Source organism: Halobacteriovoraceae bacterium (assembly GCA_020635115.1).
Classification (GTDB): domain Bacteria; phylum Bdellovibrionota; class Bacteriovoracia; order Bacteriovoracales; family Bacteriovoracaceae; genus JACKAK01.
Genome location: JACKAK010000005.1, coordinates 1 through 57,671, shown reverse-complemented (window position 1 = coordinate 57,671; position 57,671 = coordinate 1). Strand labels below are relative to the sequence as shown.

45 protein-coding genes (1 of these 45 running past the window's edge) are annotated in these 57,671 nt (G+C 33.3%); 24 read left to right on the top strand and 21 right to left on the bottom strand.

The features are described from left to right. The 7 genes from H6622_08910 to H6622_08880 all read left to right on the top strand — a co-directional run. Window positions 1-451 carry the 3' portion of an L-threonylcarbamoyladenylate synthase gene (locus tag H6622_08910; protein MCB9061628.1) on the top strand. Its footprint begins 179 nt before the window's first position, so only the last 451 of its 630 coding nucleotides appear in the window; the start codon falls outside the window, past its left edge; its stop codon occupies window positions 449-451. A gap of 92 nt (window positions 452-543) precedes the next feature. Next, window positions 544-4,383 carry a hypothetical protein gene (locus H6622_08905; GenBank protein ID MCB9061627.1) on the top strand — a complete coding sequence of 1,280 codons (3,840 nt, stop codon included), beginning with the start codon at window positions 544-546 and terminating at the stop codon, window positions 4,381-4,383. A 237-nt stretch (window positions 4,384-4,620) separates the two neighbouring features. Continuing rightward, window positions 4,621-5,097: a CarD family transcriptional regulator gene (locus H6622_08900; GenBank protein MCB9061626.1), complete on the top strand. Its 477-nt coding sequence runs from the start codon at window positions 4,621-4,623 to the stop codon at window positions 5,095-5,097. A 70-nt stretch (window positions 5,098-5,167) separates the two neighbouring features. Then, the gene (locus H6622_08895; protein MCB9061625.1) at window positions 5,168-7,657 is read left to right on the top strand and encodes a hypothetical protein; all 2,490 of its coding nucleotides are present in this window, start codon (window positions 5,168-5,170) and stop codon (window positions 7,655-7,657) included. A 6-nt stretch (window positions 7,658-7,663) separates the two neighbouring features. Then, entirely contained in the window at window positions 7,664-9,664 is a 2,001-nt protein-coding gene (gene uvrB / locus H6622_08890) for an excinuclease ABC subunit UvrB (GenBank protein ID MCB9061624.1), read from the top strand. An 83-nt stretch (window positions 9,665-9,747) separates the two neighbouring features. Further along, window positions 9,748-10,812 (top strand): hypothetical protein, encoded by a 1,065-nt coding sequence (locus H6622_08885; protein MCB9061623.1) that lies wholly within the window; start codon window positions 9,748-9,750, stop codon window positions 10,810-10,812. Window positions 10,813-10,899: 87 nt separating this feature from the next. After that, on the top strand, window positions 10,900-11,988 hold the full coding sequence (locus tag H6622_08880; protein ID MCB9061622.1) for a hypothetical protein: 1,089 nt from the start codon (window positions 10,900-10,902) through the stop codon (window positions 11,986-11,988). On the opposite strand, the gene H6622_08875 is transcribed toward H6622_08880, so the two are convergent. Then, window positions 11,977-13,611, bottom strand: coding sequence for a hypothetical protein (locus H6622_08875; GenBank protein ID MCB9061621.1), 1,635 nt, complete (start codon window positions 13,609-13,611; stop codon window positions 11,977-11,979). The genes H6622_08880 and H6622_08875 overlap by 12 nt on opposite strands. Further along, a complete protein-coding gene (locus tag H6622_08870; protein MCB9061620.1) occupies window positions 13,604-14,839 on the bottom strand; it encodes a DUF4147 domain-containing protein in 1,236 nt (411 codons plus the stop codon). Before H6622_08870 ends, H6622_08875 begins: the two co-directional genes overlap by 8 nt. Here H6622_08870 and H6622_08865 point away from each other — a divergent pair. Next, window positions 14,838-16,436, top strand: coding sequence for a sodium:solute symporter (locus tag H6622_08865; GenBank protein ID MCB9061619.1), 1,599 nt, complete (start codon window positions 14,838-14,840; stop codon window positions 16,434-16,436). The genes H6622_08870 and H6622_08865 overlap by 2 nt on opposite strands. Here H6622_08865 and H6622_08860 read toward each other — a convergent pair. Then, the gene (locus H6622_08860; GenBank protein MCB9061618.1) at window positions 16,426-16,842 is read right to left on the bottom strand and encodes a bacteriohemerythrin; all 417 of its coding nucleotides are present in this window, start codon (window positions 16,840-16,842) and stop codon (window positions 16,426-16,428) included. The two genes, H6622_08865 and H6622_08860, sit on opposite strands and share 11 nt — an antisense overlap. 136 nt (window positions 16,843-16,978) lie before the next feature. On the opposite strand from H6622_08860, the gene H6622_08855 reads away from it, so the two are divergent. The 4 genes from H6622_08855 to H6622_08840 are packed head-to-tail and all read left to right on the top strand — an operon-like array spanning window position 16,979 to window position 20,359. Next, window positions 16,979-18,403 carry an NAD(P)-binding protein gene (locus H6622_08855; protein MCB9061617.1) on the top strand — a complete coding sequence of 475 codons (1,425 nt, stop codon included), beginning with the start codon at window positions 16,979-16,981 and terminating at the stop codon, window positions 18,401-18,403. A gap of 11 nt (window positions 18,404-18,414) precedes the next feature. Continuing rightward, window positions 18,415-19,158: a 3-oxoacyl-ACP reductase FabG gene (gene fabG, locus H6622_08850; GenBank protein ID MCB9061616.1), complete on the top strand. Its 744-nt coding sequence runs from the start codon at window positions 18,415-18,417 to the stop codon at window positions 19,156-19,158. Further along, window positions 19,158-19,583, top strand: a complete 426-nt coding sequence (gene fabZ / locus H6622_08845; GenBank protein MCB9061615.1) for a 3-hydroxyacyl-ACP dehydratase FabZ — start codon at window positions 19,158-19,160, stop codon at window positions 19,581-19,583. Before fabG ends, fabZ begins: the two co-directional genes overlap by 1 nt. Continuing rightward, the gene (locus H6622_08840; protein MCB9061614.1) at window positions 19,580-20,359 is read left to right on the top strand and encodes an SDR family oxidoreductase; all 780 of its coding nucleotides are present in this window, start codon (window positions 19,580-19,582) and stop codon (window positions 20,357-20,359) included. Before fabZ ends, H6622_08840 begins: the two co-directional genes overlap by 4 nt. A 274-nt stretch (window positions 20,360-20,633) precedes the next feature. Here H6622_08840 and tnpA read toward each other — a convergent pair whose 3' ends face one another. After that, entirely contained in the window at window positions 20,634-21,032 is a 399-nt protein-coding gene (gene tnpA, locus H6622_08835; GenBank protein MCB9061613.1) for an IS200/IS605 family transposase, read from the bottom strand. A 108-nt stretch (window positions 21,033-21,140) separates the two neighbouring features. Between tnpA and H6622_08830 the strand changes: the two genes are divergently transcribed. Then, entirely contained in the window at window positions 21,141-22,364 is a 1,224-nt protein-coding gene (locus H6622_08830) for a transposase (GenBank protein ID MCB9061612.1), read from the top strand. Window positions 22,365-22,859: 495 nt separating this feature from the next. Further along, window positions 22,860-24,074 (top strand): hypothetical protein, encoded by a 1,215-nt coding sequence (locus H6622_08825; GenBank protein ID MCB9061611.1) that lies wholly within the window; start codon window positions 22,860-22,862, stop codon window positions 24,072-24,074. Here H6622_08825 and H6622_08820 read toward each other — a convergent pair. The 12 genes from H6622_08820 to H6622_08765 form a co-directional block, all read right to left on the bottom strand. Beyond that, entirely contained in the window at window positions 24,060-25,055 is a 996-nt protein-coding gene (locus tag H6622_08820) for an NAD-dependent epimerase/dehydratase family protein (GenBank protein ID MCB9061610.1), read from the bottom strand. The two genes, H6622_08825 and H6622_08820, sit on opposite strands and share 15 nt — an antisense overlap. Continuing rightward, the gene (locus H6622_08815; protein MCB9061609.1) at window positions 25,052-26,692 is read right to left on the bottom strand and encodes an AMP-binding protein; all 1,641 of its coding nucleotides are present in this window, start codon (window positions 26,690-26,692) and stop codon (window positions 25,052-25,054) included. Before H6622_08815 ends, H6622_08820 begins: the two co-directional genes overlap by 4 nt. Beyond that, window positions 26,667-27,641 carry an alpha/beta fold hydrolase gene (locus tag H6622_08810; GenBank protein ID MCB9061608.1) on the bottom strand — a complete coding sequence of 325 codons (975 nt, stop codon included), beginning with the start codon at window positions 27,639-27,641 and terminating at the stop codon, window positions 26,667-26,669. Before H6622_08810 ends, H6622_08815 begins: the two co-directional genes overlap by 26 nt. Then, the gene (locus H6622_08805) at window positions 27,635-28,657 is read right to left on the bottom strand and encodes a 3-oxoacyl-ACP synthase III (protein ID MCB9061607.1); all 1,023 of its coding nucleotides are present in this window, start codon (window positions 28,655-28,657) and stop codon (window positions 27,635-27,637) included. The genes H6622_08810 and H6622_08805 overlap by 7 nt, the downstream gene beginning before the upstream one ends. After that, window positions 28,657-30,042: an NAD(P)/FAD-dependent oxidoreductase gene (locus tag H6622_08800; GenBank protein ID MCB9061606.1), complete on the bottom strand. Its 1,386-nt coding sequence runs from the start codon at window positions 30,040-30,042 to the stop codon at window positions 28,657-28,659. The genes H6622_08805 and H6622_08800 overlap by 1 nt, the downstream gene beginning before the upstream one ends. Window positions 30,043-30,048: 6 nt before the next feature. Next, window positions 30,049-30,294, bottom strand: a complete 246-nt coding sequence (locus tag H6622_08795; GenBank protein ID MCB9061605.1) for an acyl carrier protein — start codon at window positions 30,292-30,294, stop codon at window positions 30,049-30,051. An 11-nt stretch (window positions 30,295-30,305) separates the two neighbouring features. Beyond that, window positions 30,306-31,538, bottom strand: a complete 1,233-nt coding sequence (locus H6622_08790) for a beta-ketoacyl-[acyl-carrier-protein] synthase family protein (GenBank protein MCB9061604.1) — start codon at window positions 31,536-31,538, stop codon at window positions 30,306-30,308. Continuing rightward, window positions 31,535-32,158: a hypothetical protein gene (locus tag H6622_08785; protein MCB9061603.1), complete on the bottom strand. Its 624-nt coding sequence runs from the start codon at window positions 32,156-32,158 to the stop codon at window positions 31,535-31,537. The genes H6622_08790 and H6622_08785 overlap by 4 nt, the downstream gene beginning before the upstream one ends. 92 nt (window positions 32,159-32,250) lie before the next feature. Beyond that, window positions 32,251-32,751 (bottom strand): hypothetical protein, encoded by a 501-nt coding sequence (locus H6622_08780; protein MCB9061602.1) that lies wholly within the window; start codon window positions 32,749-32,751, stop codon window positions 32,251-32,253. Beyond that, the gene (locus H6622_08775; GenBank protein MCB9061601.1) at window positions 32,751-33,359 is read right to left on the bottom strand and encodes a FecR domain-containing protein; all 609 of its coding nucleotides are present in this window, start codon (window positions 33,357-33,359) and stop codon (window positions 32,751-32,753) included. Before H6622_08775 ends, H6622_08780 begins: the two co-directional genes overlap by 1 nt. An 8-nt stretch (window positions 33,360-33,367) precedes the next feature. After that, a complete protein-coding gene (locus H6622_08770) occupies window positions 33,368-34,117 on the bottom strand; it encodes a slipin family protein (GenBank protein MCB9061600.1) in 750 nt (249 codons plus the stop codon). A 14-nt stretch (window positions 34,118-34,131) separates the two neighbouring features. Continuing rightward, the gene (locus H6622_08765) at window positions 34,132-35,457 is read right to left on the bottom strand and encodes a nodulation protein NfeD (protein MCB9061599.1); all 1,326 of its coding nucleotides are present in this window, start codon (window positions 35,455-35,457) and stop codon (window positions 34,132-34,134) included. Window positions 35,458-35,526: 69 nt separating this feature from the next. Here H6622_08765 and H6622_08760 point away from each other — a divergent pair, with 69 nt between their 5' ends. After that, window positions 35,527-36,819, top strand: a complete 1,293-nt coding sequence (locus tag H6622_08760) for an amidohydrolase family protein (protein MCB9061598.1) — start codon at window positions 35,527-35,529, stop codon at window positions 36,817-36,819. A gap of 35 nt (window positions 36,820-36,854) precedes the next feature. On the opposite strand, the gene H6622_08755 is transcribed toward H6622_08760, so the two are convergent. From H6622_08755 to xth, 3 genes are all read right to left on the bottom strand, one after another. Next, the gene (locus H6622_08755) at window positions 36,855-38,900 is read right to left on the bottom strand and encodes a hypothetical protein (GenBank protein MCB9061597.1); all 2,046 of its coding nucleotides are present in this window, start codon (window positions 38,898-38,900) and stop codon (window positions 36,855-36,857) included. Between the two features lie 168 nt (window positions 38,901-39,068). Beyond that, the gene (locus tag H6622_08750) at window positions 39,069-40,436 is read right to left on the bottom strand and encodes a response regulator (protein MCB9061596.1); all 1,368 of its coding nucleotides are present in this window, start codon (window positions 40,434-40,436) and stop codon (window positions 39,069-39,071) included. A gap of 83 nt (window positions 40,437-40,519) precedes the next feature. After that, on the bottom strand, window positions 40,520-41,290 hold the full coding sequence (gene xth, locus H6622_08745) for an exodeoxyribonuclease III (GenBank protein MCB9061595.1): 771 nt from the start codon (window positions 41,288-41,290) through the stop codon (window positions 40,520-40,522). 332 nt (window positions 41,291-41,622) lie between these two features. Here xth and H6622_08740 point away from each other — a divergent pair, with 332 nt between their 5' ends. Together H6622_08740 and H6622_08735 are read left to right on the top strand one after the other, a co-directional pair. Further along, window positions 41,623-41,958: a helix-turn-helix transcriptional regulator gene (locus tag H6622_08740; GenBank protein MCB9061594.1), complete on the top strand. Its 336-nt coding sequence runs from the start codon at window positions 41,623-41,625 to the stop codon at window positions 41,956-41,958. Between the two features lie 140 nt (window positions 41,959-42,098). Then, window positions 42,099-43,256, top strand: a complete 1,158-nt coding sequence (locus H6622_08735; protein MCB9061593.1) for a hypothetical protein — start codon at window positions 42,099-42,101, stop codon at window positions 43,254-43,256. A gap of 112 nt (window positions 43,257-43,368) precedes the next feature. Here H6622_08735 and H6622_08730 read toward each other — a convergent pair whose 3' ends face one another. Further along, entirely contained in the window at window positions 43,369-43,911 is a 543-nt protein-coding gene (locus tag H6622_08730) for a hypothetical protein (protein MCB9061592.1), read from the bottom strand. Between the two features lie 140 nt (window positions 43,912-44,051). Between H6622_08730 and H6622_08725 the strand changes: the two genes are divergently transcribed. Together H6622_08725 and H6622_08720 are read left to right on the top strand one after the other, a co-directional pair. Further along, on the top strand, window positions 44,052-45,041 hold the full coding sequence (locus H6622_08725) for a malate dehydrogenase (GenBank protein ID MCB9061591.1): 990 nt from the start codon (window positions 44,052-44,054) through the stop codon (window positions 45,039-45,041). A gap of 64 nt (window positions 45,042-45,105) precedes the next feature. Next, a complete protein-coding gene (locus tag H6622_08720; protein MCB9061590.1) occupies window positions 45,106-46,038 on the top strand; it encodes a hypothetical protein in 933 nt (310 codons plus the stop codon). Here the strand turns inward: H6622_08720 and H6622_08715 are convergent. Further along, window positions 46,035-47,144 carry a hypothetical protein gene (locus H6622_08715; protein MCB9061589.1) on the bottom strand — a complete coding sequence of 370 codons (1,110 nt, stop codon included), beginning with the start codon at window positions 47,142-47,144 and terminating at the stop codon, window positions 46,035-46,037. The two genes, H6622_08720 and H6622_08715, sit on opposite strands and share 4 nt — an antisense overlap. Window positions 47,145-47,232: 88 nt before the next feature. Between H6622_08715 and H6622_08710 the strand changes: the two genes are divergently transcribed. The 5 genes from H6622_08710 to H6622_08690 form a co-directional block, all read left to right on the top strand. Continuing rightward, window positions 47,233-48,438, top strand: a complete 1,206-nt coding sequence (locus H6622_08710) for a U32 family peptidase (GenBank protein ID MCB9061588.1) — start codon at window positions 47,233-47,235, stop codon at window positions 48,436-48,438. Continuing rightward, on the top strand, window positions 48,435-49,598 hold the full coding sequence (locus tag H6622_08705) for a U32 family peptidase (GenBank protein MCB9061587.1): 1,164 nt from the start codon (window positions 48,435-48,437) through the stop codon (window positions 49,596-49,598). The genes H6622_08710 and H6622_08705 overlap by 4 nt, the downstream gene beginning before the upstream one ends. A 173-nt stretch (window positions 49,599-49,771) precedes the next feature. After that, complete coding sequence (locus H6622_08700) at window positions 49,772-51,073, top strand: GHKL domain-containing protein (GenBank protein ID MCB9061586.1); 1,302 nt, start codon at window positions 49,772-49,774, stop codon at window positions 51,071-51,073. A 184-nt stretch (window positions 51,074-51,257) separates the two neighbouring features. Further along, a complete protein-coding gene (locus tag H6622_08695; GenBank protein ID MCB9061585.1) occupies window positions 51,258-54,965 on the top strand; it encodes a hypothetical protein in 3,708 nt (1,235 codons plus the stop codon). A 149-nt stretch (window positions 54,966-55,114) separates the two neighbouring features. Then, the coding region (locus H6622_08690) for a hypothetical protein (GenBank protein MCB9061584.1) at window positions 55,115-57,671 on the top strand (2,557 nt) is incomplete at its 3' end.

Below are 57,671 nucleotides of genomic sequence, written 5' to 3'. Positions count from 1 at the left end.
AAAACATTTTAGTATTCTCGTGAATGATTTTTCTCTGGCCCAGAATTATGCCCATATCTCTAATTCTGCGTTTAGACCTCTTAAAAAAATCATTCCTGGGCATTATACATTTATATTTGCTGCGACCAGAAACGCTCAAAAACTTCTTAATGCTTCAAAAAGAGATGGAGAGATAGGTGTGAGATTTGTTCCGGTTGAATGGGTTCGTTTATTTCTAGAGCGGCACAAAGAAGCTCTTGTTTCGACAAATATTACTGCCAAAATGCTTGGTTTAGCAGATGGAGAATCTATATACTCATATCTTATCGAAGAAAAATATAGTAATTTTATTGATCTCATTATCGACCCAGGGGAGTATGAATTTGTCGGCAAAAGCTCTATTGTTGACTTCACTGGAGAAGCCGTTGAGATAATTAGAGAGGGAGCAGGAGACTGCTCGATGTTTAAATAATTAAAGTTATTGATTTATTTGAAAAAATTATCTACCCCCTAGTTGTTTGACGCTACCTGTACTATAAGATTCTTTTTAAAGAGGGAAATTATATGAATTTAAAGCTTTATATTTTATTTATTGTATTTTTATCTATTAATACATTTGCAAATGATGAAGACAAAAATAAGACAGAAAGAAGTGAAAATATAACCCTCGAAGGTGAATACACTGTAGATGTCGAAAATAAAGCAGACACAAGGTCTGATGAAGAGGTTCTATCTACAAATTCAAAAGATATTCAGGCAGATGTCTCAAAAAGTAATACTAAAGAAGATCTCTTGACACAACTGAAAGATGGAGAGCTTAATTTTAATAGAAAAGCTTCTCAAAAATTACTTAAACTACGTTACAGTGATGATGGTGTAACAATGGGGCAATCTACGCAAAAAAATATTCTTGAATATTACACTCAAATCACAAAAATATTATTTTCTGGAAAATATAAAATTCAAAGAGCAAATTGGGCAGCTAGTTATCTCCTCGATCATTTAAATGAAGTTGTTTTAAAGGCCGTTAGGGATGCTTTTAAAGAAAATAGAATTAAGGATTTTTTCTTAGATCTGATATTCAAAAATCAAATGAGAAAGATTATTGCAACAGAACATGAAAAAAACAAAACTGAGAAAGTTCAATCGTTTGAAGAAAAATTAGAAAAATTTGAAGAAGAAAAGGCCTTAAAATCTGAACAGGATCGAATAAGGGCCGCAGAAATTGCACTAGAAAAAGAACTTGAGGTTGCTCGTAGTCAACTTATCAATAATGCAACAAATCTTGGGACTCCTACAAAGAGCAAAGAGTTGTTTGACCAAATTTTAGAATCAGCGCAAAAGCAAAAAATGGAGAAATCTAGAATCGACTATATTACCGAAAAAGCTATAAATGATCCAAACATTTATTTTTTAACAGAACTTTTAAAATCTTTGGAGTCAGGAAAATTAAAAGATAATTTTTGGACAGATATAAGCTGGTTCGATTTCAGTTTTAAATCGAAAATCGATCGTTTGGCCCAATCAGCAAAGACCAGAGTTCAAAACGAATTAGCAATTGCTAGACAAAAAAAGCAAGAAATAATTGATAATGAGAAGAGCATTGAAGAGGCAAACAAAGAAAATGTGCAGTTTGATCTAGCAAGGATTGATGAAGAGAAGCTTAAAGATGAATTAAAAATAATGAATGATTCCTTGTCTAAGATTATTTCAAGTGAACGAGTTGGCAAATTCTTTAAAAAATATCAATTCGATTATATTCAAGCTAAGTTTTTCAATACTTTGTTGACTGAACAGAAAATTGAAGCCGATAATTTTCATCAGGCAGCAAAACTATCTCTAAGAATTCGTAACGAACTTGATGCTGAGATGGCCCTCGAAATTGCAAGCAAGAGACCCGATAGAAAATATTCAGAATACAACAACAAAAATTTTACAAAAGCAATGAATGCTATAATTAAATATGAAAGAAATCATCGTACTTACATGGCCAGTCTTTGTAAGCATATTCTTGTCGCCCTTGATGAAAAACAATTAGTGATATTTCTAAATGGGAGGCGATTTAAAAGGCTTGCTGAAGAGGTCCATTTTAACGAGGGATATTTAAATAGTGTTAAAATTTTGATGAATTATTTTTCTCCAACAAAAGCTTTTATCTATGCAAATAAGCTTATCTCACATGATCAAGCAACTTTCTTAGATGAACTGAAAAACGATAATAAAAAGTATGAATTAACTAAATTTGCCAATTATTTAATCAAATATCCGGAGTTTGTGAAAACTAAATATGACCTTCTGAAATTTGAAAAAATTATAGCAGATACACCATACTCCAGAGTGACAGGACTTAAATCTGAAAGAGATATCGAGATTCTCGAAATATACCAAGATAAAAAACTAGATGTTAATCACTTTAAACGAAGATTTTTATCTGGAGATCATGAAACATCTGAATTTTTAAAATTAGCAGAGGAATTAAGTAAAAACAAAATCGACATTCAACATATGAAAAATCTAGTTTACGCAAGTGAATTTGAACAAGAAAAAAATGAAGAACTTAAAGTAATATGCGAGAAAACTAATCTAGATTATGATGAAACTAAAAGAATTATCTCTTCAGCAAATCTTGAAATGAGTGATAGTGCTTATATTGTTCTTCGCAAACTTTTAAGTTTAGAATTTGACTCAGGTGTAATGAAAAAATCTTTTGTGATCACTGTTGATACGATGGATCTTCTACTCAAAGGTTTTAAATCTCCTGGTTCTGAAAAAATGTATGAAGAAATCATCAATATTGATAAAAATTTCATTAAAAAATATTTTAAACTTATTTCATACTCAGATGTAAGTGACCACACTCGGTTTGTTAGACTTAGAGAAGCGAAGTTATCTCCAAGTTTTATCCTTGAAAAAATGGCCACTGCTCCTAGAGATGTTGAACTTATTGAACTTGGCGTTGGGGCATCTGATGTTATTGCTAAATATTTGAGTTCAAAACCTAAGTATATTAAACTATTTTTAGATACAATTGGTTCATTTCAAACGGCCGAAGCGAGAAACGCTTTTATTGCAATTTTTCATAAAAAAGGCTCCTACGATAAAGCGCAAAAATATGTAGGACTGCTAAGTGCTCATCAGTTTAATAGACTAAGTATTGCTTATATTCTTGATCTGGCCCTAAAAGGTTACCTTGTAATGCACATCAACGTAAAGATAAAGTCTAAAGCTCTCTACTATAATGCAATTATTGATATGAATCCTAATCAAATTAATATCGTAGATGCTTTTTATGAAAGAGAAGACAAGTATAAAGAAAGTATTGTTGAAAATAATATCGAAGCAATTAAGGCCTTAGTTACAAATATACCAGCTGTAGACAATATGGGAATTACCTCGGCCTTAATTTCACTCATCAAAGATTTGGACAATAATTATTTCGAAGTCATGGAAATGGGAATTATTATTGCTAATTTAGAAACAGTTGAGCAAGTAAGGCTCTTTGAAACTCTCTATAATATCAAAAAATCCAGTAATCTTGACATTAAACAATTTAAGTCATTATTTAATAGAAATATTAATCCAAATGCACTCAAATCAATTGAGTCTGTGAGTAGAAAAGGATTCGAATTTATTCCAGATATTGAACTTTATTTAAGTTTAAATTTGCCTGAACAAGCAAGAATTATAGAACGTTTTTCTGAGTATGAAATTAATCCTTCAAAATACTTAATAGATATAAACAAGATTGGAAGCTATGAAAGCCAATCTGAAAAAATAAAGTGTATCGAAACAGCTCTTGAATTTGCTCTGCCTGTTTATTATAACAAGGGTTTATTAGAAATCATACTTGATCATATATTAAACCTAGAGGACATGGAGCAAGAAAAACTCTATGAACTCGCCCTTCATTCTTATGGTGATAAAGAACATTTAGATAAACTTTCTCAATCTTTAGACTCCATTCGTGATGTTGGTAAAGATAAAAACAAAATAGAAATTTTGAAACTCTTTATTGGAGGTAACCTCGAATTTAAAACATTAAAATCTTTTCTAGGTTCAAGAGAAGTAACATCTGGGCAAGTTAAACTCCTTCAGCAATTTCATGAAAAAAGGGATACGGCCCTTATCAGTTCTATTACAAGACTAGAATCTGAAAGCGTTTTAAGTTACTTATTAGAATTAGACATTCTAAAACCTATTTTAAGGGATGATATCCAGGCCCTAGATGATCACGAAATTGAGAGGCTTGAAGAACGTGTTCGTGGGGAAATTCCTTTAACAAATATTTTAATTAGTCCTGAAAATTTTAGAGATGGGCAAGTTAAAAAGGCCAGAAATGATGCACAGAATAAGCTAATTGAAATTCTAGGTGATATTCAGTGCGAAAGAATAATGAAAAAGTAAAATAAATACATATTAAAAAAATTAACAAACACAAGCAGCTGGATTGAGTAAAATTTTTGACTTTAAAGTTAAATCCACGACTTAGGCCTCTTAATATTTGTATAATTTTGGATAGTTATCATTGACATTTACTGTCAAAATCTTATATACTCCCTGTACTTTTTACGGCCCTAATTGTTTAATTGGGCACAGTGCGGTATAAGTAGTAATGTGCGACTGGCAACTGAGGTAAGAGATATGTTTGAAATTGGTGATTATGCTGTTTGTCCTGGACATGGTGTAGGGCAAGTTGTTGACAAGGTTGATGAAATCTTGGGCAACGCCAGTATCTCTCTTTACGTCGTAAAAATTATCTCTGATGGCCTAATCGTGAGGATTCCGATTAGAAGTAGAGATGGTATCAGAAAACTTGTGACTCCAGAAGAAATTTCAGAGGTCTATGGACTACTCAATAACCATGATGTCAAAGTTGATAATTCTACATGGAATCGCAGACATAGAGATTATCTTAATAAAATTAAAACAGGTTCACTTCTTGAAATAGCTGATGTCCTGCGTTCTTTGTTTCTCTTAAAAGAGCAGAAAAACTTGAGCTATGGCGAAAAAAAGATGCTTGGGCGTTGTAAGGATCTACTCACTGAGGAAATTGCCCTTTCTAAGGGCACAGGAAAAGACGAAGTCGATCAAAAAATAGAATCTATCTTCACATTGTAATAGAATTCAGATATTAGTTTAGGGCCCTAAATAAAAAATTACCTTTAATTTTAACTCGGTAGGTCTTTTAATGCTCAATATATTCTGGATCAATTTTTTAATATTATTCCTTTCTACTACTTATGCCAACACCGATAAGAAACTTTGCAAAAATTCGACTCAAATCATTTTAGAAAATAATGATCTACCATTCATTCAAAAAGATATGGTTAAAATCGTCTTGAACCATGAACAAATTGATCAGGCGATAGATAAAGGTTGGCAAAAACATGCGACAGAAGGAACTTCAGTTTTATCCAGATTAAATCGAGCACGAATGCACCTTCATCAAAAGCTTTTAATGAAATTTTCTCGCAATGGAGAACTATTTCAATATAGTAATCCAGATGATGAAACTGCGATGATTGCCATGGTTTATGCAGGAAGATTTGATTCTGTAAGTAAAATAAAAATGCAAGATCGACTTGATGATCTTACAAAAATTGATAACGTTAGTGTTGATGACGTTGTAAAAATTGTTTCTAATTGGAAGGACGAGTGGAATAACTTTATACCAATTAAAACATCTTTTTTCCGTAGATTAGAGAGTAATAGACAAATCATCGATCAACTTAGAGAAATCAAAACACAAACTTCAACTCAAAAGCAGTTATTCAATAGATTACGTGATAAAAATAGTATCTATAAAACAAAGTATCTTGGAGTGAGTGGTGAATTTATTAAACCAATCACATTTGAAATTGAACGAATTGATGGGCATAAAATCTCAAAAGTTATCAGATATGTTTATGAAATCGACAAAGAGATAGATGAACTTGTTACAGAGTCTTTGAAAATTGATAACACTTTTATAACCAGAATGTTTTTTACAAATAAAAAAGGTAGCCTCTCTGAATTAAATATAAGACAAGGATTTCTCTATAGAAAGCTATCTATGGTAAATGATGCCCTCATAGAAATTGCATTAACTTATCAAGAAAAAGGCCAAGACATACCCGCTGAGCTAGTTACTGAAATTAATGGACTGACTGATATGTTAGGGGATCATCTCCTCAATAAATCACTCCTGGCCTATATTACTTTGGAGACTCATCTCGATAAAATTCAAGATCCAAAACTTTACGATCTACTCCATGAATTAAGTTTGAGATTTCAAAAAAACTTTGGTGATAATGCACATATCGTGGCCAAAGAAATTGAAAAAATTATGACAGATAAAAGTATTATAATTCCTGAAGAAACCAAAGTTACTCTTAGTAATGTATTCAATATTCTTGATAAATTAAGACGAATTAGACCAAGCTATAAAAGCATGGATGAAGTCTTGAAAGAAGAAAATAAGACAGAATGGAAATACCTCAAAATGGATATTAAAAAACGTGAAGAATACTTATTGGCCTTACGTTTTTATAGTGCACTGACGACAAAAGATAAAAATCGACTTGGTCTAAATAATCTCAGTGCAGGGATTAGGTTTTTTAAAACGACACGTTATGCAATGTTCATGGGAGTGGGATTAACAGGAGTTGACTCAATTATTTATGCTTATCAATTCTATCGTTTTTATGAAGTTGAACGTGAGCAATGTGTAAATAAACAAACAGAGCTAGCTTTCTTTAAATGCTCACAGAAAATAATAAATAATGCAATTGTTGAAAATGATGAATTAGGTGCAATACTTAAAGAATTTGGAGTGAAATCGCCAGAATATGAAAAGAGATTTAATGAAATGCTCGAACAAGAAATTCAAAAACTAGCGACAGAAAGAGTTGCGTATTTAAATCAAAAACAAGCACAGGATGAATTTAAAGAAGACGTTAAAAAACGTTTAAGAAAAGCTATTTATGAAAACCCAGAACTTTCCCAAAGACCTGCAGATGAAGATTCATGGTTTCCATTTCCTCCTGTATGTGAAAATGAGGATGAGTGTGACAATAGAATTGACCCCATCCTAGGGCCAGAAGAGCCAATTGGAATTTTACCTATTACCCCAATCTATCTGCCAACAGTTCCAACTCCTGTTATTCCTCTTAATACACAAGAGATGGAGTTTTTAGCAAAAAAACAAAAAGATAAATTGGTTTCAGATAAACAAAATTCAAAAATATTTGAAGATATTCAAATTTCAAAAGTGAGTGAGGATGAAACAGAAAAATCAGTTAAAATAAGAAAACTTACTTGGCTTTATCAAAGTTATCTGATGGCCTATGGAGAGTTATATTTACATGCAGACAATTTAAATGATGAGATTAAAAAATCTACATTTAGTAACAGTGAAAAAATAAATCAATTGCGCTCTTATAATATTAAACTCGCTGAACACTATGAAAATTTAATTGAACTTAAAGAGAATGTTCGGAAATATTCACTTGATCTTGAAAGCGATCCTAAAGATGATAAGATCAATATATATTATACAGATTATAAAAGACTTACTCATGAAATTCTAAATCTTAACCAGGAGTACCAACAAAAACCTTGGTACTTGAATTCTCCATGGTATGGGCCATTTAATATGTTACCCAGACTTAAAAAAGGTATTCTAGAGTTAATATTTTAGGTCAATATGAAGCAAAAATTTGAATTAGTTTCAAAGTTCTCTCCATGTGGAGATCAGCCGCAGGCCATTGATTCTTTAGTTAATGCTTTTAGCAAGGGTGAAAAATGTCAAACCCTTCTTGGAGTAACTGGTTCAGGAAAAACGTTTACAATGGCCAACGTTATAAAATCTCTTGGAAAAAAAACACTTGTTCTCGCGCATAACAAAACCCTAGCGGCCCAACTTTATGCTGAGTTTAAAGAATTTTTTCCGAAAAATGCTGTAGAATATTTTGTCTCGTACTATGATTATTATCAGCCAGAGGCATATGTACCAGGAACTGATACATATATAGAAAAAGATTCTTCAGTAAATGATGAAATTGATAAGCTTAGGCATAGCGCGACACGTAGTTTGCTCGAAAGAGATGATGTCATTGTGATTGCCTCTGTTAGTTGCATTTATGGACTTGGTTCACCTGAAGACTATGAACAGATGAAAACGACCTTATTTGTAGGGCATGTACTAGATAGAACTGCGTTTTTAAGAGAGCTAATAAGTATACAATATCAAAGAAATGATATCGACTTTTCACGTGGTTGTTTTCGAGTTAGGGGTGATATTGTTGAAATTTATCCGGCCCATGAAGATTCTAATATTATCCGGGTAGAGTTTTTTGATAACGATGTTGAATCGATTTCGATTGTGGATCCTCTGAGGGGAAATATAATTCAAGATCTTAGTAAAATCACAATTTATCCTAAATCACATTATGTTGTAGGTGAGCAAAAGTTAAAAGCGGCCATTAAAACCATTCAAAAAGAATTAAGAGAAAGATTAAATTTTCTTAAATTAAACGATAAATTGGTTGAAAAACAAAGACTTGAACAACGTACCCTCCTTGACCTTGAAATGCTCGATGAAATGGGTTTTTGTTCTGGAATAGAAAATTATTCAAGACACCTGACTGGTAAGGGGCAAGGTGAGCCACCTTATACTTTAATTGATTTTTTCAAGAATGATTTCCTTATGATTATTGACGAATCTCATATTTCAATACCACAAATCGGGGGCATGTATCGAGGAGATAGGGCCAGAAAGATGAATCTTGTCGAGTATGGGTTTAGGCTTCCAAGTGCACTTGACAATAGGCCATTAAATTTTGAGGAATTTGAAAAAAAACTAGACCAAGTTCTTTATGTCTCGGCCACACCAGGTGAATATGAATTACAAAAAACTCATGGCGAATATATAGAACAAATTATACGTCCCACAGGATTATTAGATCCATTGATCGAAGTTAAAGATGCATCAACACAAGTGGAGGATGTACTCATAGAATGTAAAAAAACAATTGAAAAAGGCCAACGCGTTCTCATCACTACTCTCACAAAAAAGCTCTCAGAGGAGTTGACTAAATTTTTTAAATCCGCTGGTATGAAAATTCGTTATTTGCATTCTGATATTGATGCACTTGAAAGAATTGAAATTATTAGGGATCTACGTTTAGGAGAATTTGATATTTTGGTTGGGATAAACCTTTTAAGAGAAGGTCTTGATATACCAGAAGTTTCCCTTGTGGCGATACTAGATGCTGATAAAGAAGGTTTTTTGAGATCTGAGAGATCATTGGTGCAAACCATAGGCAGAGCAGCTAGAAATGCAGATGGAAGAGTTATTCTCTACGCATATAAAGAAACAAAATCCATGCAAAGGGCGATGGACGAAACAGCTAGAAGAAGGCAAATACAGACAAAATACAATACAGAAAATGGAATTACTCCACAAACAATTAAAAAATCGATTTCTGGTGGTGTACTTGAAACATTGCGCGGAGCAAAGAAAACAAAAAATAAAAAACGTGGTCTGAGTGGAGAAATTTCACTTGAAAATATTGATGAAAAAATTATCACACTAAAAAAACAAATGAAAGAAGCAGCAAAAGAACTACGGTTTGAAGAAGCTGCTGACATACGTGATCAAATCAAAATACTTACTGAAGCAAAACTGATGGATAAGTTTAGTTAAGAATCGTTATTTATATATTGTAGATATTTCAGTTATAGAAAAAAGTATATTCAATCAAATATTTAAACTATAGATTCAAATTTATGACAAAATATATAATATTTTTTATTATTCAGTTTAGTTGTTTTTCTGCTGAAGGTAATTTAATCAAATCTCTTAAAAAATTTAGAGATGAAGTATACACTCTAAATCGAGGTGTTTTTTACGATTATTATTTTAACAAAAAAATATTCGAGAAACTTCATGCAACATTCGAACATCTTGATGAAATATCACTCAATAAAGCAGAATCTGAAATATTGACTGAAATTCAAAATGTATCTTTTAGACGTTTTTCATCTCTTGATCATAAAATAGCGATCGCGAGAATATATTTAGATGTGTTCAATACAAATCCAAAATTAAAAGATCTCACTATAAAAAATTTGAATAACCATTTTAAGAATCAATTTAACATCGATAGATATGATGAAACTGATGATGGAGCTAGTCATTTACATTCACTTTTGTTTCATACTACAAATAAACCGATCTATATAAGAAAAATATTTTTATTATTGGATGAATATTTTGATTTACCTGAAATTATTTATGTCAAATATATTATGCGGTTAATTTCTCTAACAAATAGTCCTGTATTTGAAGATGTTGTATCTCTAAATGAATCAATTGATGAATTTCAGTTGGAGTATCTATTTAAAAAAAGTCTCAGCGAAATAAGTAATCTTTTTCAATATTCAGAATTGTTTAGTTATTTAAAAACTGGAATTCAAAATAAAAGGGATTTGCAAATCAAAATGGCAGCTCTTACTGGAAGATATGGGGTGTTTTTATTTGCTTTTGGATTTCTTGTAGAAGAGTATTTTTCAATGGCCGAGAACTATTATGAACTTATTCTTTTATTAGAAAATGCTCTTAAGAATAAAACGATTCATTTTAAAGAAAAAGAAATTGAGATTTTTATTAATACTTTCTATCTCCTAGATCCTAATAATTTTTCGGTAGATATATTAGAATCTGAGATTATGCCTGTTGCCCGTTATTTAAATGATTATCAAAAAGGTTTCATTTTAACTATTGCAAAGAAAAAAATGAATGTTTTTAGTATTCATAATTATCTTTGTGAAAATTATTTGCAAAAAAAATGAATAGATTTTATTTTTTTGAGAGGATAAAAAATTCAATTTAGCATCTGTTACATTTTCATTTAAGTCAGAATTATATATTTTGAAAAAATGAACAAAATTCAAAAACATTTATTTCTTAAACTTATGATACTCATTCTAAATTTAGACTTCGCTTTCGCTGATAGCAAATCAATTAATAAACTTGTCGATTTGAAGAATGAAATTTATCAGAGTATTTCTGATGTAAGTCAACCTTATGATATGAATAAGATTTTGCGCGAAAAAATATCACCAGTTATCTCAAGTTTAAAAAATATTAAAATTGGTCGAAGTGAAAGGAGAATTCTTTTTGAAATTCAATATGCTGCCTTAAACAAGTTTAGATCATTAGATATAAAACTTGCGGTAACCAGAGAGTTTTTAGAATTATATTATTACTTTCCAGAATATTCAGGCCTGGCCATATTTACACTCGATTATCATTTGAAAAATATAATTCCCTTTGAGCATTTTTATCAACTCGATCCTTTAGATCCAATACATAGTTTGTTGTTTTTAAAAACCACTAAAAAAGAAGAATTAAAAAAAATATTTACTTTCCTAAATGACAACTTTCAAATCGGCCCAGAAATAAAATTACAGTACATATATAGATTGAATTATTTATCTCGAAAGCCCATATTTGAAGATATCTTTCTCATTATACACGATGTAAGTGATAGTACTTTTGAAGAGTTGTTTGTAGAAAATATTGGACGAATTGATAGTATTAAACATTATTCAGAAGTATTTGCCCTTATTAGAAATACTTTTGAAGAAAATCGTGTAAAAGTAATCAAATACACAGGTTTTGTAGGAAAATATTCTCACTACCTTTTCGTTCATGAAGATCTGATCGAGGAATATTTTTCGATGGCGCAAGATGAAAACGAGTTGAGATATCTATTAAAGGGAATATTGAAAAATGTTCACAATTATATAACTTTAATTGAACTACAAAAATTTGTGGAGGCCTATTTCTTATTGCATCCAGAAAATCTTATAAAAAAAGAGTTCGGATTTAATCATCTTTTTAGAGATGGAGAGTTATCTCCTAAAATTGAATTACTATTAAAAAAAGAAATAAACAATAAGAGAAGAATCTTTTTGCAGAATAAAAAAATATGTGAGAAATACTTCTTTTATTCAAAAGAATAGTAATTTTTTTATAACAAGTTCAAATGGACAAACTTCATAAGTAATTTTGTTATAATTTAAATATTCAAAGTTTTTAGATACATTTAATATAATCAGAAATTTATCTGTCGATGATGCCCTAACAAATGCAAATATATTTTTAGAACTCTCAATTATCTTGAAATAAGAAAAAGGACTGAAAGCTTCTGAAGTTTTACGAATCTTTATAAATTTTAAGAGCTCTCTTTGTATAGACCTACTTCTATCTGTAATATCATCAGGGTAATTTAGTTTTTTTCGGTTAATTCTTCTCTTCATTCCACTTTCCCTTACCCCTTCAATCCAGTTAAGCGTTCCTAAAAAATTATGAATATACATTGCAGGTATTCCTGGTAAAAAAAGTATTATAGCATGGGAATGTACAAGTTTTTTAAAATTACATTCTTCACTCAATTCATAATCATAAAAATAGGATGCCCATGAAATATTCAACTCATAAGGTTGATCAATTCCACTTGAATTCGTTTTGTAACTAACTTGTCCACCTTTATCTTTGCAATATAGGCAGAGTTGTTCTATCTCAAAATTAGATATAATACCCTCTATCCCACGCAAACCAATACCATCATGCGTAGAAGTGAAATTTAAAAAACTAACCACCTCAGAGATATCAAAAGTACTTCTGGCCCAAGTTTTAAGATAATGTGTGTTTTGAAATGTATAGGCATGGAGTATGAGTGGTGATAGTGAAAAATTGTAAACAAGATGGGCCTCATCATCTTCATTTCCTAGGCAAGCTTTATTTTCATGATGGGGCGCATTGCTCTCTGTAATAATAATGGGTTTAGAATTGATCTTTTCGAAGATGGCCCTCACAAATTTCACGAAGAGGTGAGTTTTGGGGTGATGGGAACAATTTGTACCAATCTCCTTCCACAAGAAAGGAACCGCATCAATTCTAAAATATCTGACTCCATGTTTTATATAATTGAATAAACTCTCTAATAGATAGGTGAACATGTCGAGATTTTCTAAATTTGTATCTACTTGATCTGGCCCAAAAGTTGTCCAAACATAATAAAAATCCTCTCCCAACTTAAATCTTGTGAATAAATCACTAGTTCTTGGTCTAGTTACTTTTTGGATATTCTCTTGGAAATGATGTGAATTAAATTCTTTTTCTGTTACAACATGGAACATATTAACATAGCGAAAATCACCTGTTTTTGCTCTTTTAAAATAGTCACTCTCAGACGAGAGGTGATTAAATACACAATCGGCCATCATGGGAACGCAATAATTATCAAAGTTTTCCCAATTTCCATATTCTTTACTAACTTCATGATAATTTAAGGGAGCAAATCCATCGTCACTTGACCATGGATGAAAAGGTAATATATGAACAGCACTTATTTCACTTTCAAGTTCATCGCGAATATACAAGTTTAAGGTTTCTAGGGGATTACTTTGTTTAGAATTGAATTGATCAGGATAAGCAATTAACAGACAGTCATCCTGTGAAAATACATTTCCAGTAAAAGATTTTATAGTTTTATTCAAAATATTTATTTGCTCTTCTACATAAGGGACTAAACTCGTAAATTTGGGGTTGAGTTCACTGAGTATTTTAGATAATTCATTCACGCCAAATAATCCTTATATCCATTACATTAGAACCCGTGGGGCCTGTACGTATTATTTCACCATATTTCATAAAATAATTGTAAGAATCAAAATTTTCTAGATATATTTTCATGTCGCTATAATTTTCTTCAGAAAGTTTTGAATTATTTATATAGGCACCAGCGATATCTGTTGGCCCATCCGTGCCATCTGTTCCAATCGAATAAATATGAATATTTTCACCCAATGTCCTACAGGCCACGGAGAGAACAAAATGTGTGTTTCTTCCACCGATCCCATGATTTTTAGGCAGTTCAATCGTTATTTCTCCTCCACTAATAAAAACAGTATTCTTAGTTCTAGGAATATTTTCGAGAATATGATCTTCTACGTTTTCTAGTTGTTCATCATATATTGATCCCAAAACTACCTCAGGGCCATATTCATTTTTGATAATCTGAGCAAGTTCACTCATGAGCTTATTTGCTGATTGGTAAATGCTAAATTTTACATTTGTATCATCTTTTTTTTTTGATTCACGAACATTTAATTTATACTTTTGAAGATATGTATTGATTTTTTTAAGATCCAATTTTTCATATAAGATGGGAGATGAACCCACAATTGAAGGATCATCATTTGGTACATCACTATTAATCAATAAGTAGATATGCTTAGTCTTAATATCTTTTAACAGGCCACCATTTTTCACATCTGAGAGTCCTTTGCGGATCTGATTCATTGAGTTAATGCCTAAACCGCTCTCTAATAACTGATTATGAATAAATTTCAATTTTTCAAAACTAAGATCATCAATGGGATCTTCTAGCAAAGCAGAAGATCCTCCAGAGAGAAAAAAAATTAATGTATCTTCTGTCCCAATATTTGTTAACTCTTGTCTAAATTCTTTAGTATTTTGAAGATTTCGCAGACTTATCAAAGGATGATCGCCCTCCCATTGTAGAATCCTGCTATTTTGTACACTGTGGCCAAGCTTAGTATATGCTATACATTTTTTAATTTCTCTGTCTGGAATTTTACGCTCTATTATACTTAAAGCAGCTTCTACTTCAACAGATGCTGCTTTTCCTAATCCAACCAGAAACAAAGGACTATTTTCTGGACATTCATGGCCAGCAATTATAAGTTTGCCTTCAACGTTTTTGATTATTTCGTTAAGTTTCAAATCAGGTTTGAGTAAATCCAAAATGGATTTTGTTAGATTACTGGCCGTTAGGGGTGTAGTCATGCAACTTCTTTTAATCGATTGGGTGATTGTTTTTATCTATTTATTCTCAATGATAGGTCTAAGTATATATCTATCTCGTGGACAGTCAAATAAAGAAGATTATTATTTAGGCGGAAACAAAAATGGTGCTATCTCTGTGGCCATATCAACAATGGCCACTCAATGTTCAACAACTTCAATTTTGGGTGCACCTGCTTTTGTCGCTTTCTCAATTGGTGGTGGACTCATCTGGCTACAGTATGAATTGGCCGTTCCCCTGGCCATGATTTTTTTAATGGTTTTTTTATTACCACTATATAGAAAATTAAATATTATCTCAGTATATGCTTACCTCGAAAAACGCTTTGATAAGCAAACTAGACTTGCACTATCATTGATATTTCAGGTGGCCAGAGCGGTTTCCACAGGCGTTACAGTCTATGGAATATCACTTGTCTTGTCTTACTGTATGGGAGTAAGTTTTTTAACCGCAGCACTCCTACTTGGAGTTGTGACGATTATATATGACTCAATTGGTGGAATGAGAGCAGTTATCGTTTCTGATGTTATACAGATGATTATTCTCTATATTGCAATTATTTCTGCAATTTTGACTATTGTCAGTATGCTTGGAGGTTTTGATGAAACATTACTTCTGTTTGATTCTCAGAGATTAAAATCATTTAATTTCGGCTCACATGGTTTCAATGGAGATGAATATTCTTTTTTTCCCATGCTAATTGGTGGATTTTTCCTATACATTTCTTACTACGGATGTGATCAATCACAAGTCCAAAGAGAACTCTCAACTAAAAATGTAGATGATACAAATACCTCTTTGTTTTTAAATGGAATTCTCCGCTTTCCCCTTGTTCTTACTTACTGTTTTTTAGGTGTTTGTATTGGAGCATACGTTGTTAAAAACCCTGACTTTATAAAATTATTACCCCTTAAAGACCAAAACCCCAATTATGATCTCTCTGTTCCTGTTTTTGTATTAAATTACTTTCCCAAAGGTCTGGCCGGTCTGGTTATTGTAGGTCTTTTTTCAGCTGCAATGTCATCATTGGATTCTGCAATCAATTCTCTAAGTGCAACATCCATGCAAGATATATTTAGAAGTTATCTGAATAAAGAATTCAATGACAAACAAGAACTTCTCATGTCAAAAATTTTAACTATTTTTTGGGGAAGTGTTTGTACGGTATTTGCCTTTTTTGTTGGAGACATTTCAGATTCAGTGATTGTCTCAATTAATAAAATTGGCTCTCTTGCAAATGGGCCAGTCTTAGGAGTTTTTCTGTTAGGAGTTCTGACAACTCAAACAACAGGTAGAGGGGCCTTAGGAGGGCTTGTTTTTGGACTTTTTGCAAATGCCTTTTTTTGGATATATCTTCCCATGATTAGTTGGGTTTGGTGGAACGTAATTGGTTGTGTTGCCTGTTTTTGCTTTGGACTATTGATTCCCCAAAATAAGCAGAACAAAGACCTTACTGGATTAACATGGATGACTAAAGGAAATGATTTAAATTTGAAGTCACATAAAAAATGGAAAATTTATTATATTATCTTAGTCTTTTGGTTTTTTGGTATTCTAGGTGTTATAATCAGTCTTTAGTGTGTTCCTGCCAATTTTTTACATCTTGGACATACTCAAAATCACTTTTTTGGATATGGTTGATTAACCAATTTTTCAAAAAATCGATAAGAGCATTTCCAATTTTTTCACCATTATCATATTTGACTTTGAATTCTACTACTTGTTTTTTCAAGGCATCATGTTTGAGCTTATGTTCATCTAGACCTGAAAAACCTGATTTCAACATGATTTCTTCTTCGTCACTAAAATGATATTGAGTGTACTTGATAAGCTCTCCGAGAGTTATTTCAACTAGCAAAGACTGTTCTCCATCTGACTCTACTGCACTATGTAAGTCATTAAGAAAACCCACAAGCTTTTTGTGCTGAAAGTCAATAGTGTCAATTCCAGTTGCAAATTCACTTGTCCATGTAACTAGGCCCATATCCTCTCCTTTTTATTATTGTCTCTTATTTTCTTACATATGCAAGTTGTAAATTTTTTGACAATCCAATGATTTTAAAAAAATTAAAAAGGGCCACTTCTAGACGAGATCTTTTGCTTTTATTATAATGCGCTTCATGCTGATTAAAAGAAAAGAAAAAATAAATGGCCCATATGATGTTATAATTATCGGCAGTGGTCTGGCCGGAATGACCGCTGCAAATAAATTATCCCAAAATGGAAGAAAAGTACTATTACTTGAAGCACATAATAAACTTGGTGGATTTGCAACTTGGTTTAAACGATCTCAAGGTAATCACATCTTTGATATTTCACTTCATGGTTTCCCTGTGGGGATGATCAAAACATGTAGAAAATATTGGTCTAAGGACATATCTGATTCCATCGTTCAACTGAAGGATGTTCGTTTCATTAATCCAATGTTTACGATAAAAACAGATTTTACCAAATTAGATTTTACAAAAAAATTGGTTCAAGATTTTAAGATAGAACAACAGAAAGTCGATGATTTTTTTAAATTTTTATCAGAAATGAACTTCTATGATAATTCCTCGATGACTAATCGAGAACTGTTTGAAACATTTTTCCCAAATAGACCTGATGTTGTACGTTTTTTATTAGAACCAATTACTTATGCCAATGGTTCAACCCTAGAAGATCCTGCGATTACTTATGGTATTGTTTTTTCAAATTTTATGAATAAAGGAGTTTATACCTTTAAAGGTGGCACTGATGTTCTCATTGGAAAAATGAAAGCTGAACTCATCACTAATGGATGTGATATTAAACTCCACTCAAAAGTTGACAAGATTATAGTTGAAAATAACAAAGTCAAAGGTATCTCCATTGAAGATAATTTTATAGAGTCTCCGGTCGTACTTTCAAATGCTAATTTGCTTTCAACTATATTCGGTATGGTAGGAGAAGATAAATTCGAATCAAACTACATTAGTAGAGCAAAAGAAGTAAGACTTAATACATCTAGTTGCCAAGTTTACATGGGAATTAAAGATGGGGAAACTATACCTCATGTGGGAGACCTTATTTTTACCTCTGATGATCACAAGTTTAGTACAGACTTATTGCTTTCTCCTAAAATAGGAAGTCAAACATTTTCCATCTATTATCCTGAAGCACGACCTCAACTCAATAACCGCTACGCGATAGTTTCATCATCCAATGCTCTATATGAAGATTGGGCCAATCTTTCAAATGAAGATTATATGAATCAAAAAAATTACCTTATTAATCGTGCATTAGAAGGTATTGAGAAAATCATTCCAGGTGTTACTCAAAAAATTGATTTCATCGAAGCAGCAACTCCACTGACAATTGAGCGCTATACACACCATCGAAAAGGATCCTCTTTTGGAACCAAGTTTGAAGGACTAGAAGTAAGCATGAATATGCATAAAGAAATTGAAGGTCTGTTTCATAGCGGTTCAGTTGGTATTATCATGTCTGGATGGTTAGGTGCTGCTAATTATGGAGTCATCCAATCTCATGAAGTAGATTCATACTTAACAAAAATCGAGGAATAAAAATGAATAATATGAAATTTGATTTTACTGGACAAGTTGTTATCGTCACGGGGGGAACTCGAGGTATTGGAAGAGGTATTTCAGAGAAGTTTTTAGAAAGTGGAGCAAAAGTAATTGCAACGTATTCTGATAATGTTCAGGCCGCTGAAAGTTTCAAAATTTCTCTTGGCCCATTAAGTGATAATCTTACACTTAAGAAATTTGATATTTCAAATAAAAATGAAGTTGAAGATTTCTATAACTGGATAAACTCTGCAACATTAACGGTGAATGTTCTTGTCAATAATGGCGGAATTAGAAAAGATGGCCTCATTGCAATTATGCAAGAAGAAGATTGGGACAAAGTAATTGATACAAACCTTAAAGGGACCTATTTAATGACTAAAGGAGCTGTCGCTCATTTTATGCAAAATCGCTATGGAAGAATTATAAATATGAGCTCTGTCAGCGGAAATTTAGGACTAGCAGGGCAAGCAAACTACGCCGCTTCCAAGGCCGGACAAGTCGCTCTTTCAAAATCAGTAGCTAAAGAAGTTGGAAAAAGAGGTATCACCATTAATAACGTGTTACCTGGTTTTATAGAAACTGAACTGATAAATGACCTCCCAATGGAACTTGTGAAAGAATATAAAAAACAAGTCCCACTTAAAAGATTTGGACAAATTGATGAAGTTGCTGCCGCAGTTTTATTTCTTGCCTCTAAAGAAGCATCCTATATCACTGGTGCAACTCTTGAAATATCAGGGGGACTTTAATGGATAATAATGACATTTTAAGTATTATCCCTCAGCGCGATCCATTTCTCTTTGTAGATAAAATAATCGAAAGAGACAATTCTCATATTCATGCACAAAAAAAAATCACCGGGCATGAGGACTTCTTCAGAGGTCACTTCCCGGGAAATCCAATAATGCCAGGAGTTCTCCTGCTTGAGTCCATATTTCAAACCGGTGCATTGTTAATCGCTGGACAAAAAGATGGAAAGGTAGGAGTTGTAACCAGAATTGACAATGTAAAATTCAAAGGCATCGTTCGCCCTGGAGATCTTTTAAATATGAAAGTTAAATTAGATGAATGCCTTCAAAATGCTTATTATTTCAACGGACATATAGAAGTTAATCAAAAAAAGATACTAACACTTAAATTTGTTTGTGCCCTGATTGACGAGAAGAACTCATGATTAACTTTAGTGGAAAAACATTTCTCATCACGGGAGTCGCAAATAAAAAATCTGTGGCAACATTTGTCGCTAAGTCACTTATTGAAAATGGTGCGACCTGTTTATTTTCTGTTCAATCCGCAAATCATGCTCAAAAAGTCGAAACTCTTTTTCCTGACAGTAAGATTTTTATTTGTGATGTAGAAAAAGAACAAGACGTTTGGGAATTGGCAAATAAACTCGAAAATACCCAACTATCGGGAATTCTCCATTCAATCGCTTTTGCAAATTATTCAGAAGGAATTAAACCATTTCATGAAACAAACTGGACAGACTTTGCTCAGGCCACAAATATTTCATGTTTTTCATTGGTTTCTCTCTTAAAATATCTCCATCCCATTATGTGTGAAAATAGCTCGGTCGTCACGGTATCGATTTCAAACCTAAGAGCAACAAATTATGGTTATATGGGACCTGTTAAGGCCGCACTCGAAAGTTGTGCAGTTTTTTTGGCTAAATCATTATCACATAAAAAAATTCGATGTAACGCTGTTGGTGTTGGACCTCTCAAGACATCAGCTTCGGCCGGTATTCCAGGCTATATTGAAAACTATCTCTATACCACACAACTTTGCTTGAACCACGAGGCCTTAAAAACCCAAGAAGTCGCTAATACGATTTCATTTTTATTATCACCATTAAGCTCGGGAATAAATGCTCAGACGCTTATTGTAGATAATGGAATGAGTGCTAATTATTTCGATGAACTAGTCGTAAGTGCTTTCAATTCAAAATGAAAAAGTTGTAATTATTTCGCGCTCTGTGGATTAATTTTTTAGAATTGTATATACATTATAAAAAATATTGAACAACAAGAATTAACTGAACAAAATTAATTTTAACCTAATCTAGAGCTGTATTCACGTTTTGGTTAATATCGATAACATCTATTATTACATATCTATTTTCTGATTCAAGATTGCATGAAGATACATTGAAAAATTTTATCAAAAATTTGCGTAAAACTCGGTACTTTAGTGCGGAGATATAAGCAAATGCCCACTGGCGAGGTTAATGAGGTCTGTCTTGCTGCTCTATATATTGCTTGATGACTTCCAGTGGCGCCCCTCCACAACTTCCTGCAAAATAACTAGGTGACCAAAGAGCATTTCCCCATAGTTTTTTTCTAATTTCAGGATAATTTGATTCTCGAATATATCTTGATGAAACCCCCTTTAAAGATCCCACAAGTTTTGAAAGCGTCACTTTTGGCGGGTAATTTACCAGAAGATGAACGTGATCGCCTTCTCCTTCAAATTCAACCAACTCCGCTTCAAAATCAGAGCATACGGAATTAAAAACTTCTTTGAGGTGATCTAATACTCGCGATGTAAAGCAAACTCGCCTATATTTTGTTACAAAGACTAAGTGTGCATGAAGCAGAAAGGTGCAGTGTCTGCCATGTCTGATCTTTGGATTTGTACGTTCTTTGATTGATTTATTTGAATTTAAATTACTCATAGACTAATAATTAATTTCTCTTGGCCAATAGGTCAAGAAGTGATATTCTAAGTCTGTATGGAAAAGATTAATCTGGCCTATAAATTCAAGTTAAATCCTAGTGAGAGTCAAATTGAGATATTTTCCTCATGGGCCGGAACCTGTCGGTTTCTCTATAACCTTTGCCTTGAGCATAGAATTCTTTCATGGACTCAATATAGAAGCTCAATTAACTACTATGATCAGGCAAATGAGTTAAAGGACCTAAAATCGTGTGAGGGATTTGAGTGGATCAAAGATTCTCCGGCACAAATTCTTCAACAGTCTTTAAAAGATTTAGATAAGGCCTTTAAGTCATTTTGGAGATCCGGTTTTGGATTTCCAAAATACAAGAAAAAGGGAATTGGTGATAGTTTTCGTTTTCCAGACGCTAAACAATTCTCTGTGAGAAAAGTAACTCGAAAGAAAGCTTTTGTTAAGCTTCCTAAAATCGGAGAAGTCGCATTTAGATTAAGTCGAAAAATTGAAGGCAAAATCAAAAATGCGACTATTAAAAAAGAGGTTGATGGCTGGTATATTGCTTTTTGCAGTGAAAAACACCTTGAAATACCATATAACAATCTTCCTACAGTTGGTATCGACCGGGGAATTTCAGAGACGTTGGTTTTAAGTTCAAGAGATGACTGTTTGAGAAATTTAAAATTTACCCTTCCAAAAAATTGTCACATACTTAGAGAGAGAATCAAAGTTTTGCAAAAAAGGTTGAGACTTAAAAAGAAATTCTCCCAAAGTTGGAAGAAAGTGAATAATAAAATTAGAAAACTACATTCAAAAATAGCTAGCATAAGACATGATTTTCTACATAAGGCATCAAGCTATATAGCTAAGAATCACAGCTATGTTACTCTTGAGGACTTAAAGATTAAAAACATGTCAAAGTCAGCAAAGGGAACTCTCGAAACTCCAGGAAAAAATGTTGCGGCAAAGTCAGGGCTGAACCGTGAAATTCTTTTTCAGGGTTGGGGAATTTTTGCTCTCCAACTAAGCTATAAATGTGAATGGAATGGTGGTCATCTAGAGTTAGTGAATCCCAAGTTCACAAGTACGAGATGCAGTGAATGTCTGTACAACAATAAGATGAACCGCAAGAACAAACATTTTGAGTGTTTGAATTGTGGGCACAAAGAAGATGCAGATTTAAATGCAGCAAAAAATATTAACAGGGTGGGGCGCACCCAAAGAGACTGTGGAGGAGTTGGCATTGGCCAGACCGTTGAAGCAGTAACCCCTACGGTGCATTAGCACTTTAGGAATCCCCTTATCTTTAGTGAGGGGAGGACGTCAAACTAGTTCCTTTGGCCAGTAGTATCGTTATTCTTACTTTGTTTTTTCTTGTAGATGAAATTTGCTAAGTTAGGGATTTTCTAAAAATAGTAAAAAATGGTGCAATCGAAACATAACTTATAGTCGCTTCGAAATATTAAGTAGATATTTTGTCACTAAGATTCCGAATTATGCTCTGGTATTACTGCTTTTACCTATGTAATTATAGTCATTTAGTTGAAGCGTTTATATTATATAAATATATTTATCATAAAGACATAACGACTTGGATAAATCAAAATCTAAATAAATAAACACCACTCTTGTTGGCCATGTTAACGATGAAAATCTAACATATCGATATTCTGTTTAGAATAAATATCATGTTTGAAAAAGCTACCAAGTGTATGCAATTACTTTGATTCAGGCCATGAATCGGTGTAGTCATGCAAAAAATACTAATGGAACCTATCTATGAAACAAATGTATTTTATTATTTTAATTCATCTTTGCATCTTTAATTTGTATGCATCTAAACTGAAGGGGCCTGTTAACTATTTTAGTGCTCAAAGAGAACTTCATTTTGTTCAAAATCTTGAAGACTTTATCATTTTCATGCACTCCCATGTCTACAATGTAGAATCTCTTGGATTGTATCTATTTGATAATTATTTTTTTGAAGGTTTAGATCCGATTCGAGACCATAAGACCAGAGAATTTTTACCTTCCATGGACAGTATCCACGTTCGTATGGCATTAGGGGTTCCTCCAACCTTTAAAATGAGTCCAGACTTTATTGCAAAACTTAGAGAAATTTTACAAATAAGATTAGCGGCCCACGATTCCTCCAAAATAAACACTTCTAAAAAATTTATCCAAAAATATAAGAAATACCATCAACAGTATAATATAGAAGTTTTGGCCCTAGGTTATGGGGTTAATTTCTACGCTCCAATAGATCAATCACTTACTGAAAGGGAAAAAAAGCAGCTAAAAAAAGCTAAAAAACAGTTCATAGACACCGTTAAAAGGATAAACGATATCGATGCAGATGTTAAAAAAGATATTGAAAATAAGTATACTCCTTTTGAGGGATCCGAGATCACTAATGAAATATTACTCGAAAATTCTATTATTCGATCCGTGGTTAATCTTATTGAAGATTGGGCCGATAAAACAGAACGCTATCTGAATATGGTAACCGAAGAAGAAATGGGTAAAAAAACAGTTCGAACTGCTGAGTATCTGAACTACTCTTCTACACTTACTTACGCACAAAAAAGAATAATAGCACAATTAGAATTTGATTATTCAAAAGTAACAATGACTTTCCCTGAATATAAAAAAGAACTCTATAAGTTTTACAAAAAATTTCATAAATACGGGATTGATTTTGAAAATCTAGACTCAATTCGAAAATTTGAAATATTACCCCATCTCAATCAATATGAAGAGCATTCTCCTTACTCAACAACTTTATCTGATAATATAAGGGAACAAGAGTTAAAAATATTTAAGGCATTTGTTAGTGATTTTCCTTCGTTAATAGGAACAAGAGGTTTTGATGCATTTAAATGTGCAAACTATTTTGTCAAAAATACTCCCAAGCTCATTCATGAAAATATTCGCAACTCTAGTGGAACATCCAAAAAAATATATGACAGAATTAGATATCTAATTAGTGAGTGATGCTTTTAGTTTCTCTAAACCAATCTTTGTTGAATAAGTTGGAGAATAATTGAAATCAGTCTTCGCATTTTTGTGTGAAAAAAAGTGCGACTGAGACAATTGCATTGCTATAAACTGTGTCATCGGTGGATCGATTTTTGTTAAACCTAAAAGATTAAAACTTTTTTCAAAAAATTTACCAATACTTAGGGCCTTTTTCCGACTTATATTTTTATCAACTGAAGGTAAAGAGTAGGCCTCCATTATTTGATTAACAAACTTCCATAAGTTTACAGGTTCGTCATCTCCTAAAAAGTAGGTTTGTCCTGCAGGAACTTCAAATGGCGATTTAAGAGCATTGAAGGCCTGTACATGAGCTTTTGCCGCATTTTCTACATAAATGACGTCAACTATGTTTTTACCCTCGCCAATTCGTCTTAATCGATTGTTTTTATGAGCTTCAACTAAACGGGGGATTAGATTGTTGTCTCCTGGCCCATAAATCAGGTGGGGTCTCAATGAAACAGTCATAAGACCATTTTTCCCATTATTTTTCAAAACATAATCTTCTGCTAATGCTTTTGATTTAGCATACATGGAGTAAAATTTTAAGGGGTAAGACAAAGACTCATCTTCTCCACATAAATCATAGTCCCTCGCAACAACACTTGGTGTACTCGTGTAAATGAGTTTCTTAACCTTGTTTGCAATGCATGCAAGAACTACATTTTGAGTTCCATGAAAATTTATTTTTTCAAAATCTTTCCACTTTCCCCACATTCCTATTTTTGAGGCCACATGAAATACGGCGTCTTTCCCATGCATCGCAATCATAAGCTGGCCAAAGTCAGTAATGTCACCCTTTAAAGTTTTTATTCCAAGTTCATCTAGCGAAGAATGATGATTTCTAGAATAATTTGTGACATTATGTCCTTCTTTAAGTAGTTCTTTTGCTATATATCTCCCTAGAAATCCACCGGCCCCAGTAATTAATATATTCATACGTGCTTCCTTAAAACCTTTTTTTGGACATATTCAGCAAGTTTTGGCCTATCGATTTTAATATTGTGACGTACATCTACCGGAAATTTTGGATAAAAATAGACTTCATCGATCTGGTCAGTTGTTTTATTGTGTTTGAGAATTTCTTTAACTTCATCTATAAGGCGGTCAGTTTTATTTGTGAGTGAACTGGTCTCAATTATCAAGGCCGCTATGTCAGTTTGATTTTTTTTAAGTTTTACTAGAGCACTTTTTTGGACAGACGGATGATTATTGGCAATGGTTTCACAAGGAATTGTAAAATAAGGCCTGTTTGAAATTGTAAAAGCATGTGCTTTTCGTCCATAGAACCATAATCGATCGGATTCATCTAAATAACCTAAGTCTCCAATCCTGTGCCAAATTTTGCCACAGTCATAGATTTTTGAAAGTTTATTTGCGAGCTCATTTTGATAATAACTTTTTGTGACGACTGGCCCTGAAACAATGATTTCACCTATTTCATTTGTCGATAAAACTTTTGCATCTTTTAGGTTTTCAATTGCTTCATAGGAAATTTCAATAATTTTAATTTCTGTAAAAGGAGCAGCTCTACCAACGCAAGTACCTTTCCCATCAGCAGTCAGTTTAGCTGTATCTCTTAGTATTTCACTCCCTGAAATATTAGTTATGGGGAGAGATTCTGTTGCACCATAGGGTGTATATGTATCTCCATGTGGTAGAATTTGACAAAAGTCTCTATGTAAGGAATTAGGTATCGGAGCACCAAACATGACTAGATATTTGACTGAGGGGAGAATTATTTTTTCTTTCAGACAATACTTCGCTACATTTTTCCAAATAGCGGGGGATCCGGCCAAAAAACTGGCCTTTTGATCAATAATATTTCTAACTAGTTTTTTAGGGTTTGCTTTTGAAGGTTTAGAAGGATCCATATCAGGGATAACGCTTGTCATTCCTATAGAGAGTGTAAAAAGGGCAAACAAAGGAAAACCTGGTAGGTCAATTTCATTCTCATTGAGTTTGAAAAGATCTTTAAGTATTTTTATCTGTGTGATGAAAACCTCATGTGTATACTCAACCCCTTTAGGTTTTCCAGTGCCTCCAGAGGTAAACAGAATGGCGGCCAGGTCGAATTGATTCATTTTGAGGGGAGGGTAGAACTGTTTAGTTGTAGGAATATGATTCGAAAGCTTATAAGCTCCTGCAAATGGAGCAGATTTATGTGTAATTTTAATATCTATTTTTTTGAAAACACCTTTATGAAATTTAGAGAGGTAATGAATTATAGGTTCTGCAATCATGGCATCTGGAGTAGTTTCGACGATTGCTTTGAGTAGGTTTTTTTTTCCCATACCTGGATCGATTAAAATGGGAACAACTCCTATTTTGAATAGTGCAAAAACCATTGCGGGAAATTCCAGGCATGGTTTAATAAAGAGCAATGTCTTCATGCCTTTTTTAAGGCCATACTTTTCAAATTGAATTGCGTAAGAATTGCATAGGGCCTCCAACTCATCGAATGAGAGAGATTTATAGTGATAAGAATTTCGAAAAGTCCTTTTTACAGGTTGTATGACGGCCTTTTTATGAGGGTTTTTAAAAGCAGCTTCAGTGAAGGGTTGGGCCACATTCATGATTATGGTCCTTTTGATTATTATTTTTGTTATTAAATATTATAGTCGTGGGAGGTTCTTTATATTCTGGTAAGTTTTTTTCTAAAAATGCTTTAATACTAGCACAAACTTGGATAGGTGAATCTTCTAGAACATAGTGTCCAGAATCCCTTAAGTAGAGTGTTTCAGCTTTTGGATAAATTTGAGTCCATCGTTTAAAAAAATGGTCATTAAAACAAAAATCTTGTCCTCCCCATATTATAAATTTGGGGCAAGTCAGAAGCGACAATTTTTCTTCTATTGATTTTAGGACAGAGTAAGTTGCGTGTTTTTTTGACATTGGAATGTCTTGAACGAAGCGTGCGGTAGCAATTCTATTTTTATAATTGTTATAGGGGTAAAGGAGACCTTGTCTAACAAATCTTGATAGGGGTTTTGCTACGGCCATAAATGTTGCTGGGAATGCAAAAGCATTAAATGATCGAATTAAAAATTCGCCAATGAAGGGTGTCCGACATAAATTTATTTGCCAAGGAATATTTTCATCTGTAAACGCAGCTGTGTTTAAGAGTATTATAGACAAAACTTTATTCGGGATTTTTGTTGCGATTCCCATACCAATAGCTCCTCCCCAATCGTGAAGAACGAGAGAGAAGGTGTCTATATTCAAGTAATCAATCAGTTCCTGAGCATTTATAATATGTTGTTTTAAATTATATTGGTAGGTTTGTGGTTTATCTGATAATCCACAGCCCATATTATCGATAGCGATGACTCTAAATTCGTTTTTTAAAGTGTCTATCAAATTTCTGTAGTAAAATGACCAAGTTGGATTTCCGTGGGCCATAATAATTGTATGACCTTTACCTTCATCAATATAGTGGAGTTGATGGCCAGAGGAAGTTTTAAAAAAATTATTTTTAAAAGGAAAAAGTTTTTGAACTTCTTTTGGCAATTGATTTTTCACCATCTTAAACCTACTATGATAGAGCTAAGTCCGCTTCCTATCCCTAAAAGGGCCAACAAATTACCCTTTTTTAACATATTTAATTGATTTGATATAGATAAAGTAACAGGTAAGGCAGCGGAACCTGTATTACCGAGTGTGTCGTAAGTTATATGATGTCTGATTCCTTCAAGGTTTAAATTATGCTCAATGGCCAAATGATGGGCCGAACCAACTTGATGGCCAATATAAAAATTGAGATCAGACAGTTTTATCTTACTTGTTTCTAGAAATAACTTAAAATTTTTTTTTGCAAGTGCGACACCCTTTTCCATTAGCATTTCAGAATTTGTCTCCATCATTAAGGAATGGGTATTTCCATCACCACGGCATAAATCGTTAGCACTGCTATCGGTTAATTGTGAGTATGCTGTAAACTGAGGACATTGTGGATATTGTTCAGTTGGGCCTAAAAGCAAGGCAACTCCTGCCGATCCTATTGTGAGATTTGCTATATATTTTTTGATATTTTTTCTCGTGAGATTAGGATCATTCAAAATAGTCTTAATCGTATGATCTAATAATGGATAACCATTTTCACCAGATACTATCAGGATGTTCCTAGCGGCCTTATTTTTAATGAGGGAAGAAGCTAAGATGATGGCATTTAAAACACCTAAACAGGCATTTGAAAGGTCAAGAAACTGGCAATTTTGAGAGAGACCTAAATTTTGATGTACAACTGAAGCTGTTGCTGGCTCTAAGAAATCTCTGCATACTGATGCATGAATGATATAATCAATTTGTTGTGCACCGAATTTTTCAATAATGGGTTTTGCGGCCTGGGTACTAATTTTTGAAGGGAGGGTCCCATTGGGCCAAAAACGTCTTTCTTTGATTCCTGTCATTAGTTCAAGGCGTCCGTGGGGTAATTTTAATTTTTGGTAGACATTTTCTAATTTAAACTCAATTTCTTCACTAGTGAGTATATTTTCGGGAAGATAGTGCTGTATATCTAAAAGTGAAATACCTGTAATCACTAGTTCTCCATTAATCCATATAGATTGGCCATTGAGATACCACTTAAAATGGATCCTACAATTCCAAGAAAGCCTTGATCAGTACCTATTATATAAAGTCCTCTCGTATCTGTTTTGCCATTTCTGGTTTTTTTTGTAGATCCGTAGACTGTACCATTAAAGTGACTTGTATATTTTGTAATTGTTTTTGGAGTAAAAACATCGCTAAAGTTGAAGTGACCATTATAACCAGGAACAACTTTTTTACAGGTTTCCAGGGAGTTTTCAAAGACTCTTTGTTTTTGCAAGTTATAATCGTTTTTTTGCAAATTCATCCATTTTGAGTAATTAGCAATATTTGTAACTCTCATGATTCCTTCTTTGGTATGATTTTCACCTTTGAAGTTATTCGGAAAACATACCACTGCGCTTTTTGTATCGATGAATTGATTTGGTTTTCTATAGAGATAACTTTCATTTTCATTATAAAAAACAATGGTTGCTTCTTGGCCAAATTCACGTGGTTGATTTTCACAAAAGACAATACTTTCAGTAAATGAAAGATTTCCGATATCTTGGTTATTTATTTTATTTTTATTGATGAGACCAAGTGTTTCAGGTAGTCCAGCAGAAGAAAAAATGCATTCGGATTCAAGAATTTGGCCGTCTTTGGTTTCAATTCCTATGACTTTACCATCTTTTTCAATTATTTTTGAAACTTCTGATTTGAATCTAATTTCACATGAACTTTGATTAAGTTTTTCCATGAGGATGTTGATGATCGTTCTCACCCCTCCTTCTGGTTTGGAGAGGCCTTCAAGAAATATACTTTTAAACATTATAACAAACTGTGAGAAATCCATATCATTTTCCCACGCACTACCATAGATAAGAAGAGGGCATAAAATCATGTCTACTAATTTGGGATCATTAATGAAACTTAAAATAACTTCTCTGGCCATGAAGAATTTATTATTTAAACTCGTTTCATTAAAGTCTTTTATATATAGTACGAGTTTATTGAACCCATCAATTTGAGTGGGAAACGTTTGAAATACCTCATTACGGAGCAATTCAAAATCATTTGAAAATCGCAATTCATGATGGGGATATTTAATAAGTGAATAATTCTGTTCACATAATTTAAATTCTTCATAAGGTATCCTCAATTGTTTTAAAAGTTTAATAAGAGGAACACCTTTTGAACCTTTGGGGGAAAAGTTTGTAAGGGCATGTAGACCAACATCCAGTGATCTTTTTCCACGAGTATAATAAGAATTGAGGCCACCAGGGATAGAGTGTTTCTCAAGTAAACAAACCTTTTTATTGTACATAGAAAGTCTTATGGCCGTAGCAAGGCCAGACATTCCTGCTCCAATAATGATGGCATCAAACTTTTGGATCATGTGAAATTATTGTAATTTAGGAGTAAGGTACTCAACACAACTATCAAGAGTGGCCAGTCTTGGGTAATCATCTTGGGGAACAATTACATTATGTCTCTTTTTAAGCTCCATTACTATATCTAAAAAATCCATTGAATCCAAATCGAGTTGTTCTCTAAGCGCAACTCCATCGTCTATGGCCGATAAATCTTCATCTAGAGCAATGTCTGCTATTATATCGATTACAACTTGTCTTACTTCTTGAGTTTCCATTTACTTCTCCCTTAAATCTCACTAAATTTTTTTACTATTACTACTGAATTTATTCCTAACATTCCAAAAGAATTATTAAGAATAATTTCCACATTTTTTCTAAGTTTTTCTTTTACAACCAATCCTGAAATTTCACATTCTGGATCTAAATGATCAATATTCATACAGGGATGAACATATCCATCTTCAAAACTAGGCAAATTTCCAGCGAGCTCTAGAGCTCCTGCCGCACCCATGGCGTGTCCTATGAATCCTTTAGTTGCATTTATACAAGTATTTGGGGAATCATTAAAGACTTCTCTTACGGCCAGGACCTCTTGTATGTCTCCGGCCTTGGTTCCTGTTGCATGCATACTTACAATATCTATGTCATTTGGTTCAAGACCAGCTTTTTTGAGTGCTTTATAGATACATTCAACTTGTCTATCCTTGTTTGGAAGGACAAAGTCGGAAGCGTCAGAGTTGTTGTGGTAACCAATAATTTCTCCATAAATTTTGGCGTTACGATCGAGTGCACTATCTAGCGTTTCTAAAACATAGATCGCACCTCCTTCAGATATAACAATTCCATTACGATCAATATCTAGAGGCCTAGAGGCATTTTTAGGATTTTCATTTCTGGCCAGTGCGCCTTGAGCATCGAAAGCTGCAAATATACCGAAGGTTTGTGGACTTTCAGATATTCCGCCGGCCAGAGCGAGATCAACTTCTTCGAGTTGAAGCATTTGATAGGCGTGAATCAGTCCCATATTTCCAGCAGCACAGGCCGCACCTATTGTACAATGAGGGCCTGTAATTTGAAGATTTAACGTAACTTCTCCAGCAGGACTATTGGCCACAGTCCTTGGATTGTGATGATGAGACCAAAATTCAGTCTTTAAATCGTTTTGGTATAATTCATGAATTTCATTTTCAGTTTCTACATTACCATGCTCAGTTATACCTAAGTAAACGCCTACTCTGGATTTATCAACCATACTAAATTCAATATTTGCATCTAGTAAGGCCTCGTTGGCGCAATATATTGCAATGGCCCCTGCTCGTGTTCCTCTTTTACGCATCTTTCTTTTTTGATACTTAAATTCATCAAAATCACAAAGTCCAGCAGCATGGGTTCCCATGTGTCTAACTTCAGTATTTGAAATCCCTGAGTTATTGTTTAACAAAGAATGACGAAAATCTTTCAGGTTATTGCCATTTGGTGCTGTTAGTCCAATGCCTGTGATGACAATTCTTTTATTCATTGTTTTTCTCCGAATATATTTTGTGAACTTTCAAAAAATTTTTTTGCCAAAACACCACTAAAATTTTTAAAACCTTCAAATTTTTCGCTACCTTGTAGAAGTAAATCGAACATCATGGGAAGTTTAGGAACAAGTCCTTCATATTGATCAATCGTGTGTTTTTTAGAAAGATTAATGACAAAGTCCATGACATATTCGGCAATATCACAGGCAAGTATCATAGATTTGAGTCTAATGGCCGTTTTGCTATTTGTGGGATATTTTTTACTTAATTCGGATATAGCTTGTTTAAACTCTTCGATATTAGGTTGTTCTCTTTTTCTAAAAACGGTTGCGACAATATTTAGTCCATCTTGTTTAACAGAATAGACTTTTAATCTTTTTGCTCTTCCACTGGAACATTCTTTTGAAATTTCTTGAATATCAATTGCTCCGAAATGAGTAAGTCGTTTGAGGGCCTGACTGACTGAACTTTGTGATAGACCAAGAAGGTTTTCAATTTCTTCTTGAGTAAGTGCCTCATCCTGTAGTGATAGTTGGCCAAAAACTTGTCCTTCGATTCTCTTAAAACCTATAGACTCTAAAAGTGTTTCAAATGGATTTTGCCCTTCAAAATTCAAATATTTTCCTTATTTTTAATATTACAAATTTGTAATAACTAAAATATATGAAATAATAACGAAAGTCTTGGAGTGGGGTGCCATTTTTTGTACTAAAATTGATGAAAATCCGGTTTGTTTCCTAAATGGATATTTGAATAGTAGTATGTTTCACTATTTTTGATTTCAATTACTGCACAAGGGTGAATTTCTTTTGGGTGGTTAATAAATGGGCAATGATCAATACCCACAGCTAAGCTGAATTTATTATTCGAATAAGTTGATTCTATAGAAATATTATCAATATCAAAAACATTGGGTGATTTATCTCTATATGATTTGAAATGATAAACATTCCAGTTTTGAGAAGGGGAGAAGTTAAATTCTAAATATTGTAAATCATCATATTTTATAAATAACTCAAAACATGTAGTTGTCCACAAGTTATCTTTTCTTTGTGGGGACGAATTAATTTGCGGAAAAGATATTTTATCTATATCACCTGCTAGAGAGTAATTGGCCTTAAGTAATAGATTTTCAATTTGGACATTACAGTCAACTGAAATGTCCAAACTATTTTTTGTGAAAGGTATAAGAGAAAAACGTCTATCCATTATTCAATTGGTAAAATACTTTTAAAGGTTTCTATGACCTTTTGGTCAAGGTTTAGAATTTTTCCAATCTTGTTTCCAAAACGGCCACCGACACCACCCCATTGGTTTTTTGAAATAAGCTTTTCATCTTTATCAGTTAATTTTGATTCGAAATTAACTTGTCCATCAAAGACAATGATTTCAGTTTCTCCTAATAAATCATTTGTACTAAGATAATAATCTGTACCTCTCACTCCAATTGCAGCATGTGGAGTATTTATTTTTTGATCTTTGACTTTAGAATCTCCACTTATCCATCGACATATTCCATTTGTGAGGGTGTAAATGTGTTCGTGTTTCTGAGTTTTATGGTTGTGGAGCATTACCATATCCATTTTCGAGTTAGGGCCTAGGATAATTGTATTTTTAACTTGGCTTACTTTAAATTTAACAAAGGACTTTGGGCCAGTTTCAAGAATCCCTTTATCCATGATCATCTCATCTTGCTTTACATCAATATCTTTGAATTTAACAACACCTTGTTTTTTTATTATTTGTGCCCAAGGGTGGTCTGTTTTAGCAAACGACGAGAAAGAAAATAAGGAAAAGATAAAAAATAAATTTTTCATACGAACCTTCAAGAATTTTTATTAATAAAATTTGTAAGGAAATCTACAGGAAGTGGGAAGAAGGTTGTGGATTTACCTTGTCCTGAAGAAATTTCTTTCATTGTGTCTAGGTATCTCAAAACGATAGCATTTTTATGGGCATCAAGAATTTCAGCTGCTTCGGCCAATTTTTTAGCAGCTTGCATTTCTCCATCTGCTGAAATAATTTTTGCACGTTTATCTCTTTCGGCCTCAGCTTGTTTTGCCATTGCTCTTTGCATCTCGATTGGAAGATCTATTGCTTTTACTTCGACAGTAGTTACTTTAATACCCCATGGCTCAGTTTGTTCATCGAGAATTTCTTGAAGTTTAATGTTTATTGAATCTCTTGATGATAAAATTTCATCGAGTTCAAACTGTCCAATAACTGATCTTAATGTTGTTTGTGAAATTTGGCTTGTTGCTTGTAGAAAATCTTCGACAGATATAATGGCCTTGCGCGGATTTTCTACTCGAAAATAGACAACCCCATTAACTTTTAACGTAACGTTGTCTTTGCTTATGATATCTTGAGATGGAATATCCATTGTGACAGTTCTGAGATCGATTTTTCTCATTTTTTCCACACCTGGAATGAGAATGATTAGACCAGGACCACGAACTCCAGCGAATTTTCCGAGTCTAAAAACTACACCACGTTCGTACTCATTAAGAATTTTGAAAATTTGCGTCAGTAAAATAAGTAAGACTACAATCGCTGGAATAAAATTTAATGGCATAATATCTCCTTCAATTAAATATTTAAGATTAATTTTTCCTTATCCTGGCCTAAAATTTCTGCCTTGTCATTCAGTTGAAATTTTTGAGTAGAACTAGCTTTCCAAATTTCTCCCCCTACTTTGACAGAGTATAAATAGCTTCCATTTTCATTTTCTTCAATGCCTTCTATAGAACATTTTTTTCCGATTAATGAAAAATCATCCCTATTCTGTAGAGATTTTGCATCTTTTATCCAAAATAACACAATGAAAAGTACAAAAAGAATGATTGCTCCTGCACTTGAATAAATTAAAGGACGAGAAACTTCAATATACGAATTTTCTGTACGGTATAAGAAAAGTGATCCAAAGAGCATTGAAGCAATTCCAGCGATAGTGAGGAGTCCATAACTCGTTATAAAGGCCTCAAGGATAAAGAGAATAAAACTTAAAATAATCAGACCAAGTGCTCCAAAGTTTAGAGGTAAAACCTGAAAACTAATTCCGGCCAAGATGAGAAATACGGCCCCAATAGAGCCGGCAATCATCCCACCTGGGGCCTGAAGCTCGAGGTAGATAAGCGCCGCTCCAATTAAAAACAAAATATAGGCCGTAGAAGGATGACCTAGAATGTTTAAAAGTAGATGCCCAAAGTCCATTTTGAAAGTTGTAATCTTAGGGTTTTTTACTATTGGTAAAAAGTCTTGGCCTTTGAGTCGATATTTAGATCCATTTATCTGTTCAAATAATTCACTATAATTACTCACAATACCATTTATTATATTTTTTTCTTTTGCAGTTTTTGCATCAAATGATTTTCCTTCAGAGATCATTTCACTATAGCTTTTAGGGTCATGTCCTCTTGTTTTTGCTAAGCTCTGAATGAGAGCAACTAAATCATTTATGGCCTTGTTTCTTAGATCGCCTTTTTTGATATCTCCACTTAGCTCGACTGGGGTTGCTGCTCCAATATTTGTTCCTTCACTCATATATAATAAATGAGCTCCACTAGAGATTAATGCTCCAGCACTTGAAGCAGAGGACCCTTCGGGTGTTATCCACACAAAGACAGGGATATCAGACTCACCAAATTTAGTGAGAATGTCCTTTGTTATTGTCACAAATCCACCAGGAGTGTTCATTTTGATGAGTAGAGCGTCACTTTTGGAAATTGATGCCTTATTTAAGGCAGATTTCAAGTACTCTAAGGTGGCCGTATTAATCGAACTATCAAATTCTATTTCAAGGATGTCGTTAATTTGGAATTCTTGAACATTATTGTCAGCAAATACTTTCGTAATGAGCAAATGTGGAAGGAAGAATAAAAGCATGATAAGATGTTTAATGCGTATAGATAACATGACTAATCCCAATAGTAATAATAAATCTTATGTATTATAGCAAAATGCTATACAAAAAAGGAAAAAAAATTGGTTCAAAATAATTTAAAAGGATTCAAGTGTTCCTTAATTAATCCCATTGATGATCTACATGCAAACTATATTCACAAGGGTGTCATTATTGTCATCGGAGAGAATATTGCTTTTGCTGGAGAAGAAAGCGAAGCTCCGATTGAATTATTACAAAATAATATTGAGTGGCATGATTTTTCTAATTTGTTGGCGCTGCCAGGATTTATAGATTTGCATTTTCATTGGGTTCAAGACGAAGTGCGTTCAAAAGATAAAGCATCATTAATTTCATGGTTAAAAAAATTTACTTGGCCGGAGGAAGGAAAATTTGAAAAGGAAACGTTTTCAAGTCTACAAGCAAAAATATTTGCCAAATATTTGGCCAGTTGTGGAACAATTGCTGGAGGTTGTTACTCATCTCTTCACAGGCATACAGTTGACCATGCTTTTGAAAATTTTAAAGGTCACTTCAAAATAGGTCATGTTCTTATGACCATGAATTCTCCTGAATATCTTAAACATTCAGATAGCGAAGCTGTGGAAATGGTTTCTGAGTATATTAAAAAATACGGAGATTCATATGTTGTTACACCTCGATTTGCTATGACAGTTGAACCTGATGTAATGAAAAGGACTGCGCTTATGGCGAAAGAGAGTTTTTGTTATATGCAAACACATTTATGCGAGACAAAAGATGAAATTGATATCACTCTAGGAATCTTTCACAGCTTTCCTGGATTTGAAGACGTAAAAAATTATACTGAGATCTATGATCGTTGTAATATGCTCGGAAACCAAAGCATTTTTGGGCATTGTATTTATTTGACTGATGAAGAATTCCTATTACTTGCAAAAAGTGGCTCAAAGATAGCTCATTGTCCAACTTCAAATGCTCCTGTAGAAGATTTAGGACTTGGCTCTGGATTGTTTGATATTGAAAAGGCCAATCACTTTGGAGTTGAATGGGGTTTAGGTAGTGATATTGGTGGAGGCCCTTATTTATCAATGTTTGATGTAATGGAGTCTTTTGTTACTCAACATCAAAAAGCTGGCAGAGATTCAGTAAATTATACAAAAGCTCTTTACAGATCAACTCTAAAAAATGCTGAAATTTTAGGACTTGATTCAATTCTAGGTAGCTTTGAAAAGGGCAAAGAGGCGAGTTTTATTTTTGTAGAAAATTCAGTTCATTCTTCGGAAGAAGCAGAAAAGGTTCTAAAAGATCTTATTTCACCTTTATCTAAACGCCGTAAGAAAATGGACAAGCTTGTCAGAAAAACATATTTTAAAGGTAATTGTATTTTTGAGTAATTATTTTATTAGAATGCAGAAATTAACTTTAAAGCTCAAAATGTTATTATTGTACATGGATTTGTGATTCTTGTTGGAATATTTGGATTAGAAATGTCTAGAACTAAAACTCCACCATAACTATCACCAGCATAAACTCTGGAAGTAGAAGAAGGGATAGTTGAAAAAACACTTCCTCCACCAAGTGAGTCATGGGCAGTTCCTGCAACAGGAGTGCTCGGATTTGAAATATCAAAGGGCAATTGGCCAATAGTACCGACGCCCCCTAAAACATAATTTGTTTCAGAGAGATATAAAAGTCCGTTAAAAGTATTACTTGAAACACATGTACCAAAACTCGGAGACGCTGGATTTGAAATGTCTGAAACACAAAATCCTCCTGAGGACCATTTTCCGAGATAAACTTCATTGTCAATTTCATTTACGGCCAATTCTCGAACAAGACCGCCATCGGAGTGAGATCCTATTAACGTTGGCGCGGATGGGTTAGCAACATCAATAATAACTAATCCTCCTAGACCATGAGCTAAATATACAGTCAGATCATCAGAGGATAATTCAAGATGGTAAGCTGTGTCCGTTGCAGCGTACCAGGATCCTGAAAAAGTTAAGTTAGATTTATCTGACATATCGATAATGAATAAACCATTCATTCCATTTGCAACAAACGCATATTGATCATCACTAGAAATTCTAACATCTCTAGCTGTAGAAATTGCGGTAAATGTATCGAGTAAGATTGGATTTGAAGGATTTGATATATCTATGGATATTACACCATTTGTCCCGTCGGCCAAAAGAATAGTCTTATTATCACTAGTGATGTCAAGACCATCAGTTTGGTTTGAATTTTTATACCTTGCAATCACTTGTGGCCCATAGTTGGCCTTGAGATCTACAATAATCAGTCCCATAAATGCGTCTGCAATATACATGTATTTTTCATCACTACTTATTACCATTCTTTCGGGAGAAGATGTTGTAGGGATCGTTTTTACTATAGCAGGTGAAGCAGGAGTAGAAACATCCATAACAACAAGTCCACCTCTTTCATCAGCTACATAAAGAAAATCTTTTGATAGTGATAGGTCTCCATAAAAAGCAAGTCCATCAGTATCAATTGTATTTTGATGAATAGGATTGTTTTTTGTGGAAACATTTATAGAAATAACTCCACCTGTATAATTGAAAACATATACAGTATCTTGATCACTTGAAATTTTTACTCCATATGAAAAATTTGAAGTACCATAAGTTGCGACTAAACTTGGTGAGTTTGGGTTTGATACATCAATAATTCTTAGTCCGTTACTACTATCGGCCATATACGCGTAATTTCCGTCGGAGGAAATATCAACATCATAACCATTAAAGGTTAAATCAATGTTTGAGTAAAGAGTTGGACTTGATTTGTTTGCCACATTAACAATTGTTAAACCTGCTCCTCCGTCTGCTACATAAACGGTATTTTCATCAGTAGAGAGTTTAAATTTATTACAGGACCCTGGAGTATTGTAACTACCTTGAATGCTTGGAACTCCTGATGAGGATAAATCAGCTATTTTCAAACCCGCTGATTCATTACAAAAATAGAGAGTTGAATCGTCACTTGAAATTTGTATTTGTGAAACTGTATTAGTAAAAACTTGAATATTTTTCACCTTGATATCATCTAAGTCACTAATGTCTAGGGTTATTATTCTAGTAACTTCTGATAAATAAGCGTAATGATGATCACTTGAAACTGCTATATCGTTGATTTCCCGGTATGTAGTTCTGTATGCACCTATTTGAATAGGATTTGATTCATCGCTTATGTCATATATTTCAAGACCCATATATTCTTTGTTTACATAAAGTCTATTTCCAACAACCTTTAGAGTTTTAGCACGTCCTCCAAAGTCTACCCATCTGGAAGGATAAGTGATATTGCTGTTATTATTATTTCCAGCACTATTATTTATAGTTTCTCCATTTTGAGGTTTATTAAAAAGCTCAATTGTAATGGATCCTTTTCCACAAGAAACAAGTGTGACTATGAGAATTAATCCTAAAAGTGTTTGAATTTTTTTTACTAGCATATGTACTACTTTTAAAAAGTGTGTCTCCTTTATTTTAAAACTCTTAAGCAAATTTCAATAATATGTAGATAACCATCTGAAATTGTGTTATTCGTAGAGAGTTCTTTGTAGTTAAAGTGCCAACTACAGTACACTGTGCTTGAAAATATATTCCAAGTGATAAAGTTTTTACGCTACCAAGTTAACTTTGTTTAATGATTTTACAAAAGAAGTATAAATCTTTTTAAAGTTGCCTTTATCATACTTTATTTCCAGTTTCTTTTGAATTTTCATAAATTGCGATTCGTCCAATTGCTCCCGGTAGAGTTCCTTTACAAAATCGTGAGCAATGATGAATATTATCGCAAGTGGAGTAATTTGGGTATGATCTAATCCTCTTGGAAATCCGGAACCATCTTGCTTTTCATGGTGTTGCCAGATGATTTTATCAACATCTGCTGGAAAAGTAATATTTTCCCTAACTAACTCGGCCGTTTTATATGGATGATTTCTTACTAAGTTTTTATCATTTGGAGATAATTCTCTAAATTCTTTGCAGGCCAGATCTTCAACCATTGCGACATTAGGATCTGTCATTAGAACATCATGGTAAATTGATGCTAAGATGAGCTTTTGTAATGTGTCGTCGCTTGCCCACTCTGTTTGTTTGCAAATAAAACATGAAATTTGTGCGGCCATATAACTATGATCATAGATATAATCTCTTTTTTCAAAGTGACGAATCATCATTTTAAAAATTTCAGTTTGGCCCTTGATTGGAGTTGAAAAAATATTTTCAATCATACGTTTTGTTATTTCAACGACTTCTTGAGTGATACCTATTTCTAGTATAATGTGATGAATGTAAGCGTGCGCTTTACGTCTTTCGTTTTCATCACTTGCATCAAAAGGTTTATCTTTGCGAACTAAAAAATTGAGTTTTTGATATCCATCACAAAAATTTTCGAAATCATCTTTATGGATGTATAGGTATTTTTGTTTCTTTTTAATATATTTATCGATATCAGCTTTAGTGTATTCAGAATTTTTATGAATTATTTTAACAAATTTCTCTGAAGACAAACCTACCCAAATGTCACATAAGGTTTCATCGAAACGCCAAAAATAATAGATTTTAATTTTATAAAAATCAGTTGAGTTACGTTCATCTGGCCCAAAGATTTCTGGAGTTACAACTTTTTTAATTATCTCTGGCAGAGCAATTCGAGTTTCCATTTTGTTAACATAGCCTTCAAACTGAGATACGTCTGGAAATGAAGAAGGCATCTTTTGTAATTGTTCTAGGTTTAAAGTTGTATGTAAAATAAATGGAGTAAGAATATCTTGTTCTTTGATAAAATGATAAACATCTGAGCCATTTTTGTTAGGCATTTCAAAATCACAAATGATTAAGTCGAACTTATCTTGGCCCAAAAGTGTAATTGCAGCACTTCCATCTGCTGCCTCGACAAAATCAGAGGCAGGAAATTTCTTTGTTAAACACAAGACTGCTAATTGTCTGATTGTATCATCATCATCAATAATTAGTACTTTCATGATGGCCTATCGGTCTAATTCAGTTCGTAGTTGAGTTATTCTGTTGGAAAAAGTTGTGAAAATAAAAAAAAATGTCAACTATTTCATATAGATAAGCAAACAGGTGCATGATCAGAGCCCATGACATTCTTTAGTATTTCACACGATTTTACCTTTTGAGCAATTTTTTTAGTGGTAAAAAAATAATCTATTCTCCATCCTATATTTCTCTGTCGACAATTATTTCGATGTGTCCACCATGTATAATGTCCAGTTTCGTTTTGATGTAAATCTCTAAATAGATCTTGAAAACCACTATCAATCAAATGATCCACCCATTTTCGCTCATCTGGTAAAAATCCAGTTGTTTTAGTGTTTCCTTTTGGATTGGCCAAATCAATTTCTTTATGTGCAGTATTAAAATCACCTGTAAGAATGATTTCTTTATTTTTTGATTTAAATAACTCAAGTGCTGTATCTAAAACTTTTTGAGAGTAGGAAAGTTTGTAGGGGACTCTTCCGTGATCTCGTTGACCATTTGGATAATATCCATTGAAAAGAATAAAATCGTAATGTTCTATAATTAGAGTTCTTCCTTCGTTATCAAAGATTTCTTCGCCAAGACCTTCTGTTACTCCAATAATCGGGATATCTTTTTTTATTAAGATTGCAACTCCTGAGTATCCTTTTTTTTGTGCACAGCTTAGATATAAACTATACTCTGGATGCTCTGAAATCTCTTTGGGAATCTGCTCTAGAGTCGCTTTTACTTCTTGCAGACAAACGATGTCTGGAGAAACTTCATTTAACCAGACCAAAAAACCTTTTTTGTAAACTGCTCTTATGCCATTTATATTCCAGCTTACAATAAGCATGTCCTCTCCTTAGTAATTTCAATAATTTAAACAAATCCGATTTTATACACTTGGCCAGTATTTTTTTCAAAATATTTATTTCTTACAAAAAATTACTTTTCACACTAAAAAAAATTGATTAAAACGCACGGATAAGTGACTAACAGACTTTACTTTAGAGTTTGAGCGTTAAAGGTATATGATTTCGGTCATTTAGAGAGTCTGTAATAATTACCCCGTGTTAAAGTAAGTGTTGAGCTTGATGCGTAGTGTGATTATATTGAGCAACATAAAAAATTTAGATGCGTAGCATTTAGTTATATACAGAACAAACATACGGATAGGAGAAAATTATGCGTTCATTTGAAAACATTGCAAAACTAATTAGAACAAAAAGAATAAACCACCCAAAAGGTTATTCACAATCTGAGCTTTCAAATCTTTTAGGATACAAAAATGGTCAGTTTATTTCTAACGTTGAAAGAGCTCTTTGTAGTATTCCTTTAAAAATGTTAACAAAAGTTTCTGAGGTATTAAGCATTTCACACGACGAACTTAGAGATGCAATTCTTAAGGATCACCAAGAAACAATTGAAAACTATTTGAACAAATCAGGAACTTCTACAATTGTTAATCCAGAAATTACGACTCCAACTATGGAAGATATTTCTGCAAGCATTCTTGCTTAATTCAAATTTTAAAAAACAAAATTTTTCTTTTTAAGATTATCTTGTAAAATAAACCGGCCCCAAGAAGGCCGGTTTTTTTTAGCGAGTTTTATATGAAAAGTTGTCTTTTATACTTCGTACTTATTTTATGCTCATGCACAATGAACACAATTAACCGAAATCAAATAGAACAATCTCCAAGCGGAATATATCTTTATAAAGGCCGTGTATTGAGAACTGATGACAAGAAACTAGTACAAAATGGTGCTACTCTAGAGAAAATCCTAAAAAACAAAACTAGTGATAAACAATTATTTGCCAAAAATGAATTAAACTACTGCAATTACTTTTCTGCTTTTAAAGTATCTCAAGATTTGACAAAAGTTAATGAACTTTTAAAAAAAGGGAAGACCTTTGAAGCCCAAAAGAGGCTTGAAGTAATTAAAAAAAATTGCCCTGATATAGGATATCAATCAGTCTACCACCTATTACTTGCTAAGACTTATGAACAACAAAAAAAAATGGATAAGGCCAAGTTTGAAATTAATAATTTCTTAAAAAGTAGTGAGTCCTTTAACATCCGATATGGACAAAAATTAGACGAAAGGATGAAGAATTTCAAATATGATCCACAATTTGAAAGAACAAGACGTGCTCTTTCCACAGGAATGCTGAAGGCCAGTGATATAAACATCGACTCTCATATATTCAACCCTAAGATGTTTTCTTTACCTCTACTACCTGGTGGAGCGTTTAATAGAACAAGTAAACCACTAATCACAATTAGTAGTAATTCATACCAATCTACTATCGGTCTAGGTTATCTAATGGGAAGTGAATATGGACACTTTTTTCCGTTATATTCAATCAATTCAGAATCTGAAAATATCTTTTCCATCTCTCATAAATATCAATTCTATGAAAGTGAAAATAGTGATTTCCAAATTGGAATTAGTTCAGAGTGGAGTCAGATAAAAGAGGTCGTTTATAAATCCAGTAATGGGTATATTTTCAATCAAAAGACTTTGGCCCAAGGCAATTATTATTCATTTGCAATTGGATCAACAAAGAGAATTTCCCCATTTGATTTTTTGGCCTTATCAGGTGAAATTCGATATTCTTTTTATGATATTTGGGACCTTAATAAATTGTATTACTCAACTTTTTTTACCTTGTTCACACCTTATTATTTAAATTTTAGCGGTGGAATAAAAAATTCTGATCCTTTTGTCGGTTTACAGCTTTTAGGTGGTTATGTTTACATTGATTATAATTTTGAAATGTCTGAAGTGATTTCAGGTGTAGGACTTGCTTTTTAGAAAATTGACTTATGGTGCATTCCTATTCTTGCCTCACAATTTGGCAAAAATAATTGTTTGGAACTACTTTTAATATCTAATGAAAATTAAAAAGCTGAATGTTTTACAGATTTTACTCAATACCTTTATAGCGTTTGTATTCTTCATAACTTCCAGAAGACTCTTCTGTATCATTGGACCATTCATGATTTCTCTGAGTTTCCAAATGATGCGGATCTTCAAATACATCTGCAATACTAACGATCTCACCTTCAGGTGTAATTTCTCTATTTGCAGTATAAGTTGTATCAATAGGACGTCCTTCATACTTCGACTTTAGTTTTATTCTGTCCTCTTCAGATAGACCTGTCTCAAAATCTCTCAACTGCTTGAGCGATTTATAAAAATTATCCTCTAATTTTGATAATAATTGGTCATTTGCCCTATAGTAATATTCAAAATATTTTTTTCGTGAAATAAGATGTTGACTCAACAAGTTGTCATATTTTCTAAAAATATCACTTCCACCACTTGTTCTTCTGCGAACTCTTTTTCTGTTCCTATTTTGACCATTGGCCGATGAAGAAGATTTTACATTCTTATTTCGATTATTTTTATTATTGCGAGAGCGATTATTACTATTTCGCCCTTTGTTGTTTTTATTCTTTTTTTCCATTTAATAGCTCAGATTTCTAACACCTTTTGCTGGCATAGTATGCGTTATGGTGTATATTAGTCAACTGTAACTATATATATACTAAATGTTAGTCTTTATAAGATAATTTAAACCTCTATTTTATTACTAAGGAGTCATCTATGAGTACAAAAAGAGTAAAAGTCGCAATCACTGGAGCGGCAGGTCAAATTGGGTATGCCCTTCTATTTAGAATCGCCTCTGGACAAATGTTTGGGCCAGAAACTGAAGTTGAATTACAACTCCTCGAACTCCCTCAAGCTCTTCCTGCACTCCAGGGTGTGGCCATGGAACTTGATGACTGTGCTTTTCCACTACTCAAAAACATTGTCTGTACTGATGATCTCAATGTGGCCATGAAAGATGTTAATTGGGCCATCCTCGTTGGATCAGTACCTCGTAAGGACGGTATGGAAAGATCAGACCTTCTCAAAATCAATGGTGGTATTTTTACCGCTCAAGGGAAGGCCATCAATGATAACGCAGCAAGTGACGTGAGAGTTTTCGTTGTAGGTAATCCTTGCAATACAAACTGCTTAATAGCCATGAATAATGCTCCAGATATTCCAAACGATCGATTTTTTGCCATGACTGCTCTTGATGAGCTACGTGCTAAAACACAACTTGCTAAAAAGGCCGGTGTTGATATAACTGCTGTGACGAATATGACAATTTGGGGAAATCATTCTGCCACTCAATATCCTGATTTTTATAATGCAAAAATTAATGGTGCCCCAGTGACAGAAAGCATTTCAGATACATCTTATTTAAAAGAAGAATTTATCTCAACTGTACAAAAAAGAGGGGCCGCTATTATCAAGGCCAGAGGTGCTTCATCTGCTGCTTCAGCAGCAAATGCTGTCGTTCAAGGTGTATATCAAATGACCCACGACACTCCAAAAGGTGAGACATATTCTATGTGTCTCTCTTCTAAAGGACAATATGGAGTTGATGAAGGACTCATTTTCTCTTTTCCATGTCGAACAGTGAATGGAAAATTAGAAGTTGTAGAAGGTTTAACACATAATGATTTTGGAACAGAGAAGTTTAATAAGACACTGGATGAGTTACGTGATGAAAGAAATGCTGTAAAAGAAATGGAATTGATTTGATTTAAATCTATAAAAAGGGATAAAATGTTATTTTTATCCCTTTAACTCTTTGAGGAAGATTTTTATGGAAAAGAATCTCATGATTTTTCTGGGAAATGTCGAAGGGCCATTATTAGAAGTGAAGGATCATTTTGAAAGTGATGAGGAGTGCAGCACAATAGGTCTTAAAGAATCTGAAATAAAAGCAAATCTCAAACCAGAACACTTTCCATGTGCCATTTTGGCCAACGAAACGAAACTTGCTATTCAGTTTTTAAATTATTATAAAAAATTAATCTCAGATACAAAAAGTAAAGTCGTCCTTGTTCCATTAATGGATCTAAATGAAAAACAAATAAAACAATTATATGGCCTGGGCGCATTTGATGTTATTACGGGAAAAGAAAGCAACACTAAAACAATAGCCCATAAAGCAAAACTAGCACTGAAAACAATTCCAAAAATTGATGAAGGTAAATTTGATAACTTAAGAGTTGAACGTCTAATCACTCCGGACAAAGAAGATAATCCTCTCAGTGCTGAAAAAAGACGCGAGATTGATTATGAAATTGTAGACTATTTAGCAGTTGAAAAAATGTGTACTGCATCTCTTAAAAAACTTAATAAAATTGAAGAAGCTTTAGAAGAATTTGAAAATTCACGTATGCAAGTTCAACTTAGACAATCTGCTGAAATATTTGCAGAGATTCAAAATTCTGCCCGAGTAAACAATTTTACACCTCTTGAAGAATTTATTGAAATCCCTTCAACTATTAAAGATATTATTTTAAGTACCAAAGACGAAGCACTCGTTGATATTTTAACGGGGTTACTATTTAATTCTATAGATTTATTACGTTACGAGTTTAAGTCCATCAAAGAAAAAAAATTAAAAAAAATGTTGGTTGAAAACCCACATAAAGCACTTTTTAATCGATATAGGTGGCTCGGACAAAGAATGGTTGATCTGAACCAGGAAGATAAAATTACACCAATAATGGACAATCTTGGAATTTAGATGAGGGCCTGTTTTAAAATGGCCTTAATCTCATTAACCAAGTTCATATAATAAATTTCTTGGGCCTGACCATTTAGAAAAATAGCATCTTTACCAATGACTTTATTAACATTTGAGAACATATCTATTATTGGAGTACCTAAAGACTTAGCAACTTTTTTCGAAATTCCTGCAAAAACAGGGTTATTTGTAATAAATTCACAATTTAACGAATGGGCCTTTAGAAGAGAGTATTGTGCTTGAACAAAATTGCCCATTTTTAGTTGTATTTTCCCCATTAGATAGTAGATCTCTGCATTTGTTTTTACTTTTTCTTCAATATTCATAAGCTTCAGAAGAGAGTCTTTATATTTTCCTTCCTTAAGCAAATTTTTAATTTTTAAAAGTAGATCTTCAAGAGTTTGTGAAGTAGAAGTTTGACAAGCAAGGACCTTTTTTTCTAAATCTACAGGGGTAGTAATATTTAAAAAAACTGAATTGTCATTTTTTACTTTGTTACTGAGCTCGGTTAATTCCATTTCATATAATTTATAAAGATATTCATTTCTTAAAAATAAGTCCTTATCCTCAAAAGCATAATTATCTATAACAACGTTTTCGGTTAATACGACAGAAGGATTTGAATAAATAAAACGTGATAATGCAGGAAAAAGCATTAGTGCTGTTAATATTTTAGGGTTCTCAAATGATTTGATATCATTTTTGAGCTGATTTATATTCTTTAGAAGAAATTTTTGTTCCTTCATCTCATTTGTAGTTCCATGATAGATAATTACTTTAGGTATTTTTTTGAGTGACTCTATTTTTGTCCTCACACGTGAGAGTGTATCAATTTTGTTAGACCAATCAAATAAAGTGACTCTAATATTATAGTTTTTTTGAATCTCATCTAAGGCCTGTTCGATGGCCGGTTTAAGTGCTTTTATACTTAAATCCCCCATGAGCAAAACATTAACTTTTGAGGCCTCTTGCGCATCTTTGAGATCTACTTTAACAATATAGGGGTAGGGGGCAATTCGAGTAATATTGGATGTGTATTGTAAATAGAAATATGCAACAAATAAAATTAGTATAAAAAAGACAAATTTAAGCTTCTTAATAATCATAATTTCATAACCTTATCATATTACACTATGGACATTACCTACACCCTTTATGATGTCTTTTTTTTCTGATATATGCCAGAGGGAAACAATGGAAGCAAAAAAAATGATTAAAACACCAGAATTACTTGCCCCGGCCGGAAATCTTGAAAAACTAAAAGTTGCTGTTTCTTACGGTGCAAACGCAGTTTATTTGGGGGGGCAAAAATTTGGTCTCCGTGCAGCAAGTGACAATTTTACTCCACAAGAACTTGCTGAAGGCGTACTTTTTGCTCACAAACATGGGGCAAAAGTATATGTGGTTTTGAATTCGTTTTTTCATGATAAAGATTTTTTAGAACTTCCAGCTTTTCTAACTTTATTAGAGAGTTTAGAAGTTGACGCAGTCATTGTTTCTGATATTGGTGTCGTAAAAGAAGTCGGGAGACTCTCAAAAATTCCAATCCATCTATCCACTCAGGCCAGCTGTCTCAATGTTGATGCCGCCTTGTTTTGGAAAAAACTTGGAGTTCAAAGAATTGTATTAGGAAGAGAATGTTCAGTTAAAGAAGGTGGAAAAATTAAAAGACTTGCAGGAATCGAAGTTGAAATGTTTATACATGGTTCGATGTGTATGGCCTATTCCGGAAATTGTACAATTTCCAATTACACACAAGGAAGAGATAGCAACAGAGGAGGATGTGCACATAGTTGTCGTTTTGAATACAGTTTAAATATCAATCAACAACAGAAAACGGCATACTTCATGTCCTCGAAAGATTTGGAAGGTATTCGTGTTCTTCCTGAATTTATCGATCAAGAAATTGATTCGATTAAGGTTGAGGGCCGTATGAAGGGACATCATTATGCAGGAACTATTTCCAAAATATACTCTGAGGCCATTGAACATTTTAAAAAATATCAAAACTTTACAGATGCTAATTTTATAGAATGGGAAAAAGAACTTCGAAAAATTACTCATAGAGATTATACACAGGCCTCTCTACTAGATAAGGCCACCTCATCTTCAGTCTACAATCAAAGAGAACACGATGAGAATCTCTATGTTGTGGCAGGAATGGTCTTAGAAGTCATTGAGAATGAACATTTGTTAATCGAAGTAAGATCAAAGTTTAGAAAAGGAGATCTTCTAGAATTGTTGCCTTTTTCTGGTGATGTGTATGCATTTATTTTAGAGGATTTAATAGATGTAGATGGACAAGAAATTGAATCTTCACGGCCTGGCACGGTAGTTAAGATTCCTTATGTTAAAGGTGTTAGGACATATAATATTCTTAGAAAAAGGAATATTTTATGATAAAGTTGGTCACTTACCTATATAATACTTCCCAAATAGATCAATTTTCAGAAAGTGAAGTTAGTGAAGTCATTATCTCAAATAATTTGTTTTCAAGATTTGGAGAGCATACAGTTGAGGAGTCTATTCAACTTGCAACGTTAGCAAAAAATAGTGGCCTAAAAACCGTTTTTGAGTGGGATAAACTCTCAACTGAAGACGAACATGAAGTTTTGAAAGAAAAGTTTTCTAAAATAGATTTAAGCTCATTTGACAGTATACGCATTCAAGATTTAGGAGCATTGTTTTATGTGGCCAGTAATTTTAAAAAATTAAAACTTCAATTAGTTCTTGAAACGGCACACCACAATAGTTACTCCTTTTCCACTTATTTTGATTTATTCCCTGGCCAGATTGAAAGAGTGATCCTTTCTATTGAATTAGAATCAAGTGATCTCGCTAAAATTGTAAAGAATATACCTGTACCATGTGAAATCCTTGGACTCGGAAGAATTTTACTCTTTTATACTCCAAGATCACTTATTTCACCTCTGGTTTTTGATCATGATGATTTAAAAGAAATCAAATATTTTGAAGTTGAAGGTAACTCTCAAGAATCACCCCATAAAGGTTTTCCTATAATAGAAAACTCAAGAGGGACATACATGTTTAACACCTCTGACTTTTGTCTCTTAGAGCAAATTGAAGAACTTAGTCAAATAGGTATGAAATATTTTCGTTTTGATAATCGCTTTTTGAGTCTATCTCTGGAAAATATGATTTCTTTATTACTTAAAGAATTCAAATTAGAAAAGGCAAAAGAAATTAAAAGTCTCTACCCAAATCGTGTCATCAGAGGTTTTTACCACAGAAATAAAAGTGATGTTCTATTTCCAAAACTTAAAAATCAACACACCCAACGTAGAGATGATCAATTTTTAGGCGAAGTGTTTCATGTTAAGAAAAATGAGTGGCTTGGAATAATTTTACATTCAGATAGGCCCTTAGAATTGCAAAGTAAAATAAAGATAATAACCCCCGAGGGGAAAGAAAAACATTTAACCATTTTTAAATTAGAAGATTCAATGTCTAGAAATGCGTTCAACACACAAAGGGGCCGTTTTTATAAAATTAATTATATTAAAGGCGTAACAACAAAAAGTTCTGTATACTTTGTTTAAGTCGTAGAAATACATCTATTAAAAAATCTTCTCACTCCTAAAAGTTCAACAAATATTAACCTAAGATCTCTAATGTTATGATTTTAGATACTTTTACCAAGGAAAATTTATATTATTTAATACTACAGTAAATGAGTCGGATTGCCGATATGAATCTTTAAGGAGATCAAATTATGTCCAGCAAAGACATCAATTATGTTGAAGTCGAAAGAGTAAAACTATTATTCAAAATGAATTATTTTGCTCTACTTGCTATGATCGTAATCGCTAGTGGTATCCTATATACATTTTATAATGATAGATCAATTTCAGTTCACATGATTTGGTATATTCCTCTAATTGCAGCAACTATCCTTAGAATGTTTATAACTACTCTATTTTGGAAAAAAATAAATCGGGGAGAGAAATTGGATTATCTTTTATGGGAAAACTACTTCGTATTTTGGACGTGGATTAGTGGAATTTCAATGGGACTATGTTTTCTTATTCTTTTTCCTCTTGAACAATCTGTAAAACAAATCATGTTAACAACAACATGTATCGGAGTATGCTCTGGAGTTATTTTGGCATACACTGCCTCTAAAAAGGCCGTTATTGGTTACACGATTATAGTTTTCTTATCTATCCTTTGGTGTTTAACAATGAGACTGAGTGGGGATGGTGTATTTGTTTTAAATGTCATTGCTCTACTTTATATTACAAATCTCGTTGGTTCTGCCAAAAAACTAAACGAAACAATAAAAAATGAACTAGAGTATCGAAAAAAGGGAATGCAATCAAGTAAAATGACTGCTCTTGGTGAAATGGCCGCAGGTCTTGCTCATGAGATCAACAATCCACTTACAATCATCAATGGTCATATTTCGACACTTTCACAAAGAGCAAAAGATAATAAATTAGATAACTATACCGTAATTTCAAAAGTTGAAAAAGTTAAAGACGGCGTTGATCGAATTGAACAAATAATCTTAGGATTGAAAACTTTTGCCAACGATTCATCAGATGAAGAAATAAAAGTTGTCAATATTCGAAAAATAATTGATCGCGCCGTAGCTTTTAGTACGATTCGTCTAAAGGCCCTGAGAATTGATCTGACTGTTCACTTGCCCGAAGATGAATGTTTCATTGAATGTAGACCACTAGAGATTAATCAGGCATTAATAAATATAATTAATAACTCTTGTGAGGCAATATCTAAAATCCAAGAGAAATGGATATTAATCGATATAAAAATCTTGAATAGTATCTCTATCAGAATTATTGATTCTGGAAATGGTATAGAGGAGAATATTATCGAAAATATAATGGATCCATTTTTTACGACAAAAGAAGTTGGTTCAGGAGTTGGACTGGGCCTTAGTATCGCAAAAGGTATAATTGAAACGCATGAAGGAACTATTGAATATATTAAGCATGAGGGACATACTTGCTTTGAGATAAGACTTCCGAAATATGCCATTCCTAAAATTGCATAAAGCTGTAAAATTAGTAATTTACTCTAAAGTGACGAGAGAATTTGGCAGCATGTTTTAGTGTTTTTTATAAGTTTCTTTTTATAGGTTGAGTGATTTGAATAACTTATAAAATAATCATAGAAATTTCATTATTTTGAATCCTAATTGGATAAAATTATAAGATGAATTTCTATGAGGGGTTTGTATGAAGAGTTTAGTTAGTATTATTTTATTAATATTGATTAATTCATGTGTAGAAAATCAATTAAAAAAGACTAAAGTTGGTTTTGATAATCAAGCTTATAATTTAGATAACTATCAAAATTCGAACTCGAATGATGATGATTATATTTTACAACATGAGAAATATAGATTTGTTCAGCTGCTTGAGGCCTATGGAGATAATTACAAGTTTCCTGGAAGTAAGATTCAATTTTTACAAGGAAGTAAACATCAGAATTGTTATTCATGGATAAATCAGCAGATCGTGTATTATGGATATGAAATTAATGAGTTTTACATAAAGGATAACAATGGAAATCAATTTCCTGAAGGTACATGCCTATATGAAATGAAACAAGGTAATAATACCATTGCTTGTCTTACTTCAACTAAAGATTCAGATTATCTTTTTAAAAATTCATTCCATGTTCTAGATGTAGATATTGTTCCAGTCACCCATTGCAATCACTATAATGATACATATGATATCTCTTTTACAATTAGATCATTGAGTTCGAGTAACGATGATTCAAGCAATGACGATCCTGTAGACATTCCTATTGAAGACCCTTCAAAAGATACAGGAAACGGCCTGGCCCGTGTTTGGTTAGATAGTTGTCCAAAATCAAGCACAGGAAAGAGAAATTATTCTTTATGTAAAATAGATCCAATCTATACTGCAATGATAGAATTTAATTACATTGTTGGGATAAATAAAATATTATCAGATTATAGCTTAGTCCTATCTGAGTTTGATCGATATGATCAGGCCCTTAAGTTATTTGAAATTCAATTAGATTTTCCTTCCTCTGGTATTCCTGTTTTTTGGCCTTTTAGAAATTTTCTTGTAACTCATTTTTCAGATGAAATTAACAATTGGTTTATAGAATTTGCAGGAAGATATCCTACTAACTCAGAATTGAGTATTATAAAGAGTTTAATTGAGTCAGATTCAACTTATCCTAGCTACTTTAAAAAGTCATTGATCGTAAAATATATTTCTGATCAGTACAAAGTAACATCTAATGATGATAACTCAGGAACTGGTGGAAACACAGGAACTGGTGGAAACACAGGAACTGGTGGAAACACAGGAACTGGTGGAAACACAGGAACTGGTGGAAACACAGGAACTGGTGGAAACACAGGAACTGGCGGAGACACAGGAACTGGCGGAGACACAGTAACTGGCGGAAACACAGGAACTGGTGGAAACACAGGAACTGGTGGAAACACAGGAACTGGTGGAAACACAGGAACTGGTGGAAACACAGGAACTGGTGGAAACACAGGAACAGGTGGATACTCAGGAACTGGTGGAGACACAGGAACTGGTGGAAACACAGGAACTGGCGGAGACACAGGAACTGGTGGAAACACAGGAACTGGTGGAAACACAGGAACTGGTGGAAACACAGGAACTGGCGGAGACTCAGGAACTGGCGGAAACACAGGAAGTGGCGGAAACACAGGAACTGGCGGAGACACAGGAACTGGCGGAGACACAGTAACTGGCGGAAACACAGGAACTGGTGGAAACACAGGAACTGGTGGAAACACAGGAACTGGTGGAAACACAGGAACTGGTGGAAACACAGGAACTGGTGGAAACACAGGAACAGGTGGATACTCAGGAACTGGTGGAGACTCAGGAGCTGGTGTAGATTTGCCATCTCCTCCAATTATAGTTTCAGGAGAGTTTAATGGATCAAGTTATAGTTTAACAATTAGAGGTCATCAGGAAAAGGATAGACTTCAGATTCTAGACTCAACTTGCAATACAGTTTTAGTAAGTAGAGATAATGTTTTTGCGGGCGATGTAAAAATTGATTTCACATTAAGTACAAATTATCCTCAATTACGAGCGAAAATCATTCGTGATACTAACAATAGTGAATGTTCAGACGTATTCACTCTAACCAACAAAACTCCTCCGAAACCTAAAGCAGACACAGAAAATAATAGCACAAGAATTGAAGTTAATGGTGTTGTCTTTGGTTCAAATCCAATTCTTGCTCCATCAGGTATTTTAGTCTATCCACAAGAAGTTCAGATCGGATTAAATCCTTTAACAAATGCTGATGTTTGTAAATTTACCTATAGATTACTTCAAGGTGTTAGGGGGGATTTAGTTACAGCAGTCGAATCAGATACTATGGCCATAAATAATTCAAAAATAATATTGCCCTTGCGAATGAATAATATATTTCCTTCTGAGTCATATATAATTGATCAAACTTACACTTTTAAATTTAATATTGTATGTCAAGTTGGTGGAGAGAAAGAATGGATTGAATATAGTGATTGGAAAATTGTTCCGCTTCTACCATTAAAAGTCGAAGGTGATTCTATGTCAAATTTTTATATCAATTCAGGAGATGCTCCTAATTCAAAAAATTCAGCCATAGAAATTTTTACCGATTCTGAAAATAGTGCCAGATTGCGAGGTAGTATCGGAGTGAATAGTCTATCAGATGCAAGTGATAATTTTAAACTTACAGTTAAAGAGGATGGGCATTATACTCTAAATTTATCTCATCTTGGTTGGAACGGTAATGAGGTTTTTGTAAATATCTATAGGAATAATGAAACTGTGGCCAACTGTGGTCTTACCTCAAGCAGAGAGGATTATATCCTTCCAGTAATGGCCGGAGATACCTTTTTCTTTGAGATCGTTAAAGGTGGGCATAATACAGATTTCAAAACATTTTATAATATTGATCTAGAGTATTCAGCTGAATTTTTCCCAAATGCTTATGTTACAAGTATGCGTGCTGATAGAGGATGTTATTATGATGGTTATGATGATGGGACACCCATGATCAGTAAAAGATTAAGATTTTCCTCTGTCAGTTATGATTCAAATCCTGTGGCCATGGCAAGTGCGCCTGAATCACATCTGTATCATGGAATTGAAATTTATCCACAGATTTTGAATTTTGACTTAATTCCTTTTAAACACTCTGAAGTAGATTTTTGTAGAATAGAATTAGATTTTATTTATGATGGGAAAATATTAGTAGAGGCCAGTAAATTGATTGATATTTTTGAACCAAATATTTCAATTAAGATTAAAGACATTTTACCAACAGTTTGGTTTTTAGCAGATAAAGTTCATAAAGTTGAGGCAGAACTCATTTGTAAAAATGCAACAAATGGAGAAACAGAGAGTTTTAGTGAAAAAGAGATTAATAATCTGAAACAAATAAAATATGGAAATTTAATTGGAGATAGTGCAAATGGAGTTGTTTATCAGTTAAAAGATGTTCCAAATAGTTTAACGTCTTCAGCAATAATGGTTCCTGGCCAAGCGAATGATATTAGACTCATGGGTACATTTGGGAAAATGAATACATCTTCTCAGGTTGATGATACTGGAGATATCTTTAAGTTAAATTCGAAACTTAGTACCGGATACTATGAAATTACAATTGAATATATAGACTTTGGTGACCATCTTCCTCGAATCACAGTCTATAAAGATAATAAGGAATTTTGTGGTACTATTCTCGATCTAGGAACATTATCTAAAGTATATTTACCATTAGATGGAACCAATAATTATCATCTTAAAGTTTCTGGAGAGGGTTTTGGTCAAAGTGGGCCTTATTCTGTACTCATGAAATATAACTCAGCTTCCCCAACTGATGTCGAAAAAAATTCTTGGCTAAGATGTGATTACAGAGATTAGTGAAGTGCCATAGTTTTGAGTCAGTAACGAGTTTCAAATGTTGTGGAAACATAATGTAATTTTGAATAGATATTTAGATAAACTCAAGAAATGGCCTCAGGTCCTGAATATGTTTTAGAATGATAAAGGGTAAAAACTGAGGGGTAAGAATGAAGAACGTATTTTGGACAATGTTGATATTATTGATTGGAAATGCTTGTATTCCTCAAAATGCTGTTAAGAAAAATGATAGTTCAAATCAATTCATAGTTAAAAAAAATAAATATTATACAGACGACTACTCAGGGTCTAGTGAAAAAACTCCTTTTGATGCCTACCTTAATGCTAATGGGGCAAATTCACTTTTCCCCGCTTATAAAATTGCTTTCCCTGATTCATACCTAAGTATGGGTTGTAAGTCGTGGTTAAACTCTTATATTAGTTACTCTGGTTATGAAATCAGTACTTCAAGTGTTGAAACGCCTAGTGGATTTACCCAAAATGATTCTTGTCTTTTCAAACAAGTAGATCCTTACTCGAAAAGTGTAACATGTAGAGTGGAGTTTTTTCAAAATGTTCAAACTTCAATTTTAGTGGCGATATCTCAAGGATATCAAATACGACCAGTGACAGAGTGTTTGGACATAGGTGGCTATTACACCTATGAATTTAGAATTAAATTGATGGATGACTCTGAAGCAGATGATGGATTAGGTGGAGTTGATAATAGAAATGGTGGGACAGATTTATATAATACAAATACAAGCTGGGAAGAATGGATGTTTTCTTGCAGTTCAGATAGCGAAGGTAACCGCATTCTTGCTACATGTGAATCATATCCGGCCTATTATTCTGAAGTTTCATCATATTTTTATGAAATATATGGAGTACTGCAAAACTATGGTCTAGGAAATACTGCAACTACAAATCAAATAACAGAAGAGGCCTTTTATATATTTCAACTTCAAAAAATGGGAATTGGAGTTGATCAAAATGATCCGATTGAAGATTTTAGAATAAAATTTACAAGTAAATATGAGTTGGTCCTAATAGGTTGGTTTAATGAAGCTCTTCAACGCTCTCCAAATATAAGTGAACTCTTATCTGTGAAAAATGTAATTTCAGACTCTAACCTTTACCAAACACATAAGACACCAGATGCAATCAAGAGGTACATATTAGAAAGTTTTTCAAATAATGATCATTCAAATAGTTCAGAGTATCCGGAAATCCCTCCTAGTGGAATTCCCTATAATGTCGATGGAAATGATAATCCTTCAAGTGGAGGAGATGTCAATAATAATACACAGGTTGCAGGGAGTTCAATAGAAAATCCAATTGTGGTTCAAGCAGGAGTTAGTATCGATCTTGATAGCTCAGATCAAAGTGGTCTTATTTTTTATGATGCTGGTCAAATCAATGCTAAATTTGTCTTAGCATCGGATAAACCAGCTAACGTTTCTATCAGTAATTTCTCAGCTGGTGATGAAATAAATTTCATTGGAATATCACCGGATGATCTATCTTTTATCAGAAATGGTAATAACTTAAATGTTTCAGTTATAGATGGAGATGTAAGTCAAGTGATTGTTCTTGTGGGATACATTGGATCTCCACATGATGTTTATGAATTCAATGAAATGGGACAAGGTCACATTTTAATAGATGGGCAATTGCCTATCAGACCAAATAGTAACATACAAAATCAAGAAAGCTCTGTCCCTGGAGTTATAACATCCATCGTTTTGAAAAGCCCTATTGAGAATGTTAGTAATGACCATCAACCAGCATTTGTGATCAGAAATCTTAATGATGAAATGAAACAGGGGGATATTGTAAAACTATACAATCAAAGTGGATGTGCAGATGAACATCTTGTAGGGCAGTCTGTATCTAGTAATCTGAATGTTTATAATCTTGCGTATTACCAGGCAACGGTTAATCTAGATATTATAACTCTTATGCAAACAGGAACCTTTCATAGTGGAACCGATTATAAATTCTTTGCAAAAGTTATAAGAGGACAGAAAGAGTCTCCTTGTAGTGGTGAAGAACTAGCTCCTAGTTATACTTATCTTGCAAGTCCTTCTCCTCCAACTGCAATTGTAATGACAAGTCCTAGTTTCAATATTGGAGAAACAAATGCTTCAGGAACAGAAAAAAATCCAACACTCAAAATAAGTTTTTCAATCTCTGGAAATCAACCTGTAAAACAGGGAGATAAAATTATTCTTTATAAAGGACAAAATTGTAACACATATGCTGGTGAAAGTATTGTAAACACAGGAGATTTCGTAGAGATCACTTCAAACACACTAAATGATTTTACCACTTATTTTTTTACAGCAAAAGTTGAAAGAAAAAATTTTGATCCTTCGCCCTGTTCAAGCGTTAGTTTTCCTTATTTGCTTCAGAACCCTATAACAGAGGAAGCTCTCTACAATTTTGCAGCAGTGGATAAAGTGACATGTGAATCTTCGGTATCAGCACGTTGGGCCGGAAAAACGGCGACGTGTACGATTGGAGGAGGATGTGGAGCGAGTTGTGGAAAACCAGGAGGAGGATGTAGCTCGGCAAATCCAACACTGTGGGGAGCGTGTATAACAGAAAGCGAAGCAGTAGATATTAATCAAACACAAACTAATGATACATCACCAGATATGGTAGATATATGTGGAGATGGGGGAGATGGATATCTTTACTGTCAACCATCTTACTCAGGCAACT

Excerpts from the sequence above, each read along its gene's own strand:
- H6622_08905 (MCB9061627.1), top strand. The coding sequence starts at position 544 with ATGAATTTAAAGCTTTATATTTTATTTATTGTATTTTTATCTATTAAT.
- H6622_08900 (MCB9061626.1), top strand. The coding sequence starts at position 4,621 with ATGTTTGAAATTGGTGATTATGCTGTTTGTCCTGGACATGGTGTAGGG.
- H6622_08895 (MCB9061625.1), top strand. The coding sequence starts at position 5,168 with ATGCTCAATATATTCTGGATCAATTTTTTAATATTATTCCTTTCTACT.
- uvrB (MCB9061624.1), top strand. The coding sequence starts at position 7,664 with ATGAAGCAAAAATTTGAATTAGTTTCAAAGTTCTCTCCATGTGGAGAT.
- H6622_08885 (MCB9061623.1), top strand. The coding sequence starts at position 9,748 with ATGACAAAATATATAATATTTTTTATTATTCAGTTTAGTTGTTTTTCT.
- H6622_08880 (MCB9061622.1), top strand. The coding sequence starts at position 10,900 with ATGAACAAAATTCAAAAACATTTATTTCTTAAACTTATGATACTCATT.
- H6622_08865 (MCB9061619.1), top strand. The coding sequence starts at position 14,838 with ATGCAACTTCTTTTAATCGATTGGGTGATTGTTTTTATCTATTTATTC.
- H6622_08870 (MCB9061620.1), bottom strand. The coding sequence starts at position 14,839 with ATGACTACACCCCTAACGGCCAGTAATCTAACAAAATCCATTTTGGAT.
- H6622_08860 (MCB9061618.1), bottom strand. The coding sequence starts at position 16,842 with ATGGGCCTAGTTACATGGACAAGTGAATTTGCAACTGGAATTGACACT.
- H6622_08855 (MCB9061617.1), top strand. The coding sequence starts at position 16,979 with ATGCTGATTAAAAGAAAAGAAAAAATAAATGGCCCATATGATGTTATA.
- fabG (MCB9061616.1), top strand. The coding sequence starts at position 18,415 with ATGAAATTTGATTTTACTGGACAAGTTGTTATCGTCACGGGGGGAACT.
- fabZ (MCB9061615.1), top strand. The coding sequence starts at position 19,158 with ATGGATAATAATGACATTTTAAGTATTATCCCTCAGCGCGATCCATTT.
- H6622_08840 (MCB9061614.1), top strand. The coding sequence starts at position 19,580 with ATGATTAACTTTAGTGGAAAAACATTTCTCATCACGGGAGTCGCAAAT.
- H6622_08830 (MCB9061612.1), top strand. The coding sequence starts at position 21,141 with ATGGAAAAGATTAATCTGGCCTATAAATTCAAGTTAAATCCTAGTGAG.
- H6622_08825 (MCB9061611.1), top strand. The coding sequence starts at position 22,860 with ATGAAACAAATGTATTTTATTATTTTAATTCATCTTTGCATCTTTAAT.
- H6622_08820 (MCB9061610.1), bottom strand. The coding sequence starts at position 25,055 with ATGAATATATTAATTACTGGGGCCGGTGGATTTCTAGGGAGATATATA.
- H6622_08815 (MCB9061609.1), bottom strand. The coding sequence starts at position 26,692 with ATGAATGTGGCCCAACCCTTCACTGAAGCTGCTTTTAAAAACCCTCAT.
- H6622_08810 (MCB9061608.1), bottom strand. The coding sequence starts at position 27,641 with ATGGTGAAAAATCAATTGCCAAAAGAAGTTCAAAAACTTTTTCCTTTT.
- H6622_08800 (MCB9061606.1), bottom strand. The coding sequence starts at position 30,042 with ATGATCCAAAAGTTTGATGCCATCATTATTGGAGCAGGAATGTCTGGC.
- H6622_08795 (MCB9061605.1), bottom strand. The coding sequence starts at position 30,294 with ATGGAAACTCAAGAAGTAAGACAAGTTGTAATCGATATAATAGCAGAC.
- H6622_08790 (MCB9061604.1), bottom strand. The coding sequence starts at position 31,538 with ATGAATAAAAGAATTGTCATCACAGGCATTGGACTAACAGCACCAAAT.
- H6622_08780 (MCB9061602.1), bottom strand. The coding sequence starts at position 32,751 with ATGGATAGACGTTTTTCTCTTATACCTTTCACAAAAAATAGTTTGGAC.
- H6622_08775 (MCB9061601.1), bottom strand. The coding sequence starts at position 33,359 with ATGAAAAATTTATTTTTTATCTTTTCCTTATTTTCTTTCTCGTCGTTT.
- H6622_08770 (MCB9061600.1), bottom strand. The coding sequence starts at position 34,117 with ATGCCATTAAATTTTATTCCAGCGATTGTAGTCTTACTTATTTTACTG.
- H6622_08765 (MCB9061599.1), bottom strand. The coding sequence starts at position 35,457 with ATGTTATCTATACGCATTAAACATCTTATCATGCTTTTATTCTTCCTT.
- H6622_08755 (MCB9061597.1), bottom strand. The coding sequence starts at position 38,900 with ATGCTAGTAAAAAAAATTCAAACACTTTTAGGATTAATTCTCATAGTC.
- H6622_08750 (MCB9061596.1), bottom strand. The coding sequence starts at position 40,436 with ATGAAAGTACTAATTATTGATGATGATGATACAATCAGACAATTAGCA.
- xth (MCB9061595.1), bottom strand. The coding sequence starts at position 41,290 with ATGCTTATTGTAAGCTGGAATATAAATGGCATAAGAGCAGTTTACAAA.
- H6622_08740 (MCB9061594.1), top strand. The coding sequence starts at position 41,623 with ATGCGTTCATTTGAAAACATTGCAAAACTAATTAGAACAAAAAGAATA.
- H6622_08735 (MCB9061593.1), top strand. The coding sequence starts at position 42,099 with ATGAACACAATTAACCGAAATCAAATAGAACAATCTCCAAGCGGAATA.
- H6622_08730 (MCB9061592.1), bottom strand. The coding sequence starts at position 43,911 with ATGGAAAAAAAGAATAAAAACAACAAAGGGCGAAATAGTAATAATCGC.
- H6622_08725 (MCB9061591.1), top strand. The coding sequence starts at position 44,052 with ATGAGTACAAAAAGAGTAAAAGTCGCAATCACTGGAGCGGCAGGTCAA.
- H6622_08720 (MCB9061590.1), top strand. The coding sequence starts at position 45,106 with ATGGAAAAGAATCTCATGATTTTTCTGGGAAATGTCGAAGGGCCATTA.
- H6622_08715 (MCB9061589.1), bottom strand. The coding sequence starts at position 47,144 with ATGATTATTAAGAAGCTTAAATTTGTCTTTTTTATACTAATTTTATTT.
- H6622_08710 (MCB9061588.1), top strand. The coding sequence starts at position 47,233 with ATGGAAGCAAAAAAAATGATTAAAACACCAGAATTACTTGCCCCGGCC.
- H6622_08705 (MCB9061587.1), top strand. The coding sequence starts at position 48,435 with ATGATAAAGTTGGTCACTTACCTATATAATACTTCCCAAATAGATCAA.
- H6622_08700 (MCB9061586.1), top strand. The coding sequence starts at position 49,772 with ATGTCCAGCAAAGACATCAATTATGTTGAAGTCGAAAGAGTAAAACTA.
- H6622_08695 (MCB9061585.1), top strand. The coding sequence starts at position 51,258 with ATGAAGAGTTTAGTTAGTATTATTTTATTAATATTGATTAATTCATGT.